Annotated in this window: 59 protein-coding genes and 1 pseudogene (2 of these 60 cut by a window edge); 36 read left to right on the forward strand and 24 right to left on the reverse strand. The window is 68.9% G+C overall.

Going from position 1 to position 55,934, the window contains the following annotated elements:
* A protein-coding gene (locus tag AB0L53_RS44540) for an aminotransferase class V-fold PLP-dependent enzyme (protein ID WP_364008275.1) crosses the window boundary here: on the reverse strand, positions 1-520 show its start. Its footprint begins 857 nt before the window's first position; 520 of the gene's 1,377 nt are visible here — the first part of the coding sequence; the start codon lies at positions 518-520; its stop codon lies beyond the left edge, outside the window.
* A gap of 218 nt (positions 521-738) precedes the next feature.
* Between AB0L53_RS44540 and AB0L53_RS44545 the strand changes: the two genes are divergently transcribed.
* The 3 genes from AB0L53_RS44545 to AB0L53_RS44555 all read left to right on the forward strand — a co-directional run bounded on the left by AB0L53_RS44545 (position 739) and on the right by AB0L53_RS44555 (position 3,630).
* On the forward strand, positions 739-1,200 hold the full coding sequence (locus AB0L53_RS44545) for a hypothetical protein (protein ID WP_364008278.1): 462 nt from the start codon (positions 739-741) through the stop codon (positions 1,198-1,200).
* Between the two features lie 97 nt (positions 1,201-1,297).
* Complete coding sequence (locus AB0L53_RS44550; protein WP_364008281.1) at positions 1,298-2,389, forward strand: PLP-dependent cysteine synthase family protein; 1,092 nt, start codon at positions 1,298-1,300, stop codon at positions 2,387-2,389.
* Positions 2,386-3,630: an MFS transporter gene (locus AB0L53_RS44555; protein ID WP_364008284.1), complete on the forward strand. Its 1,245-nt coding sequence runs from the start codon at positions 2,386-2,388 to the stop codon at positions 3,628-3,630. The genes AB0L53_RS44550 and AB0L53_RS44555 overlap by 4 nt, the downstream gene beginning before the upstream one ends.
* A gap of 11 nt (positions 3,631-3,641) precedes the next feature.
* On the opposite strand, the gene AB0L53_RS44560 is transcribed toward AB0L53_RS44555, so the two are convergent.
* From AB0L53_RS44560 to AB0L53_RS44605, 10 genes are all read right to left on the reverse strand, one after another.
* On the reverse strand, positions 3,642-5,021 hold the full coding sequence (locus AB0L53_RS44560) for a High-affinity nickel-transporter (protein ID WP_364008287.1): 1,380 nt from the start codon (positions 5,019-5,021) through the stop codon (positions 3,642-3,644).
* On the reverse strand, positions 5,018-6,295 hold the full coding sequence (locus AB0L53_RS44565) for a hypothetical protein (RefSeq protein ID WP_364008290.1): 1,278 nt from the start codon (positions 6,293-6,295) through the stop codon (positions 5,018-5,020). Before AB0L53_RS44565 ends, AB0L53_RS44560 begins: the two co-directional genes overlap by 4 nt.
* Positions 6,296-6,327: 32 nt before the next feature.
* Positions 6,328-7,683, reverse strand: coding sequence for a DUF4331 domain-containing protein (locus AB0L53_RS44570; protein ID WP_364008293.1), 1,356 nt, complete (start codon positions 7,681-7,683; stop codon positions 6,328-6,330).
* A 94-nt stretch (positions 7,684-7,777) separates the two neighbouring features.
* Positions 7,778-8,443 carry a hypothetical protein gene (locus tag AB0L53_RS44575; RefSeq protein ID WP_364008296.1) on the reverse strand — a complete coding sequence of 222 codons (666 nt, stop codon included), beginning with the start codon at positions 8,441-8,443 and terminating at the stop codon, positions 7,778-7,780.
* 145 nt (positions 8,444-8,588) lie between these two features.
* A complete protein-coding gene (locus AB0L53_RS44580; protein ID WP_364008299.1) occupies positions 8,589-9,548 on the reverse strand; it encodes a hypothetical protein in 960 nt (319 codons plus the stop codon).
* Positions 9,549-9,629: 81 nt separating this feature from the next.
* The gene (locus AB0L53_RS44585; protein ID WP_364008302.1) at positions 9,630-10,598 is read right to left on the reverse strand and encodes a branched-chain amino acid ABC transporter permease; all 969 of its coding nucleotides are present in this window, start codon (positions 10,596-10,598) and stop codon (positions 9,630-9,632) included.
* A complete protein-coding gene (locus tag AB0L53_RS44590) occupies positions 10,595-11,455 on the reverse strand; it encodes a branched-chain amino acid ABC transporter permease (protein ID WP_364008305.1) in 861 nt (286 codons plus the stop codon). Before AB0L53_RS44590 ends, AB0L53_RS44585 begins: the two co-directional genes overlap by 4 nt.
* Entirely contained in the window at positions 11,452-12,111 is a 660-nt protein-coding gene (locus tag AB0L53_RS44595; RefSeq protein ID WP_364008308.1) for an ABC transporter ATP-binding protein, read from the reverse strand. The genes AB0L53_RS44590 and AB0L53_RS44595 overlap by 4 nt, the downstream gene beginning before the upstream one ends.
* Entirely contained in the window at positions 12,108-12,863 is a 756-nt protein-coding gene (locus AB0L53_RS44600) for an ABC transporter ATP-binding protein (RefSeq protein WP_364008311.1), read from the reverse strand. Before AB0L53_RS44600 ends, AB0L53_RS44595 begins: the two co-directional genes overlap by 4 nt.
* Positions 12,864-12,865: 2 nt before the next feature.
* The gene (locus tag AB0L53_RS44605; protein WP_364008314.1) at positions 12,866-14,053 is read right to left on the reverse strand and encodes an ABC transporter substrate-binding protein; all 1,188 of its coding nucleotides are present in this window, start codon (positions 14,051-14,053) and stop codon (positions 12,866-12,868) included.
* Between the two features lie 168 nt (positions 14,054-14,221).
* On the opposite strand from AB0L53_RS44605, the gene AB0L53_RS44610 reads away from it, so the two are divergent.
* Entirely contained in the window at positions 14,222-15,322 is a 1,101-nt protein-coding gene (locus AB0L53_RS44610; protein ID WP_364008317.1) for a 5-methyltetrahydropteroyltriglutamate--homocysteine S-methyltransferase, read from the forward strand.
* Between the two features lie 10 nt (positions 15,323-15,332).
* On the opposite strand, the gene AB0L53_RS44615 is transcribed toward AB0L53_RS44610, so the two are convergent.
* Complete coding sequence (locus tag AB0L53_RS44615) at positions 15,333-16,100, reverse strand: class I SAM-dependent methyltransferase (protein ID WP_364008320.1); 768 nt, start codon at positions 16,098-16,100, stop codon at positions 15,333-15,335.
* Between the two features lie 70 nt (positions 16,101-16,170).
* Between AB0L53_RS44615 and AB0L53_RS44620 the strand changes: the two genes are divergently transcribed.
* A complete protein-coding gene (locus tag AB0L53_RS44620) occupies positions 16,171-16,740 on the forward strand; it encodes a CGNR zinc finger domain-containing protein (RefSeq protein WP_364008323.1) in 570 nt (189 codons plus the stop codon).
* A gap of 58 nt (positions 16,741-16,798) precedes the next feature.
* Here the strand turns inward: AB0L53_RS44620 and AB0L53_RS44625 are convergent, their stop codons facing one another.
* Complete coding sequence (locus AB0L53_RS44625) at positions 16,799-17,725, reverse strand: D-2-hydroxyacid dehydrogenase family protein (RefSeq protein WP_364008326.1); 927 nt, start codon at positions 17,723-17,725, stop codon at positions 16,799-16,801.
* Positions 17,726-17,885: 160 nt separating this feature from the next.
* Between AB0L53_RS44625 and AB0L53_RS44630 the strand changes: the two genes are divergently transcribed.
* Positions 17,886-18,437 carry a CHRD domain-containing protein gene (locus AB0L53_RS44630; protein ID WP_364008329.1) on the forward strand — a complete coding sequence of 184 codons (552 nt, stop codon included), beginning with the start codon at positions 17,886-17,888 and terminating at the stop codon, positions 18,435-18,437.
* A gap of 507 nt (positions 18,438-18,944) precedes the next feature.
* On the opposite strand, the pseudogene AB0L53_RS44635 reads toward AB0L53_RS44630, so the two are convergent.
* Positions 18,945-19,079, reverse strand: a pseudogene (locus AB0L53_RS44635) (ClpX C4-type zinc finger protein); the annotation flags it as partial.
* A 17-nt stretch (positions 19,080-19,096) separates the two neighbouring features.
* Entirely contained in the window at positions 19,097-19,438 is a 342-nt protein-coding gene (locus AB0L53_RS44640; protein WP_364008332.1) for a hypothetical protein, read from the reverse strand.
* Positions 19,439-19,773: 335 nt separating this feature from the next.
* Here AB0L53_RS44640 and AB0L53_RS44645 point away from each other — a divergent pair, with 335 nt between their 5' ends.
* The 10 genes from AB0L53_RS44645 (at position 19,774) to AB0L53_RS44690 (ending at position 27,709) form a co-directional block, all read left to right on the forward strand.
* The gene (locus AB0L53_RS44645; protein ID WP_364008334.1) at positions 19,774-21,600 is read left to right on the forward strand and encodes a glycosyltransferase family 2 protein; all 1,827 of its coding nucleotides are present in this window, start codon (positions 19,774-19,776) and stop codon (positions 21,598-21,600) included.
* Positions 21,601-21,676: 76 nt separating this feature from the next.
* Positions 21,677-22,726 (forward strand): energy-coupling factor ABC transporter permease, encoded by a 1,050-nt coding sequence (locus AB0L53_RS44650; RefSeq protein ID WP_364008336.1) that lies wholly within the window; start codon positions 21,677-21,679, stop codon positions 22,724-22,726.
* Between the two features lie 30 nt (positions 22,727-22,756).
* Positions 22,757-23,548, forward strand: a complete 792-nt coding sequence (gene cbiQ, locus AB0L53_RS44655; RefSeq protein ID WP_364008339.1) for a cobalt ECF transporter T component CbiQ — start codon at positions 22,757-22,759, stop codon at positions 23,546-23,548.
* Complete coding sequence (locus tag AB0L53_RS44660; RefSeq protein WP_358554625.1) at positions 23,545-24,306, forward strand: ABC transporter ATP-binding protein; 762 nt, start codon at positions 23,545-23,547, stop codon at positions 24,304-24,306. The genes cbiQ and AB0L53_RS44660 overlap by 4 nt, the downstream gene beginning before the upstream one ends.
* Before the next feature lie 110 nt (positions 24,307-24,416).
* A complete protein-coding gene (locus tag AB0L53_RS44665) occupies positions 24,417-24,755 on the forward strand; it encodes an STAS domain-containing protein (RefSeq protein WP_225294105.1) in 339 nt (112 codons plus the stop codon).
* Positions 24,756-24,803: 48 nt separating this feature from the next.
* Positions 24,804-25,577 (forward strand): SDR family NAD(P)-dependent oxidoreductase, encoded by a 774-nt coding sequence (locus AB0L53_RS44670; protein WP_225294103.1) that lies wholly within the window; start codon positions 24,804-24,806, stop codon positions 25,575-25,577.
* 6 nt (positions 25,578-25,583) lie between these two features.
* Complete coding sequence (locus AB0L53_RS44675) at positions 25,584-26,348, forward strand: crotonase/enoyl-CoA hydratase family protein (RefSeq protein WP_364008344.1); 765 nt, start codon at positions 25,584-25,586, stop codon at positions 26,346-26,348.
* Between the two features lie 101 nt (positions 26,349-26,449).
* A complete protein-coding gene (locus tag AB0L53_RS44680) occupies positions 26,450-27,064 on the forward strand; it encodes a rhomboid family intramembrane serine protease (protein ID WP_358554634.1) in 615 nt (204 codons plus the stop codon).
* A gap of 96 nt (positions 27,065-27,160) precedes the next feature.
* Complete coding sequence (locus tag AB0L53_RS44685) at positions 27,161-27,544, forward strand: RNA polymerase sigma factor (protein ID WP_364008348.1); 384 nt, start codon at positions 27,161-27,163, stop codon at positions 27,542-27,544.
* 6 nt (positions 27,545-27,550) lie between these two features.
* Positions 27,551-27,709 (forward strand): sigma factor-like helix-turn-helix DNA-binding protein, encoded by a 159-nt coding sequence (locus AB0L53_RS44690; RefSeq protein WP_364008508.1) that lies wholly within the window; start codon positions 27,551-27,553, stop codon positions 27,707-27,709.
* Here AB0L53_RS44690 and AB0L53_RS44695 read toward each other — a convergent pair.
* Positions 27,692-28,921 carry a transposase gene (locus tag AB0L53_RS44695; protein WP_364008351.1) on the reverse strand — a complete coding sequence of 410 codons (1,230 nt, stop codon included), beginning with the start codon at positions 28,919-28,921 and terminating at the stop codon, positions 27,692-27,694. The two genes, AB0L53_RS44690 and AB0L53_RS44695, sit on opposite strands and share 18 nt — an antisense overlap.
* 137 nt (positions 28,922-29,058) lie before the next feature.
* Between AB0L53_RS44695 and AB0L53_RS44700 the strand changes: the two genes are divergently transcribed.
* Positions 29,059-29,976 (forward strand): hypothetical protein, encoded by a 918-nt coding sequence (locus AB0L53_RS44700; RefSeq protein ID WP_364008354.1) that lies wholly within the window; start codon positions 29,059-29,061, stop codon positions 29,974-29,976.
* A 145-nt stretch (positions 29,977-30,121) separates the two neighbouring features.
* Positions 30,122-30,673, forward strand: coding sequence for an EF-hand domain-containing protein (locus AB0L53_RS44705; protein WP_358554646.1), 552 nt, complete (start codon positions 30,122-30,124; stop codon positions 30,671-30,673).
* Positions 30,674-30,984: 311 nt separating this feature from the next.
* Here the strand turns inward: AB0L53_RS44705 and AB0L53_RS44710 are convergent, their stop codons facing one another.
* On the reverse strand, positions 30,985-31,521 hold the full coding sequence (locus AB0L53_RS44710; protein ID WP_358554649.1) for a TIGR00645 family protein: 537 nt from the start codon (positions 31,519-31,521) through the stop codon (positions 30,985-30,987).
* Positions 31,522-31,654: 133 nt separating this feature from the next.
* On the opposite strand from AB0L53_RS44710, the gene AB0L53_RS44715 reads away from it, so the two are divergent.
* A complete protein-coding gene (locus AB0L53_RS44715) occupies positions 31,655-32,029 on the forward strand; it encodes a BlaI/MecI/CopY family transcriptional regulator (RefSeq protein WP_364008359.1) in 375 nt (124 codons plus the stop codon).
* A 4-nt stretch (positions 32,030-32,033) separates the two neighbouring features.
* Here the strand turns inward: AB0L53_RS44715 and serC are convergent, their stop codons facing one another.
* Entirely contained in the window at positions 32,034-33,143 is a 1,110-nt protein-coding gene (serC, locus tag AB0L53_RS44720) for a phosphoserine transaminase (RefSeq protein WP_364008362.1), read from the reverse strand.
* A gap of 127 nt (positions 33,144-33,270) precedes the next feature.
* Between serC and AB0L53_RS44725 the strand changes: the two genes are divergently transcribed.
* Positions 33,271-35,925, forward strand: coding sequence for an ABC transporter substrate-binding protein (locus AB0L53_RS44725; protein WP_364008365.1), 2,655 nt, complete (start codon positions 33,271-33,273; stop codon positions 35,923-35,925).
* A 54-nt stretch (positions 35,926-35,979) separates the two neighbouring features.
* Here AB0L53_RS44725 and AB0L53_RS44730 read toward each other — a convergent pair whose 3' ends face one another.
* Entirely contained in the window at positions 35,980-37,086 is a 1,107-nt protein-coding gene (locus AB0L53_RS44730; RefSeq protein WP_214643257.1) for a citrate synthase 2, read from the reverse strand.
* A 176-nt stretch (positions 37,087-37,262) separates the two neighbouring features.
* Between AB0L53_RS44730 and pdxH the strand changes: the two genes are divergently transcribed.
* The 5 genes from pdxH to AB0L53_RS44755 all read left to right on the forward strand — a co-directional run bounded on the left by pdxH (position 37,263) and on the right by AB0L53_RS44755 (position 43,165).
* Positions 37,263-37,916, forward strand: coding sequence for a pyridoxamine 5'-phosphate oxidase (gene pdxH, locus AB0L53_RS44735; RefSeq protein WP_225294082.1), 654 nt, complete (start codon positions 37,263-37,265; stop codon positions 37,914-37,916).
* Positions 37,917-37,926: 10 nt separating this feature from the next.
* On the forward strand, positions 37,927-39,162 hold the full coding sequence (locus tag AB0L53_RS44740; RefSeq protein ID WP_364008370.1) for an MFS transporter: 1,236 nt from the start codon (positions 37,927-37,929) through the stop codon (positions 39,160-39,162).
* A 161-nt stretch (positions 39,163-39,323) separates the two neighbouring features.
* Complete coding sequence (locus AB0L53_RS44745; RefSeq protein WP_358431939.1) at positions 39,324-40,028, forward strand: metal-dependent transcriptional regulator; 705 nt, start codon at positions 39,324-39,326, stop codon at positions 40,026-40,028.
* 123 nt (positions 40,029-40,151) lie between these two features.
* Entirely contained in the window at positions 40,152-42,371 is a 2,220-nt protein-coding gene (locus tag AB0L53_RS44750) for a SpoIIE family protein phosphatase (protein WP_357959827.1), read from the forward strand.
* Between the two features lie 17 nt (positions 42,372-42,388).
* Complete coding sequence (locus tag AB0L53_RS44755) at positions 42,389-43,165, forward strand: alpha/beta fold hydrolase (protein ID WP_364008374.1); 777 nt, start codon at positions 42,389-42,391, stop codon at positions 43,163-43,165.
* Here the strand turns inward: AB0L53_RS44755 and AB0L53_RS44760 are convergent.
* Positions 43,162-43,530 carry a hypothetical protein gene (locus AB0L53_RS44760; RefSeq protein WP_364008377.1) on the reverse strand — a complete coding sequence of 123 codons (369 nt, stop codon included), beginning with the start codon at positions 43,528-43,530 and terminating at the stop codon, positions 43,162-43,164. The genes AB0L53_RS44755 and AB0L53_RS44760 overlap by 4 nt on opposite strands.
* Before the next feature lie 20 nt (positions 43,531-43,550).
* Between AB0L53_RS44760 and AB0L53_RS44765 the strand changes: the two genes are divergently transcribed.
* Positions 43,551-43,979 carry a MarR family transcriptional regulator gene (locus AB0L53_RS44765; protein WP_364008380.1) on the forward strand — a complete coding sequence of 143 codons (429 nt, stop codon included), beginning with the start codon at positions 43,551-43,553 and terminating at the stop codon, positions 43,977-43,979.
* Here AB0L53_RS44765 and AB0L53_RS44770 read toward each other — a convergent pair.
* Together AB0L53_RS44770 and AB0L53_RS44775 are read right to left on the reverse strand one after the other, a co-directional pair.
* A complete protein-coding gene (locus tag AB0L53_RS44770) occupies positions 43,976-44,137 on the reverse strand; it encodes a hypothetical protein (RefSeq protein ID WP_364008383.1) in 162 nt (53 codons plus the stop codon). The two genes, AB0L53_RS44765 and AB0L53_RS44770, sit on opposite strands and share 4 nt — an antisense overlap.
* Before the next feature lie 52 nt (positions 44,138-44,189).
* Positions 44,190-45,335 carry an acyl-CoA dehydrogenase family protein gene (locus tag AB0L53_RS44775; protein WP_364008386.1) on the reverse strand — a complete coding sequence of 382 codons (1,146 nt, stop codon included), beginning with the start codon at positions 45,333-45,335 and terminating at the stop codon, positions 44,190-44,192.
* A gap of 163 nt (positions 45,336-45,498) precedes the next feature.
* On the opposite strand from AB0L53_RS44775, the gene AB0L53_RS44780 reads away from it, so the two are divergent.
* The 6 genes from AB0L53_RS44780 to AB0L53_RS44805 all read left to right on the forward strand — a co-directional run bounded on the left by AB0L53_RS44780 (position 45,499) and on the right by AB0L53_RS44805 (position 51,609).
* Positions 45,499-46,863, forward strand: coding sequence for a hypothetical protein (locus AB0L53_RS44780; protein ID WP_364008389.1), 1,365 nt, complete (start codon positions 45,499-45,501; stop codon positions 46,861-46,863).
* Positions 46,860-47,639 carry a class F sortase gene (locus AB0L53_RS44785; RefSeq protein WP_364008392.1) on the forward strand — a complete coding sequence of 260 codons (780 nt, stop codon included), beginning with the start codon at positions 46,860-46,862 and terminating at the stop codon, positions 47,637-47,639. The genes AB0L53_RS44780 and AB0L53_RS44785 overlap by 4 nt, the downstream gene beginning before the upstream one ends.
* A gap of 132 nt (positions 47,640-47,771) precedes the next feature.
* Positions 47,772-48,677, forward strand: a complete 906-nt coding sequence (locus tag AB0L53_RS44790) for a hypothetical protein (protein WP_364008395.1) — start codon at positions 47,772-47,774, stop codon at positions 48,675-48,677.
* A gap of 5 nt (positions 48,678-48,682) precedes the next feature.
* Positions 48,683-49,441 carry a class F sortase gene (locus AB0L53_RS44795; protein ID WP_358431928.1) on the forward strand — a complete coding sequence of 253 codons (759 nt, stop codon included), beginning with the start codon at positions 48,683-48,685 and terminating at the stop codon, positions 49,439-49,441.
* Positions 49,442-49,465: 24 nt separating this feature from the next.
* Positions 49,466-50,392, forward strand: a complete 927-nt coding sequence (locus AB0L53_RS44800) for a hypothetical protein (RefSeq protein ID WP_364008398.1) — start codon at positions 49,466-49,468, stop codon at positions 50,390-50,392.
* A 71-nt stretch (positions 50,393-50,463) separates the two neighbouring features.
* Entirely contained in the window at positions 50,464-51,609 is a 1,146-nt protein-coding gene (locus tag AB0L53_RS44805) for an acetyl-CoA C-acetyltransferase (protein WP_357959861.1), read from the forward strand.
* Positions 51,610-51,776: 167 nt separating this feature from the next.
* On the opposite strand, the gene AB0L53_RS44810 is transcribed toward AB0L53_RS44805, so the two are convergent.
* Both AB0L53_RS44810 and AB0L53_RS44815 read right to left on the reverse strand, forming a co-directional pair.
* Entirely contained in the window at positions 51,777-51,914 is a 138-nt protein-coding gene (locus AB0L53_RS44810; protein WP_364008401.1) for a hypothetical protein, read from the reverse strand.
* A gap of 724 nt (positions 51,915-52,638) precedes the next feature.
* Entirely contained in the window at positions 52,639-53,169 is a 531-nt protein-coding gene (locus AB0L53_RS44815; protein ID WP_364008404.1) for an ATP-binding protein, read from the reverse strand.
* Between the two features lie 253 nt (positions 53,170-53,422).
* On the opposite strand from AB0L53_RS44815, the gene AB0L53_RS44820 reads away from it, so the two are divergent.
* From AB0L53_RS44820 to AB0L53_RS44835, 4 genes are all read left to right on the forward strand, one after another.
* Positions 53,423-54,253, forward strand: a complete 831-nt coding sequence (locus AB0L53_RS44820) for a helix-turn-helix transcriptional regulator (protein ID WP_364008407.1) — start codon at positions 53,423-53,425, stop codon at positions 54,251-54,253.
* Entirely contained in the window at positions 54,253-54,525 is a 273-nt protein-coding gene (locus tag AB0L53_RS44825; RefSeq protein WP_364008410.1) for a DUF397 domain-containing protein, read from the forward strand. Before AB0L53_RS44820 ends, AB0L53_RS44825 begins: the two co-directional genes overlap by 1 nt.
* A 310-nt stretch (positions 54,526-54,835) precedes the next feature.
* The gene (locus AB0L53_RS44830; protein ID WP_364008412.1) at positions 54,836-55,036 is read left to right on the forward strand and encodes a DUF397 domain-containing protein; all 201 of its coding nucleotides are present in this window, start codon (positions 54,836-54,838) and stop codon (positions 55,034-55,036) included.
* A gap of 88 nt (positions 55,037-55,124) precedes the next feature.
* Positions 55,125-55,934, forward strand: the 5' portion of a protein-coding gene (locus AB0L53_RS44835; protein WP_364008415.1) for an inositol monophosphatase family protein. The gene runs 126 nt beyond the window's last position; the window shows 810 of its 936 coding nt (coding positions 1-810); its start codon is at positions 55,125-55,127; its stop codon lies off the right edge, out of view.

The following is a 55,934-nucleotide window of genomic DNA, read 5'->3' on the forward strand; positions in this document are numbered from 1 at the left end:
TGATGCCGTCGCCCGGGCGCAGGCGGCGGTAGCCGGAGATCAGGCTCTGCAGCGCCTCGGTGCCGCCTCGGGTCAGTGCGATCTCGTCCCTGGTGACGCCGAGCAGCGTGGCGATGCGGTCGCGGATCTGGTCGGCTCGCGGCTTGTACGCGGTGCGCAGCAGGTGCGAGCTGCGCTCGTTGAGCTGGTCGATGTTGCATTGGTACGCCAGCCGGACCGGCTCGGGCATGATGCCGTAGTAGCCGTTCTCCAGGTTGACGAAGTCGGCGCTCACCTGGAACTGGCGGGCGACGGCGGCCCAGAAACCCTCGTCCTGGGCCAGCTGCTCAGGGGTCAGACCGCCGCCGGGCACGGTCAGCGCCTTCGCCGGGGCCGGGCGGGCCACGGCCGGGGCTGAAGGTGTCACGGCTGCGGCTGGGCGGGCCACGGCCGGGACTGAGGGCGTCACGGTTGGGCGGGGCGCGGCGCCGGCGGCCAGCGCGCCGAGCCCGGCGAGGATCCGGCGTCGGGACAGGGTCATGAGGGACTCCACCTGATAACAGCGCGATTCACGCGAGGCGCGAATGTCCACCGTAAATCGCGGTACGGGATAAATGGCCGTACGGTAGGACGCTCTTTCCCCCATGTCGATGAGCGGGCCATCGACGCGCCCGCGAAACCGGATGACGGCACGAGCTTTACCGGAAGCATTGCTATTGCGGGGCGCGTCCGGCTGCCTTTCGGGCACTATCACCGGTGATGCTTGCGACACGAACGCTCCGTTCGCGCCGACCGGCCGCCCGCGACGCCGGCCGGCTGCTGACGCATGCGGTGTTCGCGATCGCCTTGGTCCTCAGTGTGGTGTTCGCCCATGGCGGCGCGTGCGCGGCCGTGGAACTGTCGGAACCCGTCGCTCACAGCGCTCAACTGGCCGGCGGAGGGGTCTCTGCGCTCGCTCACGGCACTCATTCGGCGGCCGGAGGGGTCTCTCCGGTCACGCACGGCGTCCGCTGCCTGCATCGTGACCTGCCCGTGGGCCATGTACACGGAACCGAGCAGGACCGCTCGGCCACCAACCCCACCGGCGCGCCGCCCGTGCCGGCCGGGTCGGCAGTGGAGCTGCCCCGCCCGGCGGCACAGCAGACCGCCCAGGCCCCTTCGTCGTCGGCCGATATCGGCCGGGGGGTCAGGCCCGATCAGGAAAGCGTGATGCGCGTATAGGCCAGGACTGCGTCTGATTTCGTCGTCCATTGCCCGCCCAAGTTCGCGGCCATATCGCCGTGCCGTGAACTTCGCGTATTCTTCGGGGATTTTATCCATGTCATCACCAGCAATGTTCGCGCGCCCGCAAGAGTTTTCGCCGGCCGCCCATTCCACTCTGTCGCTCACCGTCGGCAATACGCCGCTGGCGTTCATTTCCGAGCCGTTCGTACCGGGGGGAGGGGGATTCTGGGGCAAGCTCGAAGGCTTCAACCCGGGCGGCATCAAGGACCGGCCCGCCCTGCACATGGTGCGCCAGGCCAGAGCCCGAGGAGAGCTCGCACCGGGTGCGACGATCATCGAATCGACCAGCGGCACCCTGGGGCTCGGCCTGGCCCTGGCCGGCATCGTGTTCGGCCACCCGGTCGTGTTGGTGGGCGACGTCGGCATGGAGCCGTTGATGTGCCGGCTCCTGACCTCCTACGGCGTCCGCCTGGAGATCGTCACCGAACCGCACCCGGTCGGCGGCTGGCAGCAGGCCCGCCGGGAGCGGGTACATCGCCTGCTCGCCGACATCCCCGGCTCCTACTGTCCCGACCAGTACAACAACCCCGACAACGTCGACGCCTACGCCGGGCTCGCCCACGAACTGCTGGCCCAGCTGCCGCACATCGACGTGCTGGTGTGCTCGGTCGGCACCGGCGGGCACAGCGCGGGCATTTCCAAGGTGCTGCGCCGTCACTTCCCGCACATGAGACTGATCGGCGTCGACACGGTCGGCTCAACCATCTTCGGCCAGCCCGCCCGGCCCCGGCTGATGCGCGGCCTGGGCTCCAGCATCCACCCGCGCAACGTCGCCTACGACGCCTTCAGCGAGGTGCACTGGGTCAGCGCCGCCGAAGCGGTCTGGGCGTGCCGCGCCCTGGCCGCCCGGCACTACATCTCGGGCGGCTGGAGCACCGGCGCGGTCACCCTGGTGGCCCGCTGGCTGGCGCGTACCACCCCCGGCCAGACCATCGTCGCGATCTTCCCCGACGGGCCCTGGCGATACTGGAACACCATCTTCGACGACGAGTACTGCCAGCGGCACGGCCTGCTCGACACGACTCCGGCAGAGGAGCCGGACCTTCTGCCGGCGCCGAGCGAGCGGGAGGTGCACCGATGGGCGCGTTGCGCCCAGGTGATGGACCCGCTGGCAGGAACGCGATGAGCGGCACGCTGCGGCAGTTCCGCTCCTTCGACCGGCCGATCCAGCTGCTGCAGATCAACCAGCTGGGCATCAACCTCGGCTTCTACATGCTCATGCCCTATCTCGCCCAGCACCTGTCGGCCGCCGCGGGGCTGGCGGCCTGGACCATCGGGCTGGTCCTGGGTCTGCGGAACTTCAGCCAGCAGGGCATGTTCCTGATCGGCGGCACCCTGGCCGACCGGCTCGGCTACAAGCCGATGATCATGGCCGGGTGCGCGCTGCGTACAGTCGGGTTCGCGCTGTTCGGGCTGACCACCTCGCTGCCCTGGCTCCTCGCGGCGGCCGCCGTCACCGGCTTCGCCGGGGCGCTGTTCAACCCGGCGGCCCGCGCCTACCTGGCCGTCGAGGCCGGCGAGCGCAAGGTGGCGGCATTCGCCGTGTTCAACGTGTTCTACCAGGCGGGCATCCTGCTCGGCCCGCTGGCCGGCATCGCCCTGATGAGCGTCGGCTTTCCGGCCGTATGCCTGTCCGCGGCGGCGATCTTCGCGGTGCTGACCGTCCTGCAAGGCGCGTGCCTTCCGGCCCGGCGCCCGCCGGGGGCAGAGCACCAGCCGGTGCTGCGCGAGTGGCGCGCGGCGTTCGGGAACCGGGCGTTCGTCTCCTTCGCTACGGCGATGATCGCCTCGTACGCGCTGTCGTACCAGATGTACCTGGCCCTGCCGCTGCAGGTGCAGCGCTTCGGCGGCGGCCAGGCAGGGGTGATGGCGCTGTACGCCCTCTCCGCGCTGCTCGGCATCGCCGGGCAGGTGCACCTGACCACCTGGTGTGCGGCGCGCTGGAGTCGCGGGCAGGCGATCAGCCGCGGTCTGGCGCTCATGGGCCTCGCCTTCCTGCCACCGGCCGCGGCGGCGCACCTGCCGCTGGCGCCGGTGTGGGCGATGCTGCCCGTGCTCGCCTGCACTCTTCTGCTCACCGTCGGCACGCTGATGGCCTTTCCCTTCGAGATGGCCACCATCGCCGACATGGCGGGAGATCGGCTGATCGGCACCTACTACGGGATCTACAACCTGGCCTCGGGTGTGGGCATCCTGGCCGGCAACCTGGTCGCCGGCGCCCTGCTCGACGCGGCTCGTACGACGCGGCTGGCCGCTCTGCCCTGGCTGCTGCTGGCCGTCGCCGGGCTCGCCTCCGCGGCCGCCGTCAGACGGCTGGACCGGCGCGACCGGCTCACCCCCGTCGGCCGGGTGGCCACCGCCACCTGACCAGCGGCATCTTAAACCAGGGAAGCGAGGGCGCGGACGGCGATGCCGATCCCGACGAGCAGGACGAGTGCGGCGGTGATCGTCGCCGTGAACGGGCGCAGTCTGTTCAGCCGGTTCGTCAGGGTGAGGTCGGCCAGGCGGCGTACGGCGAGGGCCGCGGCGAGCAGGGTCAGGGCCATGCCCAGCCCGTAACAGACGACCGTGACGATCCCGAACGCCGTCCGCCCGAGCGCCATCGCTCCCAGCAGCACCACCAGGGCCGACGGACTCGGCACCAGCCCGCCCGCGACCCCCAACCCGACCACACCCCGCCCCGACGGAACGAAATGCCCGTGCCCGTGCCCGTGCCCGTGCCCGTGCCCGTGCCCGTGCGCCTGCGTTCCGCGCGCGTGCTCGTGCCCGTGCGCATGCTGGCTCGCGGGTCGTACGACGGCCGAGTGGAGCAGGGCGGTGCCGATCGCCGCGATGAGCAGCCCGCTGATCACCCCGAGCCAGCCCAGCACCGTCTCCCCGGCGATCGAGGCGGAGACCGACAGCAGCACGCCCAGCACGATCACCCCGGCCGTGTGCGTCAGCGTCACCGTCGCGGCCACGGCGAACGCGTCACGCACGCGGCCGTCACGCCCGGCCAGGTACGCGGCCATGACGGTCTTGCCGTGGCCGGGCAGCGCGGCATGGACGGCACCCAGGACCAGCGACACGAGCAGGGCCAGCAGCCCGAGCGGGACCGTCAGCCGGTCGGCCCCGACCAGGCTGTTGAGGCGGTCGGCCAGCAGCCCGGTGTAGCGGGTGAGCACGTCCGCACCGGGCACGCGGGCCGGTGCCCCGAGGCCGCCACTGCCCGGCTCCACCGTGAAGCGGGCCTGACGGACGTCGAGCGGGGAACTGAGCAGGTCCACCGGGTACGCGTGCAGCTCACCGGACACGCTGCGGGTGGGCACGCTGGACGAGCTGAGCCGGACACCGGAGCCGGACGCCGTGATCTCCCTCCAGCCCACGGCCTCGCCACGGTACGGGTTGGCGAAGGTCAGAGTGAGCGGCCGGTCGACGTGTAGCGGGGCGGCCAGGCGGCAGGTGAGCCTGCTGGTAGGCAGCCCGGCGGCCCCAGGGCGGTAGGCGAAGGACGCGCTGGTGACCCGCCAAGCCAGTGGCCGTTCCCCGGCCTGTCCGCGCACCGCGCCGGCCAGCTCCCCACAGGCGCGCGCCGCGTAGGCGTCGGGCGGCCCAGAGGCGCCCTGGCGCTGCTGCAAGGTGGGGATCTCGGCGCTGTCGATGATCGCCGTGTCCTCGATCCGGTCGAGGAACACGCTCAGGCCGTCGTAGTGGTTGACGCTCAGATTCCCCAGCGGATGCGCGGCCAGGATCACGGCAGCGGCGACAAAGCCGATCACGCCGCGCCGCCCAGCGCCACGCGGGCCTTTGCCGGGCCGTCCGGTGAGAAGTACGGGTTGATGGACAGCGCCCTGGTCAGCTCGGCGTGAGCGGAAGCGGTCCGGCCGAGGGCGCGGGAGATCTCCCCTCGGTGGTAGGCGAACAGCGCGTTCCGCCCGCCGAGCCGGTCGGCGTAAGCGGCATACCGGGCGGCCTCGGCGTGGCGCCCGGCCCGGTGCAGGGCCCAGCCGAGCGCGTCGGCCACGTCCACGCTGTGCCGCCGCCCCCACTCCGCCCGCAGCTCCCGCACGGCGACGGCCGGTGAGCCGTGGTCCGCTTCGTACCGGCCGACGGCGAGGGAGTCCGTTACGCCGTTCGCCGCCTGCAGCTTGACCTGCGCGCGAAACACCGCGTACATCCGCCGAGCCTCGGCCTGGTCCCCGAGGTGCTGGAGCAGTTCGCCGTACTCCACGACGAAGGAGGGACTACGCGTGACGGCGTCGGCGTAGTCACGTCGCGCGTCGGCGAGGCGCCCGAGCGCGGCCTCGGCGCGGGCCTTGCTGGCCAGGGAGGGGGCGTGGGAGGGGTCGGCGGCCAGCGCCTCGGTGTAGGCGGACAGGGCAGCGCGCGGGTCGCCGTCGCTCCAGGCGAGCTCCCCGAGCTGCCACACGCAGAAGGCGTAGTCGGCGGGGTCGGAGGCGATGTCGCGGGCCCGTTCCAGGGCCTCGCGCGCACGGGCGCTCTGCCCGCGCAGGTGGAACAGGTGCGCGGCGCGGGTGAAGGAGACCAGGTCCGGACGGCCGTCCAGCAGGTGGCGGAGCACCCGGTCGGCCTTGACGTACTGGCCGAGCTCCACGTACGCGTCGGTGAGCACGGCGTACAGCGGCCATCGGTACGGCGCGGCAGTGCGCGCCCGCGTGCCCCAGCGCAGCGCGAGGGCGAAGTCGTGGCGGGCGTTGGCCAGGGCGCCCATCCCGATCACGGCGTCGATGTGCGGCAGGGAGCGCTGGAACGCCCCCTGCGCCTTGCCGTAGAAGGCCGGGTCGCCGGTGCGGCGGGCCTGCTCCAGGTACGCACCGCCGAGGTCGGCCCAGGTCCGCGTGTCGCCGGGATGGCGGCGCAGGTGGTCCTGGGCCTGATCGATGAACGCGGCCGGTTCGTACGCCGTTCGCCGCGGAGGGGTGGGCGGCGTTTCGTCCCGGCGCAGCCAGGCGCCGGGGGCGAACCAGGCCAGGAGGGCGCAGCCCAGGAGCACGCAGCCCAGCAGCGGTAGCGCTTTCCGTACGCGTCTCATCAGTCCTCGGTCAGTCAGAACGAGCTGTCGGTCTAGTGCACCGGCAGGGCGACGTACGGGAAGTTGCCGGTGATGGGTGCGGTGAGGAAGACCGGGTTGTTCTCGTCGATCAGATTGGGCGCGCCCGGTGCCGCCGGTTCGCCCAGGAGCATCCGGAGATTGACGGTGACCACGTCGTCGGTGAGGCGGCGGCCGTTGGGATAGCCCTGCTTGTCGCCTTTGAGGTAGCCGTACTTGTGCGGTTTGGCGGTGACGGGGGTGCTCATGTTGAGCCGCAACTGCTCCGTAGGCGTGAAGCCGGAGGCATCCCGGTTGAGCAGTTGCGAGTTGAGGTCCTCCTTCAGCGGGCCGCCCCGCTTGGTGGTCAGGCCGGTGAGGTAGATCTCCTCCAGGTCCGCGCGCGGCGGGGCCGGCGCCTTGACCCCGGCCTGCCGCTCGACGGTTCTGGCCTGCTCCGGGTCCCGGGTGGACTCGACCACCAGGCCGCTGCCGGCGTCGTCCTGCGGACGCATGCCGTTGAAGCGGTCACGGGAGGCGAACGGGATGAGCACCTCGTTGAAGTTGGGGTTGCCCAGCCGTGACAGCTGCTTGTATTCGCCGTTCAAGGACTTGCGGGCGGCCGTGGTCCAGACGCCGACGACCGGGTTGGCCGTGGAGTCGCCGCCCAGGGCCAGCTCGGACTTGGGGACCTGGATGGCGAGCGAGTCGACGTTCATCGGCACGCCGGTGGCGAGCGGCGGGAACGGTATGCCGAATCTGAGCAGGTTCACCGCCTTGTTGTCGCTGAAGAAGGGATCGGCGGCCTGTCCGGTGAAGACCTTCCCGCCGCCGGGCAGGTCGATCACGGCCTTTTGGCGCAGTCTCTGGTAGCCGGGCGTGATCAGGATGCCCATGTCGGACGGGCCGACGTAGCCATCCCTGATCAGGGTCTGGTCGGGCTGGCCCGGCCGCAGCTTGGTCAGCGTGAAGCTCTGCTCCACCAGGGATTCGGGTCCGGCCTTCTGGCGTTCGCGCCGCAGCAACGAGGGCACCGGGAGCCCTTTGTTGCGGAAGGTCCAGCGGTAGGTGATGGCCGCCTTGCCGCTGCCGGTGTTGTCGATGTGCAGGTCGTATTGGACGTTGGTGTCGAACTGGTAGGGCTTGTACGGGATCTGGAAGGGGATGTAATTCGCGACGATGGTCACCGTGTCGGGCTTGTCCGGGCTGGTGAAGGCGTACAGGTCGCTGGCGTCTATGACCTTGTCCTTGAACGTCCCCGGGGCGTCCCAATGGCTGGTCGCCGTGACGGCGTCCATGGCCGGGCCGAGCAGCACGGCGCCGGTCAGTACGGCGGTGGAGGCGGCGGCGGCCATGAGCCACGGCCGTCTGCCGATGAGGTTCAGCATCATGTCCCTCGCTTCGCGGATGGTCTCGTACGCGGTTCCGGCCGGTCCGCGGCGACGAAGGGGGGTTCTCCGTCGCCGCGGGTGCCGGACTGTTACGTCACACGTACTGGACGACCGCGTCGAGGTTGGCGAGGTACTCGCCCGCGTTCAGGGTGATGCCGGTGATGTCCTTGACCGTGGTGCTGAGGTACGGGCTGACGTAGAACGGCCAGTACTTCGGCCCGACGCCGCCCTCCAGCGGGCGGGGCGTGGCCACGGTCGGCAGGAACTCGTGCAGCTTGTACGTCGCCACGAGCTGCTCGCCCTGCTCGACCCCGTCGATCGTCACCTCGGCGTGAGTGCCGTCAGCGCGCAGGCGGATGTCGTGGATCGTCACCTTGTGGCCGCTCTTGACGTCGTTGAGGGTGAAGCCGCCCGGGTAGTACACGCCGTTGCAGGGGTCGATGTGGTCCTGCTGCCAGCCGATCGGCATGTAGACGCCCTTGTTGCCGGGCTTGGCCTCGATCGGGTCGACTCCTTCCACCTTGACGCCCCGGTCATTGAGCAGTTGGACGACCTTCGGCCCGAAATCGAAGTTGGCGTGCCCCTTCGGGCCGAAGTACGGCAGCTTGAAGCAGACGGCGCTGAGCTTGTCCACGGGCGGACCGCCGGGGACGGCGGGTTGCGGGGGGAAGGGATTGGCGGCCGCGGACAGGGCCGGTGCTGCCAGGAAGATCGCGGCGACGAGTGCGGCGGTTCGAGCGACGAGAGGGAGAGCGCGCATGCTGTGCACCTTTCATCGTGCGGAGGGCTGTCTGGCCTTCTACCAGGCCAGATGCACACACAGTAAGCGATCTACTACGCACGGTAAAGGGCTTGTAAAGAGAAACCTTCCTCGGGGGCATTAGCCACCAAATAGCATCAAAGGCTCATGATCCGCTGACGCTGAACGGCGCGAACCACTGGCTGATCACCCGCACCTTTCCGGACGACGGAGGGATGACGGCGACGTAAATGGCCCCGCTCTTCATGGTGACCTTGGATTTGTAGAACGTGTCGCGGCTCAGCGCCTTCCAACCGGCCTGTGACAGCCCCAATTGCGCGGCGCCGGGACGGGCGGTGAAGATGTCCAGTTCGCGCATGCCGTACCAGACCACGGCACCGCCGGTCGATGTCTTAAGGGCGAAGATCTCCGGTGCGAGTTGCGGCTGGTATTTGAGATTCCACTGGCCCTGTGCCTTTTGCCGGTCGCTCCGCAGGCTCGCCACGAGTTTGGTGGTGTAATCCCCGGCCGCGAACAGCTGCTTGGCGTCCGCGTCCGCGCCGAGTGTGCTCATCAGGCGCGCGTGCGTCGTGGCCGCCTGCCGGGGTGAGACGGCGAGGCCGCCGCGCTCGTCCACGTTCAGCGCGGTGGCGTAGCCGTTGTCGTCCTTGGCGATGGCGGGTGGCTGTGCCGCGGAGGCGGAGACCACCCGCCACCCTTCGGTGGTCTGCTGGAAGATGAGTTGCGTCCAGTTCGACCCGGTTTTGTACTCGGCCAGGAACCAGTCGCCACTCGCCGGGATCGCGAACCGGGTCTTGGTGGCCCCGGCGCGGCCTCTCCTGCGCTCGCCGAGCAGCGTGTCCATCCGGGCGTCGGCGTTGGTCAGTTGCAGCGAGAGCCCGGCTTCCGCGGCCTCCCAGCCCTTGCCCTTCGAACTCGCCTGCTTGGCCACCCGCTCGTACCCGTCGAAAATGCGCTTGGCCTCGTCCGGGGAGACCGACGCGCCGGCCGGCAGCGGATTCGCGGTCGCGCCGCCCGTGAACGCCGGTGCTGCCGGTTCGCCGCCGCCATTACACGCGGCGACACCGGAAAGCGCGAGGACAATGGCCGAATAGCGGATCCTCATGGCAAGTCTCCGGAAAGTCGATTGCCACGAAGTACGTAGTGACCCCCGATCCAGGTTCACCGCTATTCCCAATCGGCAAGTTCACCGGGAATTGCCGCGCGGATTCGGCGAACTACGCCGGGCGAACGTGGGCAGCAGCCCCCGGGGCATGAAGAGGACGACGAGGATGAGGACGAGCGCGTAGACCGCGTACGACAGCACGCTCGGCGCGTACGTCGGCATCCCCGGCAGGTTCGCGACCCGGTCCAGCCCCTGCACGAGCAGCGTGATCGCGGTGGCCCCGACGACGGCTCCCCAGATCGTGCCAAGGCCACCCACGACGGCCATGACGATGTACTGGATCGAGATGAGCACCGGGAACGACCCCGGTGCGACGTACCCGGTGTAGAAGCAGTAGATGCCACCCGCCAGACCGGCGAAGCCGGCCGACAGCGCGAACACGACGAGCTTGTAGCGGCCGACCGGGATCCCGGCTGAGGCGGCGGCGGTCTCGCTGGTGGCCAGGGCGCGCAGGGCCCGGCCGGGCCGGGAGGCGATCACGTTGTGCGTCACGAGCATCACCAGGGCCAGGCCCGCCCACGTCAGATAGGCGTACGCGGACGCGCTCTCCGCTTCGACCGAGCCGATGCCGAACCGGGGGATGGCCTGCAGCCCGATGTCGCCGCCGGTGAAGTCCAGCTGCCCGGCCAGGGAGAGCAGGATCAGCTGCATGGCCAGGGTGGCGAAGGCCAGGTGGTGGCCGCGCAGCCGCAGCAGCGGCGTACCGATCACGAGGGCGAACGCCGCCGCCGCGACGGGCGCGGCGATCAGCCCGGCCAGAGGAGGGACGCCGTTCAGCGAGAGCAGGGCGGCGGTGTAGGCGCCGATGGCGTAGAAGGCGCCCTGGCCCAGGGAGACCTGCCCGGCGTACCCCATGAGCAGGGAGACCCCGACCGTGACCATGGCCGCCAGGCCGAGCAGGATGTACACGGCCAGCGAGCTGTCGTCGAGCACGGCGGGCAGGACGAGCGTGACGGCGGCGATCAGCAGCCCGGCGGCCGCCCGCTTCACACCGTCTCCTGGTGAATCGTCGATCGGCGGCTCGCCTGTACGACCATGACGACGAGCATGAGACCCAGAGCGACCTCCAGCTGGTGAGACCCGTAGCCGTACCCCGCCGCCATCGTCTCGGCGACGCCGAGCAGCAGCGCGCCGCCGAGCGCGACGCCGGGACGGGTGAGCGCGCCGAACACGGCGGCGGCGAAGCCGTTGACGATGAGCGTGACGTCGGTGTCGAACGAGATGGGCCGCAGCGGCGTGACCAGCACTCCGGCGATGCCGCCGAGCAGCCCGCCCAGGGCGAAGGCCAGCAGGCCCATCAGCCGGGTGTCGATGCCGATGACGCGGGCGGCGAAGGGGTTGGAGGCGCACGCGGTCAGCGCCTTGCCCAGGTAGGTACGGCCGAAGAACAGGACGAGCAGGACGAACGTCGCCGTGGTGACGGCGATGACGAGCAGGTGCTGGGTCTGGACGTGGGCCCCGGCGATGGTCACCGAGCCGGCCAGGCCGGGGGCCGAGCGCGGCTGGTCACCCCACAGGACGATCTCGACGGCGTACGCGAGGACGCCCACGCCGAGCGTGACGATGAGCGACGACAGCGGGGTGGTGTCCCGTTTGCCGGTGGCGGCCAGGCCGGTCAGCAGGCCCGCGAGCGCGGCGACCAGGACGGCGGCCACCTCGCTGACCCCGTGGGGGACCCCGAGCCCGAGCAGTGAGGAGGTGCAGAGCCCGGCGACGACGGCGAAGGTGCCCTGGGCGAAGTTGACCACCCCGGTGACCCGGTAGATGGTGACCAGCCCGCTGGCGATGAGCGCGATCGCGCACCCGACGGCCAGGCCGTTGAGCAGGTAACCGATGAACGCGCTCATGTGATCGCCCCGCCCAGGTACGCGCCGGCCACGCGCGGGTCGTCGGCCAGCTCGGCGCACTCGCCCTCGGCCACCACCCGGGCTCCTTCCAGGACATAGGCCCGCTGGCACAGCTCGAAGGCCAGCCGCGCGTTCTGCTCGATGAGCAGCACCGTCAGCCCATGCGTACGGTTGAGCTCGACCAGGTGTTCCGCCAGCTTGGCGGTGGGCAGGGGAGCGAGCCCCAGCGACAGCTCGTCGACCACGAGCACGTCGGGCCGCGCCATCAGGGCCTGGCCGAAGGCCACCATCTGCTGTTCGCCGCCCGACAGCACGCCCGCCCGCCTGCCGGACAGCTCGGCCAGCTGAGGCAGCAGCTGGTAGACGAACGACGGGTCGCGCTGCCGGGAGCGCCAGCCGCCGAGGGCGAGATTATCGGCGACCGACAAATCCGGAAACACTTGGCGGCCCTCGGGGATGAGCGCCAGCCGACCATCGATCCGCACGGTCCCGGAGGCCGGAGTGAGCAGGCCCGCGAGAGTGTTGGCCAGCGTCGACTTGCCTGCGCCGTTCGGGCCGAGCAGCGCGACCATCTCGCCGCGCCGTACCGAGAGCGTGACGTGATCGAGCGCGGTGGCCGCGCCGTACGAGACGACCAGGTCGCGGACGTCGATCATGAAGCCTGTCCGAGATAGGCGGCGAGTACGAGCGGGTCCGTGCGCACCTCGGCGGGGGAGCCGTCCGCGATGACCCGGCCGAGGTCGAGGACCACGACGCGGTCGGCGAGCCGGGTCACGAAGGCGACGTCGTGCTCGATGAGCAGGATGGTCAGCCCGCCCGCGCGCAGCTCCTCGACCAGGGCGGCGAGCCGTTCGCGCTCGCCGCCGCGCAGCCCGGACGCGGGCTCGTCGAGCAGCAGCAGCCGGGGTCGCGCGCACAGGGCGCGGGCCAGCTGCAGCGCGCGCTGCTGGCCGATCGGGAGCTGGTCGGCGGGCCGGTCCGCCCACTCGGCCAGGCCCACCCGGTCGAGGGCGAGGTCCGCCTCGCGGGCGATCTCCCGCTCGTCGGCGCGATGCCGTGGCAGCCGCAGCGCCGCCGAGACGAACCCGGCCCGGGTACGGCTGTGCGTCCCGACCATGACGTTCTCCCTGACCGTCATGCCGCGGAACACCCGGGCACCCTGGAAGACGATGGACATGCCCAGCCGGGCCCGGCTGTGGGGCGCCAGCCGTTCTACCCGGAGCCCGAGGAAGGCGATCTCGCCGCGGTCGGCGAGCAGGTGGCCGGTGATGAGGTTGAACAGCGTGGACTTGCCCGCGCCGTTGGGCCCGATGATCCCGCACACCTCGCCGTCCGCGACGCTCAACGTGACGTCGTCGACGGCGTAGACGCCTCCGAAGGAGCGTGATATCCCGGTGACCGCCAGCACCGCTACTCCGCGGCCACGGTCTTGGCGAGCTGCGCCTTGGCCCACGGCGTGGTGATGAACTGGCCGTTCTTCACGGTGTTGACCGAGATGTACTCGGGGGAGAGCCCGGAATGGTCGGTGGGGGAGTAACGGAAGCGGCCGTTCGGGGTGACCAGGTCCATGGTCTCCAGCGCCTGCTGGATCTTGGCCTTGTCGGTGCCGCCCGCCTTCTTGATCGCCTCGAACAGCAGCAGGCTGGCGCTGTAGCCGTCCTGCGCGAACTGCGGCGGCGGATAGCCGTACTTCTGCTGGTACGGCTTGGCCATCTGCTCGATGACCTGCTTCTGCTTGCCGTCGGGTAACTGCTCGCCCACCACGCCGATGGCGCTCTGCACGGTCATCCCCTCGGCCGCCGCGCCCATCGGCTCCAGCCAGAGCTTGCTGGCCTGGGAGGCGGTCAGGAACAGCGGCACCTTCAGCCCCGCGGCGGCGTACTGCTTGGCGGCGGTGACGCCGGGCGCGCCGGAGCCCCAGAAGACCAGCGCCTCGGCCGCGGAGCCGCGTACATGGGTGAAGAGCGGGCTGAAGTCGGAGGTCGTGGTCTCGTACGGTTCGTCCACGGCGATCTTGACGCCGTACTTCGGGGCGAGCGAGACCATGGCCTTGTGCCCGGACACGGAGTAGGCGCTCTTGGAGTCGTAGGCGACCGCGACCGTCTTGAGGCCGGTGGCCTGGAGGTACTGCAGGTAGCGCTCGGCGTACATGCTGGACAGCGCGGGGGTGACGAAGACGTACGACTTGATCGGCTCGACCTGCTCCTGGGCGGGTGCCAGCGACAGGTAGGGCATCTTGTCGCGCTGCGCCAGGGGCTCGATCGCCAGTGCCGAGTTGGAGAAGACCGGGCCGATCAGTGCGTCGATCTCGCCCTTGATCTGGTTGTAGGCCACGATGCCCTGGTCCGGCGCGGTCTTGTCGTCGCGGGCGACGAGCTCCACCTTGCGGTTCAGCAGGCCGCCGCCGTTGTTGATCTGCTCGACGGCCAGCTCGACGGCTTTCTTGTCCTCGCTGCCGAGCGGGGTGTAGTTGCCGGTCAGCGAGACGATGAGGCCCACTTTGATCGGGTCTGCAGCGCCGGAACCGCCGCCGCCACCGCTGCCGCACGCGGCCGTGGCGAGAACGAGACAGGCCAGGGACGGGAGAAACCTGTGCATCAGGACCTCCAGGACCGCGAATGTGGCCCTGAATGTAGGCAGGGCCTTTACGCCTGTCAATAGAGTGCCCAACATTGTGATCAGGTGGACGTTGGGCAGAATAGTGACAGTCGTTGCGCGGTGGCCTAACTTTGGGCGTACTACGTACGCTCAGAGAAGGTGATCCACATGCGCACCTCCCCACCTTTCCGCGCGGACCATGTCGGCAGCCTGCTCCGGCCACCCGCCCTGCTCAGCGCCCGTGAGAGTCTTACCGGCGAGGCGCTGCGCGAGGTGGAGGACGAGGCGATCCGCGAGGTCGTGCGCAGGCAGGAGGAGCTGGGCCTGCAGGCGGCGACCGATGGAGAGTTCCGCCGGGCCTCCTGGCACATGGACTTCATCTACCAGCTCGGCGGCATCGGCCAGGCCACCGGCGAGCACATCACGGTCCGCTTCCACAACGAGCAGGGCGACCTCGAGTACACCCCGGCGGCGATGCGGGTGCACGACAAGATCAGGCTGACCGAGCCGATCTTCGCCGACCACTTCACGTTCCTGCGCGACACCGTGACCACGGCGGTGCCCAAGCTGACCATCCCCTCGCCCAGCATGGTCCACTACCGGGGCGGTCCCGCCTCCATCGACCCGGACGTCTATCCTGACGTCGAGGAGTTCTGGAGCGACCTCAGCGCCGCCTACGCCGAGCAGGTACGCAAGATCGGCGAGCTGGGCTGCACCTACCTGCAGTTCGACGACACCAGCCTGGCCTACCTGAACGACCCGGCGCAGCGGGCCGAGCTCGCCGAACGCGGCGACGACGCCGAGCACATGCACCTGCGCTACATCAAGCAGATCAACATCGCGCTCGCGGCCAAGCCCGAGGGCATGGCGATCACCACGCACATGTGCCGCGGCAACTTCCGCTCCTCCTGGGCGGCCTCCGGGGCCTACGACTTCGTGGCCGAGGCGCTGTTCGGCGAGCTGGCGGTGGACGGGTTCTTCCTGGAGTTCGACGACGAGCGCTCGGGCGGCTTCGAACCCCTGCGCTACGTACCGCCGGGCAAGATGGTGGTGCTCGGCCTGGTCACCACCAAACACGGCGAGCTGGAGTCCAAGGACGTGCTCAAGCGGCGCATTGACGAGGCCGCCAAGTTCATCGACCTGGACCAGCTCTGCCTGTCCCCGCAGTGCGGCTTCTCCTCCACCGTCGAGGGCAACGTGCTCGACGCCGACCAGCAGTTCGCCAAGCTGGCCCTGATCGCCGAGACCGCGCGGGAGGTGTGGGGCTAGGAAACCCCGGTCAGGCGCGGACGGCGCAGAGGAGGCGGTTGTTGCCGCGCTGCCAGAGCGTGCCGACCTCGGCGAAGCCCGCCGCCCGCAGAGCCTCGACGTGCTGCGACAGCAGACCGGACTCGGTGCCGCTGTGGTTCGCGCCCGCGGTCGTGCGAGCGGTACGGGCGTCGTTGAGCTCGGCGAAGGCGGGCTCGGCGGCGATCGCATCCCACCACTGCCGCCAGTCCTCGGGCCGATCGTCGGCGAACACCCGGTCGGTGTGGCGGTCGTGGACGGCGCGTTCGAGCCGGGCGATGGCCGGAGTGTTGGCGTCGTCGGAGTCGAAGTGGTCGCCGTTGAGGAGCAGCCCGCCCGGCCGCAGCACGGAGACCAGATCGGCGTACAACTTCCGGAGCTCCGGCACGGCGAGCCAGTGCAGCGCGGTGGTGCTCACCGCGACGTCGGCCGGGCGGTCCAGGGACAGCGAGTCTGTCCAGCCAGGTGTACGCAGGTCGAGGTCGACGAAGCCAAGGCGCGGGTACGCGGCCCGGCCGAGGCCGAGCAGCAGCGGGTCGGCGTCGACCGGGATCACCGTGGCCTTGGGCAGCCGCTCCAGGAGGCGGGCGGACAGCGAGCCCGGCCCGCAGCCCAGGTCGATGACCAGCGGGTCCGGGCGGCCCAGCGCCTCGACGGCGTCGATCAACGCGGTGAAGCGCTCCTCGCGGTCGGGTAGGTAGCCCTCCTGCTGCCGGTCCCAGCGCGCGATCCAGTCGAGTGCGATCTCGTGAGTGAGCACGTCGTCTCCTTGTGACCCTCGTTTAAGCTTTAGACAGTCACAAGCTAAAGCATAGGATGTAACTGGTCAAGTGGATTTCAACAGTCACACGGATGCGGTCGTCCGAGTCGCCGTGGCGGTGGTCAATGTGCTGACCCCGGGCGAGAGCCGGGGGCGGCCCTGGCCGGCGCCGCACGATCTCGCCGCCGCTGCCACGGACGTGCTCCGAACCGTCTACCCCACGCATCCCGAGGTCACCGAGGCGGAGGGCGGCGCGTACGCCGAGATCGCGGCGCGTCTGCGCCTGGTCTTCGAGGCCGTCGCGGCGGACGACATCGACACGGCGGCGACGCAGGTCAACACCCTGCTTGAGGAGTCGCACGCCCGGCCGACGCTCCAACGGCACGACGGCGAGCCGTGGCATCTCCACTTCCACGGCACGGGTGGCACCCTGGCCGGTGACTGGGCGGCGAGTTGCGCCACCGGGCTCGCGATCGTGCTCGGCGGCGAGTTCTTCGACCGGCTCGGCGTGTGCACGGCGCCGCACTGCGACCGGGTCTACGTGGACGTGTCGCGCAACGGCACGCGCCGCTTCTGCTCCACCGCCTGCCAGAACCGGGTCAAGACCGCGGCCTTCCGGGCGCGGGGAAAGGCCACGTGAGCAGCTGGACTGGGGGTGCCCGCGAGCAACCGGACCGAGGTGCCCGCGAGGGCCGGGGTTACGTGAGCAGCCGGACCGGAGCGCCCGCGAGGAATGCCTCGATGTCGGCCACGGCCTCCTGGAAGTACGTGCGGTAGTTGCCCTGGGTGACGTAACCGAGGTGCGGCGTGGCCAGGACGTTCGGCAGCGTGCGCAGCGGGTGGTCGTCCGGAAGCGGTTCCTCGTCGAAGACGTCCAGCCCGACGCCGGCGATGCGGCCCTCCGCCAGCGCCTCGATCAGGGCGGTCTGGTCCACGATGGCCGCCCGCGAGGTGTTGACCAGATAGGCAGTGCGACGCATCAGCGCCAGCTCCGGAGCGCCGATCAGCCCACGGGTCCGGTCGCCGAGGACGAGGTGGATCGACACGATGTCCGACTCGGCCAGCAGTGCCTCCTTCGTGGCCGCGTACCGTACGCCCAGCTCACCCGCCCGGTCGGCGGTGAGGTTGCGGCTCCAGGCGACCACGTCCATGCCGAAAGCGCGGCCGATGGCGGCCATCTGGGAGCCGATCTTGCCGAGGCCGAGCAGGCCGAGGGTGCTGCCGCGCAGGTCCAGGCCGATCGTGTGCTGCCAGGGGCCGCCCGTCCGCAGCGCGGTGGCCTCGGGGATCAGGTGGCGGGCCAGGCCCAGGATGAGGGCCCAGGTCAGCTCGGTGGGCGGCGCCGAGCTGCCGGCCGTCCCGCAGACCGTGACGCCGTGGGCGCGGGCGGCGTCGAGGTCGATGGAGGCGTTGCGCATGCCCGTCGTGATGAGCAGGCGCAGGTTCGGGAGCCGGGCGAAGAGCTCGGCGGGGAACGGCGTGCGCTCCCGCATGATCACCAGGATCTCGTGGTCGTGTACGGCCCGCACCAGGTCGTCCTGCGTGGCGAAGTGCTCGCGAAAGCTCGTCGCCCGCACCGGGGACCAGTCGGCGAGGCCGAGTGCGATATCCTGGTAATCATCCAATACGGCACAGCGCAGCATAAATGCGGATATTACCGGCGCTGTATCCGGCAGGTACAGGTGCTTACCGTCAAGCCGCTTCGCCCATGATTCGCCGCCTCGAAATACCGACACATGAGTGCGGCAGGGTGTCCTGAAGTGTGATGGGAGAGGACCACATCCCATGAGCAGACCCTTGGCAGTCGCCACCCTCACCACCGCGGCCCTCGTCACCGGCCTCGCAGCCCTCCCGGGCCCCGCCGGCGCGAGCCCGACCGGCACCGCGAGCCAGGTCGCCACCGCGAGCCCCGCCGGCGCCGCCGACCGGGGGCAACGCGTCGTCATGACCGGTCGGCAGGAGGTGCCGGGTCCAGGTGACCCGGACGGGCATGGCACCTTCACCTACCACGTGAAGGGCGAGACGCTCTGCTACTCCATCACCGCCGACCACATCCTGCCCGCCACGGCCGCCCACATCCACCGGGGCAAGAGGGGCGTGGCAGGCCCGATCACCGTCACCCTGAAGGCCCCGACCAAGGGTCCCGCGAAAGGCTGCATCAAGGCGGCCAAGGGCCAGAACGGCTCGAACGCCGCGCTCGTCCTGACCCAGAACGAGCTGCACGGGATCGTCAAGTCGCCGGATCGGTACTACGTCAACGTGCACAACGCGAAGTATCCCGACGGCGCCATCCGCGGCCAGCTCCCCGGCGGGGGCGGCGGGTCCGCGACTCACTGAGGCCGGTTCCCCGAGTTGGGTCGGTGACCTGCTGAGGCCCGCTCCCCGGATCAGGTCGAGCGGGTCGATGAGATACTGACCCCTGCTCCAGCTCCCCGGTGCGATCGGGGAGCTGGAGCCCGTTCATCGGGTGGACAGGCCTTCTGCCTCCTCATGCAACGCCGCGATGAGGATCAGCTCCAGATGGAGCTCGGCCAGATCGGGCGCCGCGAGGCCATCGAGGACTTGCATGGTGGGCCTCCCTGCATCAAGGACGCCCCACAAGTCACAGGGGTTTACCGATCATTCCCTGAACCGTTCCCAGGCGGACTGCCGCGTCATGCCGAGCGAGGCGCCGATGCGCTCCCAGCTGACGTTCCTGGTGCGGAGGTGTCGTACCCAGTCGTGCAGATTGTCGTCGACCTGGACCTGCACGGCGGCGATCTTGGGGAGGTGATCGAGGATCTGCTCCTCGCTCATGGTCTCCCACATGGGCAGGCGGGGCTCGGGGGAGGGGTCGAGCCCCACTTCCTTGAGGATGTCGGCGCACAGCCCCACACATTCGTTGCAGATGTGCACGCCGGGTCCGGCGATGAGCTTGGCTACGTCGGCGCTGCTCTTGTGACAGAACGAGCAGCGCAGGTTGTCCATCCAGTCAGGCATGGCCTGACAGTAGTGCGTCAGGTAGTGCCTGACAACCCCGTGAGCGCCTGCATGATCTCCTGCCGCTCCTCGTTGATCCGGCGGCAGATCGTCACGTACGCGTTCAGCACCTTGCAGTACGCCTCGCGCGCCTCGTCGAGCTGGGCGCCACGGATGACGATCCGCTCATGGTCGCCCTGCGCCTCGGCCTCGGCGAGCAGTGCTCGTGCCTCGTCCACGATCTCTTCCGCCCTGATCCGCGTACGGCGGAGCAGGGCGGAGCATTCATGGAGCTCTCCCAGTCGCGCTGAGGAGACGATGAACTCCGCATCGTGTACGGCCGAGCCGGTCACCCTGGGCCCGCGAAGATCGGATCCCACTCTCGCCACCTCCCCGGTCAAGGTTGCCTCACTGTAGACGCGTCATCCCGTCCCGTGGATCACCTGACCTCGCGTGGGGGTAGCGCATCCTTCCCCCGGAGGAGGTTCTCTCCACCCAGGTGGGAAAACAGCGTCCCTGAATCCCGTTCGGTCTCGCCGGATTGTGCGGATTGGCGGTTTCACCTGCGCTTATGCGATGAGTGCGGCGAATCTTCTGTCTGGGGAAAAGGCGCGGATGAAGAGGCGAGATCGGCCACGCGATGCCCGGTCGTCATCACATACTGAAACGAGGTGACTGCGGTAAGTGATGGCGGCTGAGGGGCGCGGTTGTGGCTATGGCGACATCGAACGGCGACGAGGACGCGGTGGACGTCAGCGTCATCATCCCGGCCCACAACTGCCGTGAATACCTGGACCGGTGCCTCACCGCCGCGCTGGTGCAGCGGATCAGGAAAGAGATCATCGTCGTCGACGACGGATCGACCGACGGCAGCGACGAGTTGCTGGACCTCTACGCCACCTACCACAAGGGCAACGTCAAGGTCGTCAGCATCGCCGCCTCGGGCGGCGCCGGGCGGCCGCGCAACATCGGCATCGAGCACGCCACCGGCCGTTACGTGTTCTTCTGCGACGCCGACGACTACCTGGGCCCCGAGGCGCTCGAACGCATGGTCGCCATGGCCGACCGCAACGGCTCCGACATCGTGCTCGGCAAGGTCGTCGGGCACGGCAGGCGCGCTCCGATGTCGATGTTCCACCGCGGCGCCGAGCGGGCCGAGCTCGGTGACAGCGCCGTCTACAACAGCCTGAGCTGCTTCAAGCTGTTCCGCAGGGAGATGCTGATCAGTCACGGCATCAAGTTCGGTGAGGGCATGCTGGTCGGCGAGGACATCCACTTCACCGTGCACGCCTACTGCCACGCCAAGGTGATCTCCGTGGTGGCCGACTACGACTGCTACCACCTGGTCTCCAGGTCCGACGGCAGCAGCATCATGCAGCAGCCGGGCAGCCGGGATCCACGCGGCTGGCTCGGCATGATCCGCGGGCCGATCCAGCTCATGACCGAGCACGTCCCGCCGGGGCCGCTGCGCGACCACCTGCTCCGCCGGCACTTCAGGCTCGACGTGTTCGAGCAGCTCGGCGTGCCGTTCCTGAAGTCGGACGAGGTGCAGCGCAAGGAGATCGCGCAGGAGGTGGCCGCGCTCTGCGACCGGTGGCTGACGCCCGGCGTCTACGCCAAGCTCAGCCGGACCGACCAGCAGCGGATCGCCGCGCTCGGCGACATCCACCGCCTGGTGCGGCTGGCCCAGATCGAGGGCGCCGCCGTACGCCGCCGGCTGACCGGCCTGCGCTGGGAGGCCGACCGGCTGGTCGTGACCGGGGTGGCCGGGCTCGACGGCATGCCGGAGCACGACGGGGTCGCGCTCGTGCTGCGCGCCCGCAACGTGCGCGGGCAGGAGCTGATCGTGCCCGCCGAGCGCGAGGGCGCCGCGTTCGTCGCCAGCGTCGACGTGGCCGCGCTCGACTCGGGCATCTGGGACCTGCGGGTGGCCGTCGAGATGGAGGGCGTGGTCCGGTACGGCCGGCTCGGCGCCGACCGCGACGGCTGCGTCACCCGCCCGGCGCCCCGGCTCATCGGCGCCGTGGTGGCGCTGCCGTACTTCACCAAGGACAACGGCAACCTCAGCATCGACGTCGGCGGGCACCTGATGACCGTGCCGGGCCGGGCCAGGATCCATCGGACGCGCTGGACGCTCGGGCGGCGGCTGCTCATCGACGGCGAGGTCACGGTCGTGGGCGTGACCCCGGCGGCGTCGGCGATCACCCGGCTGGTCTGGCGCGAGCGGCGTACGGGCAACGAACGGGCCGAGCGGGTGGTCGCGCTGCCGGGCGGCGGGTTCGCGGCCCGGCCCGCGATGGGCAAGTTCGCGCCGGGCATCTGGGACGCCTATCTGGAGGTCGAGCTGGGCGGGCCGCCCGCGAGGTTCCGGATCGAGACCGACGCCCAGACCGTCGCCGCGCCGCGCCGGCTGTGGGGCCGGTTGCGCGGCGGTGCCGTGCTGCGGAGCGTGCGCCCGTACGCGACGTCGGGCAAGGGGCGGCTGAGCACGGTCGTGCTCAAGATGACCACCCGTACGGCCTTCCGCAGAATTCTCCGCTAATTGCCATCTATGTGCAGGTGCAAGACGATGTCCTAAAGTAGGCATGTTGCGACACCGCTTGACGAAGGGCTTTGCCGTGCACGTACCCGATGGCTTCTTCAACGCGGCCGTATCCGTTTCCGCCGGCGCGGTCGCGGCCGCCGGCCTGGCGGTCTGCCTGCGCGGCGCGCGGCGCGAGCTCGACGACCGGACCGCGCCCATGGCCGGGCTGGTGGCCGCGTTCATCTTCGCCGTCCAGATGCTCAACTTCCCCGTCGCCGCGGGCACCAGCGGGCATCTGCTGGGCGGGGCGCTGGCCGCGATCCTCGTGGGTCCCTATACGGGCGTGCTCTGTATGGCCGTGGTCCTGCTGGTGCAGTGCGTGTTCTTCGCAGACGGCGGCCTCACGGCGCTGGGGATCAACATCACGATCATGGGCATCGTCACCGTACTGGTCGGGTGGGGCGTCTTCCGGCTGGTCGCGCGGCTCGCCAAGGGCAGGGGCGGCGTGACGGTGGCCGCGTTCCTGGCCGCGCTGGTCTCCGTGCCGTCAGCGGCCCTGGTGTTCTCGGCGCTGTTCTGGGTCGGCGGCACCGCGCCGATCGAGGTCTCCGCGGTGGCGGCCGCGATGGGCGGCGTGCACGTGCTGATCGGCATCGGCGAAGGCGTCATCACGGCCCTGACCGTCGGCGCGGTGCTGGCCGTCCGGCCGGACCTCGTGTACGGCGCGCGCGGGCTGAGCACGCCTCTCGTGCTGAGGGGCGCTGAGGACGCGACCGCAGGGGCGACTGTGGGGACGACCGCGGGGACGACGGTCACGGTGAGCGCCGCCGAGGAGCCGGTGACCGCCGCCCGCGGCCCGTTGCGGGCGTTCCTGCTCGGCGGCCTCGGCCTGACGCTGGTGCTGGCCGGGATCGTGTCCTTCTTCGCCTCCTCCAATCCCGATGGTCTGGAGGCGGTCGCCGAGAACCATGGATTCCTCGACCAGGCCACCCACCACGTGTTCGGCTCGTGGGCGCTGGCCGACTACGGTGATGTGGGCGGCATCCCGGTGGGTGTCGCCGGGATCATCGGAGTCGGGCTCGTGCTGCTCATCGCCGGGGGCGTCGCCTATGCCGCCCGTGGCCGGGAGAAGGCCCGGGTCTGAGGCTAATGAACGAGAGACGGTGAGTGTCAGGTGGGCGCGGGGCACCATCATCAGCTCTACCTGGCAGGGGACTCGGTCGTGCACCGGCTCCCGCCGCAGTGCAAGCTGCTGGCCGTCGCCGCCTTCGCGATCGTGGTGGTGGCGACGCCGAGGGAGCGGTTCTGGGCCTTCGGGCTCTACGCGGTCCTGCTCGCGGGCGTCGCGGTGGCCGCCAGGGTGCCGCTGACGTATGTGCTGCGGCGGATGGTGGTCGAGCTGCCCTTCGTGCTGTTCGCCTTCCTCATCCCGGTGATCGGGCTGGGGGAGCGGACGACCGTGCTGGGCGTCTCGCTGAGCGTGGCCGGGCTCTGGGCCGGGTGGAACATCCTGGCCAAGGCGACGCTGGGCGTGGTCGCCTCGATCCTGCTCGCGGCCACCACCGAGCCGCGGGTCATCCTCATCGGCGCCCAGCGGCTCCGGCTGCCCAGCCTGCTGGTGCAGATCGCCATGTTCATGCTCCGCTACATGGACGTGATCATGGATGAGATGCGGCGGATGCGGGTCGCGCGGGAGTCTCGTGGCTTCGAAGCCCGGAATTTCCGGCACATCCCGGTGATCGCGCGCTCGGCGGGCGCCCTGTTCATCCGCTCGTACGAACGGGGTGAGCGGGTGCACCTCGCGATGCTCAGTCGCGGCTATTCCGGACGGATGCCGATGATGGGCGAAATTTCGGGATCCGTTGGGCAATGGGCCACGGCCCTCGCTCTGCCAGGCATCGCCCTGGCCGTACTAGGCCTGTCCGCCGTACAAGGCCTGTCAGCCGTACAAGGACTGTCACTGTGAACTCTCCGGCCGTCAACTCCCTCGAAGTCAACCGGCTCGCCTACGCCTACCCCGACGGGACGCAGGCCCTGTTCGGCGTGGACTTCACGATCCGGCGCGGCGAGCGCGTCGCGCTGCTCGGCCCCAACGGCGCCGGCAAGACCACCCTCGTCATGCACCTGAACGGCATCCTCACGGCCGGGCACGGATCGGTGAGCGTGGCGGGCACGCCAGTGCGCAAGGACACGCTCAAGGAGATCAGGCAGCGCGTCGGCCTGGTCTTCCAGGACCCGGACGACCAGCTCTTCATGCCCACGGTCAGGGACGACGTCGCCTTCGGCCCGGCCAACTCGGGCGTGTCGGGCGCGGAGCTGGAACACGCGGTCAAGGGCGCGCTGGAGCGGGTCGGCATGCTGGAGGTCATCGACCGGCCGCCGCACCACCTGTCGTTCGGCCAGCGCCGGCGGGTGGCCGTGGCGACCGTGCTGGCGATGGAGCCGGAGATCCTGGTGCTCGACGAGCCGTCCTCCAACCTCGATCCGGCCGCCCGTAGGGAACTGGCCGAGGTCCTGCGCTCGCTCGACGTGACCGTGCTCATGGTCACCCACGACCTGCCGTACGCGCTGGAGCTCTGCGAACGCTCGCTGATCCTCTCCGACGGCGTGATCGTCGCGGACGGGCCCACCCGCGAGCTGCTCGCCGACGCCGAACTGCTCGCCCGCCACCGCCTGGAGCTTCCATACGGCTTCGCCATCCCCGCGCCGGCGGAGCATGGCTGATCCAGGAAGGTCATTTTCCTGTTTCGGCCCTCACATACGGATGATCCGAGTTTGTGCATGCCCGGTATCCGGGGATGTCGAAGTACAGTGGCTCATCGAGGAGGGGCCAAATGAAGCTGCGGCTTGCGCGACACGCCCTGGGTGATGCCGTGGTGGTGGCCGTTGAGGGTGAGCTGGACCTGTTCACGGCGCCGTTCCTCCGCGACGAGGTGCGAGACGCCATCAAACAGGATGGCGCCTGGCTGGTGCTCGATCTCCAGCAGCTGTCGTTCATGGACTCCAGCGGGCTGTCGGTGCTCATCGAGGCATGGCGGCTGGCCACGGGAGAGGGCGGCGGCGTGTCATTGGCCGGGCCGCAGGCCCCGGTGGCCCGCATCCTGCGCACGACCGGGCTCGACCGGCGGATCAAGGTATATTCCGATGTCGACACGGCCGTAGGCGAGATTTAACCCACCCCGAGTAGAACTTCATTCGGTTGGCGGGTTAGGGTCCGGGATATGGACGTGAACGGATCTGCAGCAATCATCTCCGGCGGGGCCAGCGGCCTCGGCGAGGCGACGGCCCGCGAGCTCGCGGCCCACGGCGCCACGGTGGTCATCGCCGACCTCAACGAGGAACGCGGCAAGAGCATCGCCGACGAGCTCGGTGGGGTCTTCGCCCGGACCGACGTGACGGACGACGAGCAGGTACAAACGGCGGTCGACGCGGCCGTCGCCACCGGCAAGCCGCTGCGCGTCGTGGTCAACAGCGCGGGCATCGGCTGGGCCGAGCGCACCGTCAACCGTGAGGGCGCCCCGCACAACCCCGCCTCCTTCCGCAAGGTCATCGAGGTCAACCTGATCGGCACGTTCAACCTCATGCGCATCGGCGCGGCGGCGATCGCCAAGACCGAGCCGGTGGACGCCGACGGGCAGCGGGGCGTCGTCATCAACACCGCCTCCGTCGCGGCGCTGGAGGGCCAGACGGGGCAGCTGGCCTACTCGGCCTCCAAGGGCGGCATCGTGGGCATGACCGTGCCCGCCGCGCGTGACCTGGCGGCCATCGGCGTACGGGTGAACACCATCTGCCCGGGGATCATCGACACCCCGATCTACGGCTTCTCGCCCAACTCCGACGAGTTCAAGGCCAAGCTGGTGGCGCCGGTGGTGTTCCCGAAGCGCATGGGGCGGGCCGACGAGTTCGCGCACCTGATCAGGTCCCTGATCGAGAACGACTACATGAACGCCGAGGTCGTCCGCTTCGACGGCGGCATCCGCTTCCAGCCCAAGTGAGGTCACGTGTCTGACGAAGTGCTCGTCGAAGAGTCCGACGGTGTCGCCGTGATCACGATCAACCGGCCCGCCGCGCGCAACGCCATCAACGGCGCGGTGGCCCGCGGCATCGCGGCAGCCGTCGACGCGCTGGAGGCTCGCCCCGACATCTCCGCCTACGTCCTGACCGGGGCGGGTGGCTACTTCTCGGCGGGCATGGACCTCAAGGGCTTCCTGTCCGGCGACTTCCCCGTGGTCGAGGGCCGCGGCTTCGGCGGCCTGACCGAGTCGCCGCCCAAGAAGCCGATCGTGGCGGCGGTCGAGGGCTACGCGCTCGCGGGCGGCTTCGAGCTCGCGCTGTCGTGCGATGTGATCGTGGCGTCGTCGGAGTCCACCTTCGGCCTGCCGGAGCCCAGGCGGGGCCTTGTGGCGGGCGCGGGCGGCATCATGCGGCTGCCGCGCCGGATCCCGTACCACGTCGCCATGGAGATCGCCCTGACCGGCGCTCACTACCCGGCCTCGCGCCTGTACGAGCTGGGGCTGGTCAACCGGATCACCCCGGCGGGCGAGGCGCTGGAGGGGGCGCTGGAGCTGGCTCGCAAGATCGCCGCCAACGCCCCGCTGGCCCTTGCGGCGACCAAGAAAGTGATCATCGAGTCGCAGGACTGGTCGCTGGAGGAGATGTTCGCCAAGCAGGGCGGCATCATCAGCCCGGTGTTCAGCTCGAAGGACGCCATGGAGGGCGCGGCGGCCTTCGCCGAGAAGCGCGCCCCCCAGTGGAAGGGCGAGTAGTCCTTTTCCGACCCCCTCCCCTTTTTGGGAGGGGGTTTCGTCGCGCGCGCATAACTTCTTCTGCGTACGGTAAAGAAGGAAAGGTCTAGCGGGAGGGGCTCATGAGCGACTATTCGAGGTCCGCGTACGAGTCGGCCAAGCGCGGCGCGGGCACCCTCCTCGCCGGTGCCCTGAGCGCGACCTTCGTCATGGTCGTGATGCTCGCCGTGATGTGGGCCGTCGAGGTCGTCGACTACACGACGAACGGCAGCCTGGACCGCGAGTTCGGCATCGTCGGCTGGGACCCGTCGGGACTCGTGGGCATCTTCTTCGCCCCGTTCCTGCATGTGGGCTTCGGGCATCTGATGGCCAACTCGCTGCCGCTGCTGATCCTGGGGTTCCTGGCGGCGTTGCGCGGGCTCGGGCGGTTCTTCGCGGCGAGCCTGCTGATCATCGTGATCGGCGGTATCGGCACCTGGTTCACCAGCCCCGACACGATCACGGTGGGCGCGAGCGGTCTGGTGTTCGGATATTTCGGGTACGTCCTGGCGCGCGGGATATTCGACCGGCGCGTGTTCGACATCGTCATCGGGATCGGCGTGGGGATCGCCTACTACTCGATCCTGTGGGGCCTGCTGCCCAACCAGCAGGGCATCTCCTGGCAGGGCCACCTGTTCGGCCTGGTGGGCGGCGTCGTCGCCGCCTGGCTGCTGCGCCGCAAGCGCGAAGTGGTGTAGACCCGCGCTCAAATCAGGGTGAAATGCCAGTAGGGCCTCAGACATGTAAGGGGTGTCCGTAACCCCCGCATGAGGAGGCCACCATGGGAACCGCCGGTGGATGACGACCGAAGACACCGGTTCGAGGCCGTGTATGCCCAGACATACGAGCCGATTCTCGGATACGCCCTGCGTCGCTGTGATTCTCCCGAGGACGCGGCGGACGCGGTCGCCGAGACGTTCGCCATCGCCTGGCGCCGCGTCGACGCCCTGCCGCCCCATGCGGAGGCCAGGCTCTGGCTGTACGGCATCGCCAGGAATGTCTTGGCCAACCAGCGGCGCGGCCAGGTCAGGCGGTGGTCCAGAAGCGTGGAGCTCAACGCCGACATCGCCGACCTCTACGCCCACTCGCCCGAAGGCAGCGTCGAGCTGAGTGTGATCGCGCAGGCGTTCCAGGAGCTGCACGAGGACGATCGCGAGCTGTTGTCGCTGGTCGCTTGAGAAGGGCTGGACCATGCCCAGCTCGCCAAGGTCCTCGACTGCTCACGCAACGCCGTACGCATCCGGCTCCATCGCGCGCGCAAGCGCTTGTCCAAGGCTTTGGCCGGCGCGGGCGTCTCCGTCAACCGTCTCCCCGTGGAGTCCAGATCAACTACCACCGGCTGAAGCCGGTGGTTTGCTCTCACGGTCCCGTCTGGCTGAAGGGAGGCCGGTAGCGTGTGGCTGGTTGATAACAGCCCAGCCCGCTATGCCGCGTGCGGCGATGTTGCGGGCTGCGATGTGGTCGGCGTGCCCAGCGAGGCCGCACCTTTTGCAGACGAACCGGCCCCGCGCCGGCCGGTTCGCCCGGCTGACGTGCCCGCATTCCGGGCAGGCCTGCGAGGTGTAGGCGGGGTCGACCAGCACGAAGGCGACTCCGGCGCGGGCGGCTTTGTAGCGGGTGAAGGTGATCTGCTGGGCGAACGCCCAGCCGTGCAGGGTGCGCCGCTGGAACCGATGAGCCCTTACCCGGCCGCGGATGCCCTGCAGATCCTCCAGGGCGACACCACGGCCGGTGCGTTCGGCTTCACGCACCACAAACGTGCTGATCTGGTGGTTGAGGTCGGTCATCATCCGGTGCTCACGACCGGACAGACGGCGCAGCACCCGCCGCGCCGCAGCAGTGCCCTTCTTCTGCAACCGTCGGCGTTGACGGTGGCGCCGCTCCCGCAGGGTGCGGACGTGGCCGTTGCCGCCGACCGGCCCCGGCAGGGCGGGGCCGGGCAGCACCGCACCATCGGAGGTGACCGCCAGGTTCGCTACGCCTTGATCCACCCCGACAAAGCCGCCCACCGGCTCACCCACCACCGGCTTGGGCAAGCTGAGCGCGACCTGCAGCAGCCACACCCCGCGCCGGCAGACCAGGTCAGCCTCCCCCATCGGCAGCGTGTCGATGGCTTTGAGGTCGTCTGGGCGGCCGGTGTAGGGGATGGTGACGCGGCCGGTGGGGGTCCACAGCGACACCGTGCGGGCGTCACGGTTGAAGCTCATCAGCCGGGCGTCGTACGGGATGGCGCCGTGCGGCCGGAAGATGTGCGCATGTTTCTTGCTGGCGCGCCGGTTGGCGTAGGCGCCGGCGACCCGGGCGATCGCCCGCACGGCCGCCTGCGCGCCCAGCCCGGCCAGCTGCGCCCGCACCTCGTAGTAGGCCAGCCGGTGCAACTCCACCACGGCGAAGACGCGATGCTGCCAGGCCAGGCGGGAGACGACGGTGGCCGCCTGATTACACAACAGCACCGCCGCCGCCAGCGCCTCAGCCTGCCCCGGAGTAAGCGTGAGGCGCAGCCGCACGATCGTGGGCAGGCCGTGCCGTTTGGTGGCGGAGCGGCGGATCGCCATCGTGCACCTCCTGTCACAGCGGCCTCACTCACCGCACACATTACCGAACGTGACCGAGTCTTTCCATACTGTTTTCGAGAGGAGGGGTGGCGCTACCTCCCGGACCTGAAGGACCGGGTCTCCGCGCCACCATTCAGATGAACGAGTTGAGCGAACCGGCCAGTGAACTCGCCAGGATCAGCGAACTCGCCAGGGTCAACGATGAGCAGTTGGCCGGCCAGGCGTCCGGTGCGGGGGCCCGTGCGCTGCTGGCGGCCATCGTCGAGGAGAAGCCAGGCACGGCAGCCGCAACCGTCGGGCGCCGGGCGCCGAGATCGCGCCGCGCCCGCCGCCTGCTCGTGGGGCTGGCCGCCACCGCCGCGCTCGCCACCGCCGTCGTCATGGGGCCGGTCCTGCTGGAGCGGAACGCGGGCACCGCCAGCTCGTACGCGAACGCCGCCATCGACATCGAGCTGCGAGGCGACGAGTACATCGCCAGGATCAAGGACCCGTTCGCCGACCATGCCCTGTACGCCGAGGCGTTCCAGGCGATAGGCCTCCACATCGGCCTGGAGCCGATCCCCGCCTCACCGACCCAGGTGGGCGCAATCGTGCGCTACGGATTCGCCGGAACCACCATGGCCGACAGGCTCGGTGGTGGCCTGGAGCCGGCCGGCTGCGCGCTGGGCCACGACGGCTGCTTCCTCACCGTCACAGTGAGCAAGGGGTTCAACGGCCGGGGCGTCTTCTACCTGGGCCGGCCGGCCAAACCCGGCGAGAAGTACCAGGCCTTCGGGGATGCCGGTAGGAAGGGCGAAATGCTCGAAGGCTACGACGCCGATGGGCGGACCGTGGGCAAGGTCGCGGCCGAGGCGCGCCGGCGAGGGCTGCGGGTGGTCTTCCGGATCATCGAGCCGAACCCGGACGGCAACGGCTTCGGCATGAACCCGGCGAAGCAGTTGGCCAAGGTCGGCGACCACTGGTACGTCTGGGCCGCCGAGCCCGAGCAGGACGGCACGGTGAGGCTGCTGGTCACGGAGAAACACCTCCCGAAGAACCCGGTAACTGGTAAGTAGAGCGCCTGCTACTCGACCCTGTAGGGCCTGCTGCCGGGCGCTCACCCTGACCTGACCGGCATGATCGACACCCGGCCACATCTCGACACACGAGACACTCCGTAGTGGAATGATTACGTAAAGTTTCCACGAAGGGAGCCACCCCGTGTCGAATCCTCTGGCCGAAGCCAACCTCAGGGCCGCGTTCGCCGTCATCGACGTCAACGGCAGCGGATATCTCGAGGCCGCCGACTTCGAGCGCTTGGGCGATCGGATGTGCGCCGCGCTCGCGCCCGACCCGGACACGCCCTCGCACGCGAAGCTGCGGGCGGCCTACCGGGTGTGGTGGGAGCAGATCCGCCGCGCCGACACCGACGAGGACGGCCGGGTGAGCTGCGACGAGTACGTCGCCCTCGTACAGGCGGGCGCGGCGGAGGATCCCCACTACTACGACAACGGTCTGCGGCCCGTCGCCGACGCGGTGTTCGACGCCGTCGACGCCGACGCGAACGGCTCGATCTCCCGGCCGGAGCTCGCCCGCCTGTATGCGGCGGTCGGCGAGTCCGCCGAGACGTCCAACGGCTTCTTCGACCGCATCGACACCGACGGCGACGGGCGCATCTCCCGCGAGGAGTACACGGCCGCCCTGCGGGGCATGTACGCGCCCGGATCGGCCGATGACGCGAGCGCGTGGGTGCTGGGCGGCCGCGACCGGTGAGCCCGGCCAGACCCTGACGCTCATGGTGGCCGGCGCGGAGTCAAGGAACGCCCGCCGGACATTCCGGCCCCGGAGGGGTGTCCCCTCCTAGCGGCCACTGCCACGACGGACCGGCTTCTTCCACCGCCCCGAAAGGGGCATCCCCAAGGGGACCTCAGCCACGACGGACCGGCTTCTTTCTCCCCCCCCCCCGAAGGGGGGATCCCTCCCAAAGAACCCCAGCCACGACGGACCGGATCCTCCTCCCCCCAAGGGGGATCCCACCGAAAGGACCCCAGTCACCACGGACCGTCACAGGGACCGAGACGGCACTAGGAGCTGTGCACCCGCTCGGCCGGGGACGAGGACAGCAGGCGATCAATCAGCGCCAGCCCGATGGCCGACAGGACGAAGGCCAGATGGATGATCGTCTGCCACATCATCTTGCTGTCCGGGATCGTCTGGGCCTTGATGAACGTCTGCAGCAGGTGCACAGACGAGATGCCCACGATGGCCGTGGCCAGCTTGACCTTGAGGACGTTCGCGTTGACGTGGGACAGCCACTCCGGCTCGTCGGGGTGCTCGTTGAGGTTGATGCGCGAGACGAACGTCTCATAGCCCCCGACGATGACCATGATGAGCAGGTTGGAGATCATCACCACGTCGATGAGGCCCAGCACCGACAGCATGACCGTGACTTCCATGTCGGTGTCGCCACCATGGAGAGCGCTTTCGATCAGGTGCCAGAGCTCGACCATGAACTGCCAGACGTACACCCCCTGGGCCACGATGAGCCCCAGGTAGAGGGGGACCTGCAGCCAGCGGCTGGCGAACATCAGGTAGCCCAGGCCATTGGGCCGCCTGCTCATACTCATCCGGTATAACCCCTGTCACATGAGGATATGTCGCCACAACTGGGCGGAAAGGGAGATCAGCCCTGGTCGCGCGCGGGCCTTTTAGGGAAGAATGTTTCCTAACTCACCGAGCCGGAGGGTTGGTCTGTTGGCGAACCTGGGATCCCTGGAGCGCGCGATCATGGACGTGCTGTGGGATGCCGGTAAGCCGATGCGGGTGCGCGAGCTGCTCGCCACGCTCAACGAGGTGCGCGAACTCGCCTACACCACGGTGCAGACCGTCGCCGAACGGCTGGTGAAGAAGGGGCTGCTCGTCCGCACGCCGTACCGAAACGCCTTCAAGTACGCGGCCGCCTACTCCAGGGACGAGCACGTCACGCGGCTCATGCTGGAGGCGCTGGCGGCCAGCACCGACCGGCTGCCGGTGCTGGCGAGGTTCGCGCAGAGCGTCGAGGAGGAGGACGCCCTGGCCCTGCTGGACGAGCTAGAGCGCCGTACGGGTCAAATGCGCTCGACCAAGTGACGGGTCAAAGACGCTCGACCACGTAGTCGATGCAGACCGTCAGCGCCTCGACGTCGGCCGGGTCGATGGCCGGGAACATCGCCACGCGCAGCTGGTTGCGGCCGAGCTTGCGGTAGGGCTCGGTGTCGACGATGCCGTTGGCGCGCAGCGCCTTGGCCACGGCCGCCGCGTCCACGTCGTCGGAGAAGTCGATCGTGCCGACCACCTGCGAGCGGAACTCGGGAGCCGCGAACGGCGTGGTGTAGGAGGTCTTGTCGGCCCAGGTGTAGAGGCGCTGGGCGGAGTCGGCGGTGCGGGCGGTGGTCCAGGCCAGGCCGCCGTTGCTGTTCATCCAGTCGAGCTGGTCGGCCAGCAGGAACAGCGTCGCCACCGACGGGGTGTTGTAGGTCTGGTCCTTGCTGGAGTTGTCGATCGCCACCGGCAGGCTGAAGAACTCCGGCACGTAGCGGTCGGTGGCGGCGATCTCCTCGACCCTTTCCAGGGCGCGCGGCGACATGAGCGCGATCCACAGGCCGCCGTCGGAGGCGAAGCTCTTCTGCGGGGCGAAGTAGTAGACGTCGGTCTCGTCGATGGACACCGGCAGGCCGCCCGCGCCGGAGGTGGCGTCCACGAGCACCAGCGAGTCGTCGGAGCCGACCCGCTCGATCGGCATGGCCACGCCGGTCGAGGTCTCGTTGTGGGTGAGCGCGTAGACGTCGATGCCGTCCTCGGCCACCGCGGCCGGGTAGGTGCCCACCTCCGACTTGATCACCGTCGGCTCGCCGAGCCAGGGAGCCTTCTTGGCGACGGTGGCGAACTTCGAGGAGAACTCGCCGAACGACAGGTGCTGCGACCGCTCCCGGATGAGCCCGAAGGAGGCGATGTCCCAGAACGCGGTGGTGCCGCCGTTGCCCAGCACGACCTGGTAGCCCTCGGGGAGCGCGAACAGGTCGATGAGGCCGGCGCGTACGCGGCCGACCAGGTTCTTGACCGGCTTCTGGCGGTGCGAGGTGCCCATGACGCTCGCGCCGGAGGCGGCGAGCGCGGCCAGTTGCTCGGTGCGAACCTTCGAGGGCCCGCAGCCGAAGCGGCCGTCGACGGGCTTGATGTCAGCGGGAATCACGATGTCAGCCACCTGACCAAGGGTACTTACCCGAGGACGTTGCCTGGACCCGGGTCCGGATCCTGAGAAAGGATGAACCATTTCCCTCGATCATTCGTTGGACCAGCAACACGGGTGAGGTCCGGCTGGAGGAGTCCGGGTGGCCGATCTGCGGAGTGTCGTCGAGGCGTTGATTCGCCGGCCGGTGTTCTGGCGGGCCGACCCGCCGTTGCCCACGGTGCTCGTGACGGGCCCTGAGGCCCGCGCCGCGGCCGAGCTGCTCGCCGAGCCGTTCCAGGACTCCGTGCCCTACGCCCACGTCAGGGAGGGCGCGCACAAGTCGATCCAGGAGCTGGTGGAGGCTCTGGCGGGGGAGCAGGGCGAGCTGGGCAAGCCGGTGGGCGGGTCGCTGCTGCCGCCGCCGCGTTTTCCGCTGGCGCAGTTCGTACTGTGGGCGAGGAAGCAGCGGCATCTGCCGCCGCCGGGTAACAAGTCCGAGGACTGGCTGCCGGCTCCGGGCACGCACACGGGCTACCGGATGTTCAAGGAACGGCTCAAGGATTGGCAGCGGAGCAGCCGCGACAGCGACCGGGGGCGCAGGACCTCGGCCGACTTCCTGGCGCGCGCCGCGACGACCTGGGTGCCGGTCGGCACGCTGGCCGTCTGGTGGTTCAACGGTCCCGCCGATCTCGTCGGCCTCGCTCCGTGGGTGCTCGGCCTGTTGGTGGCCGCGCTCGGCACCACCGGCCAGGCCTTCTTCTCGATCAGGGGGACGCTGTTCACCGGCTGGCTCCGCAATCAGCCCTACATCCGGCGGGATCCGTTCGAGGGCCCCGCCAAGTACGCGCTCCGCCTGGCCAATGCCAAGGGCGCGGATGACGACGTGGATGTCAAGCGTGACGACACGGACGTCGAGCGGTTATTGGTCCACGCGCTGATGCGCGATCTGCGCGAGGCGTACAAGAAGTGGATCATCCCGTGGCCGAGCTGGGGCAGGGGGTTGTACGCCCTGCTGCTGATCGAGGTCGTCGATCCCGACGGGGTCAACGCGCGGTTCCTGCGGCTGGTGGAGGAGACCACCAAGACGACCGGGTTGCTGCCGCCGATGGTCGTGCTGGCGGCCGTGTCCTCCGTCCCGCCCGGACCGCCGATCGGGTCCGAGGAGCTGGGCCGGCTGCCCGAGGTCGTCGGGCGGTGGCGGGCCGCGGCCCGGTTCCGCGTCCCTGACCTGCGGATCGGCATCCGGGCCACGGATGTGCCCGCCGTCGGGGAGTACCCGCCGGTGCGGCCGCGCAGGAAGCGGGCCCTGGCCTACTGGACGGCCATAGGGCTGTTGCTGGTCCTGCCGTTCGCCCTGGTCTTCTGGGTGCAGCGGGACAGAGCCGCGCACTGCGGCGGCCTGCAATGGGCGGAGCGGAGCGGCACCGAATGCGTCGGCATCGTGAACGCCACTGGAGCCACGCCGGACGACCTCTTCGACGGCGCCGTGAAGGACCTGGTCAAGAAGATCGACACGAACAACGCCTACGCCCTCGGCTCGGGACGGTATGTCAGCGTGGTCCTGTTCGGCGAGTTCTCGATCACGAAGACGGAGGCGAACGACATCCGGCTGTCGGCCGCCGTGTCCGAGCTGGAAGCGGTGGAGGAGCAGCAGCGGACCGCCAGCACCACGCCCAGGCTGCAGGTGCTGATCGCCAACGCCGGCGACAACTTCCGCCACGGCCGCCGGACGGCGCAGCTCATCACCGAGCTCGCCGCGCGGGACCCGCACGTGATGGGCGTGATCGGCCTGCCGCGCAGCGTGGAGGGCGTCAGCCAGGCGATCGAGGAGTTGCACCTGGCGAAGATCCCGATGGTGGCGACCACGGCGACGGCGGACCGGATCGGCTACGTCGGCGACTCCGCCGACGGCAAGCGGCCCGGCCAGCCGTCCCCCTACTACTTCCAGGTGGGGCCGACCAACTTCCGTGAGGCGACGCTGGGCGCGCGGTTCGCCCGGCGTATGCTGCTCGCGGACGTGGACAAGCCGTCCGCGGTCATCGTCCAGGACGAATCGATCACCGACCAGTACACGAAGAACCTGGCCGACGACTTCGAGACGGCGCTGAAGGCGCAGGGCATCACCGTCAAGGAGCCGAAGGACTACAACGTCGAGTCGGGCGGCATCCAGGAGGCCGCTGTGGCGGCCTGTGGCCTCGAACCGGACGTCTTCCTCTATGCCGGGCGGGCTTCGGAGTTCCTCGGCTTCCTGACCTCGATAGAGGGCAGCGGCTGCAAGGACGCGAAGGTGCTCGCGGGCGACGACGTCGTCAGGGCGATGGCCGACCACGCCGGTGAGATCGCCCACATGAAGCAGATGGAGGTCTACTACGTGGCGCTGGCGCACCGGGCGGTGTGGAACCAGAGCGCCACTAAGCAGACCGCGTTCATCAGCGGCCTGCTCGCGGGCGCGCACCCGAAGTCCTCCGACGACAACCTCATCCTCACCTTCGACGCGGCCAACGTGCTCTACCAGGCGGCCAGTACCGCCTACCGGGCCGGAGCGCAGGAGGGCGGCGGCCTGCCCAGCCGGGGCGACATCCTGTACCGGCTGACCCGGCGGGTCTGGAACGGCTCCAGCGGGAAGATCGACTTCGGCTCCGCCGATCTGCACGCCCCGGTCGACAAGGCCTTCGCGATCATGAAGGTGGACGTGGCGCGGGCGGGCAACCCGAAGCCGGTCGTCCGCTGCGGCTCGCTGGACGCCACTGAGCCGCCCCCGAAGGACGCCGTGTGCGCCGGCCTGCCCGACACTGCCGACTCGCAGCCGAAATGAAGTACGGCTGCCGCGTCGGAACGCGGCAGCCGTACGAACAGCGGGATCGAGACGTCAGATGGTGCCGACGACCTCGGAGGCGCCGGGAACGTCGCTGAGGGGACGCGACGCCGGGCCGATGTACTTGGCGCTCGGACGGACCAGGCGGCCCGTGAGCTTCTGCTCCAGGATGTGCGCGGCCCAGCCGGCCGTGCGGGCGCAGGTGAACATCGAGGTGAACATGTGCGAGGGCACCTCGGCGAAGTCCAGCACCACGGCCGCCCAGTACTCGACGTTCGTGGCGAGCACCCGGTCGGGCTTGCGCGCGTGCAGTTCCTCCAGTGCGGCCTGCTCCAGAGCGGCGGCGACCTCGTAACGAGGCGCGTTGAGCTCCTTCGCGGTACGGCGCAGCACCCGCGCGCGCGGGTCCTCGGCACGGTAGACGCGATGGCCGAAGCCCATCAGCCGGCTGCCCTTGTCGAGCTCGCTCTGCACGTACTTCTTGGCGTCGCCCAGGTGCTCGACACCTTCGATCATGTGCAGCACCCGGGCCGGAGCACCGCCGTGCAGCGGGCCGGACATGGCGCCGACGGCACCGGAGAGCGCGGCCGCCACGTCGGCGCCGGTGGAGGCGATGACCCTGGCGGTGAACGTGGAGGCGTTCATGCCGTGCTCGGCGGCCGAGGTCCAGTAAGCGTCGATGGCCTTGACGTGGTTGGGGTCGGGCTCGCCACGCCAGCGGACCATGAACCGCTCGACGATGGTCTTGGCCTCGTCGACGCGGCTCTGCGGCACCATCGGCAGGCCGAGGCCGCGCGCCGACTGCGCCACGAAGGACAGCGCCATCACGGAGGCGCGCGCGAGCTGGTCGCGGGCCTCCTCGTCACTGATGTCGAGGAGCGCCTTGAAGCCGTAGGCCGGGGCCAGCATGGCCAGCGCGCTCTGTACGTCTACGCGGATGTCACCTGAGTGGACAGGAATGGGGTACGGCTCCGCCGGGGGCAGGCCCGGCTGGAACTTGTTGTCGACCAGCAGGCCCCAGACGTGCCCGAAGGGGACACGGCCGACCAACTCCTCGATGTCGACACCCCGGTAGCGAAGGGCGCCCCCTTCTTTGTCCGGTTCCGCGATCTCGGTCTCGAAAGCTACAACGCCCTCGAGGCCGGGTTTGAAGTCGGACATTCTCGGCCGCCTCCCTTTCTTGCCATGTTGCGGCAATGCCTTGATGTCGAGATACCGGCGGGTCAATTTAACCCCCTACCCGCCCGTGGTCGGTCTCCGGACCCGCCGGAACGCGAAAGCCGCTGGTAGGGAGTGTTGTGTGGGATCTGCCATCAAGCGCGCAAGAATACCGTCTCGTGGATGCCACCTCGCGCCCGCCCGCGCTGGCGGGGCTTCGCCGTACGTATGAGGGCGAGCCGCTGCTCGAAGCCGATCTCTCCGCCGATCCGATCACCCAATTCGCCACCTGGTTCCAGGAGGCGCTCACGGCCGGCCTGCCGGAACCGAACGCCATGGTGCTGGCCACGGCCTCGGCCGGCGGCCGGCCGAGCGCCAGGACCGTCCTGCTGAAGGGCTATGACGAGCAGGGGTTCGTCTTCTACACCAACTACGAGTCGCGCAAGGGCCGCGACCTGGCCGAGAACGCCCGCGCGTCGCTGCTGTTCCCTTGGCACCCGATCCGCCGCCAGGTGCGGATCGAGGGCACGGTCGTGCGGCTCTCGCATGAGGAGTCGGCCGACTACTTCAACTCCAGGCCGTACGGCTCGCGGATCGGGGCCTGGGCGTCACGCCAGTCCGCGGTCGTGCGGTCCAGGGAGGAGTTGGACGCCCGATACGACGAGCTCGCCGCCCGGTGGCCGGAGCATCCGCCCGTTCCCGACTTCTGGGGTGGGTTCCGGGTCAGCCCGCTGGAGGTGGAGTTCTGGCAGGGGCAGCTTGACAGGATGCATGACAGGCTGCGATACCGGCGAACCCGCCCCGGATGGGTTCTGGAGAGGCTTGCCCCTTAATGTGCCTTAAGTGGCAATCGGGGAGTTGGTCAAGCGTCATCTCATAGACATACGGCCGCTGGCCGTTCCCACCTATAGACGCCTCTGGTCCGGTCAGGCCATCGCCAACATCGGCATCGGCGTGACCGTCGTCGCGGTCAGCAAGCAGGTTTGGGACCTCACCCAGTCCTCGTTCTGGGTCGGCCTGCTGGGTCTGGCCAACCTGCTCCCACTCCTGGTGTTCGGGCTGTGGGGCGGGGCGTTCGCCGACGCGGTCGACCGGCGCCGGCTGCTGATCACCAGCTCGCTCATCTCCTGGGGCGCGACGCTCTTCATCCTGGCCCAGGCCCTCCTCGGCCTGGGCAACGTCTACCTGCTGCTGCTCGCCGCGGCCGTGAGCGCCACCGGGTTCGCGATGACCTCGCCCGCCCGCGGCGCGATCATCCCGAGAATCCTGCCCGCCGAGCTGGTGCCCGCCGCCAACGCGCTCAACTCACTGGTCTTCGGGTTCGGCGCGATCATCGGGCCGATGATCGCGGGCGTGCTGCTGGCCTGGCAGGGCTACGCGCTGGCGTACGGAATCGACGCGGTGCTCTTCACGGCCAGCCTCTACGCGTCGATCCGGCTGCCCCGGCTGCTCCCGATGGGGGAGATCCAGCGGCCCGGCTGGCGGTCGGTGATCGACGGGCTGCGCTACATCGCGACCGGGCCGGTCCTGCTGATGTCGTTCGTCGTGGACATCATCGCGATGGTGTTCGCGCTGCCAAGGGCGCTGATCCCGCAGGCCGTGTCCGAGCGCTTCGACGGCTCGCCGATCGCGCTCGGCTGGCTGTCCGCCGGCATGGCCATCGGCGCGGTGCTCGGCGCGCTCGGCTCCGGCTGGGTGGGCCGGGTACGCCGTCAGGGGGTGGCGCTGACGGTCACGATCGCGCTCTGGGGGCTCAGCGTGGCCGCGGCCGGGTTAGCCCAGCAGCTCTGGCTCATGGTCGTGCTGATGGCCGTTGGGGGCGTGGCCGACATGGTCTCGTCGGTCTGGCGGCAGTCCATCCTGCAGCTGCACGCTCCTGACGAGATGCGCGGGCGGATGCAGGGGGCGTTCATGGTGGTCGTGGCGGGCGGGCCGCGCCTGGGCGACCTGCGGGCCGGGCTGACCGCCGTGTGGTTCGGGCTGACGTGGGCGTGGGTGGGCGGCGGGCTGGCGTGTGCCGTCGCGGTCCTGATCGTCGGACTGTCGGTGCCGAGCTTCCGGAACTACCGGGCCGGTTAGCCGCTTTCCTCACGATCGGGAAGTAATCAGCGTGCTCGGTTGTTGTGGAGCGTCACCCCTGCCGGTCGTTCTCCCCATAGGGTTCCGAGTGACTTCTGTGCCCCGTCGCCGACGGGTCCAGACCCTGCCCTGACCGGCGTAGCATTCAGTTGGGAGGAGCCTTGACCGCACACGGCCTGATCGACACCACGGAGATGTACCTCCGCACGATTTTCGAGCTCGAGGAGGAGGGCATCGTCCCGTTGCGCGCGCGCATCGCGGAGCGGCTCCAGCAGAGCGGTCCCACCGTGAGCCAGACCGTGGCCCGGATGGAGCGCGACGGCCTGGTCCGCGTCGAAGGTGACCGCCACCTGTCGATGACCGACCTCGGGCGCACCCTGGCCACACGCGTGATGCGCAAGCACCGGCTCGCGGAGTGCCTGCTGACCCAGGTGATCGGCCTGCCCTGGGAAGACGTGCACATCGAGGCGTGCCGCTGGGAGCACGTGATGTCCGAGTCCGTGGAGACCCGGCTGGTGACGCTGCTCGACAACCCGACGGTCTGCCCGCACGGCAACCCGATCCCCGGGCTGGGCGAGCTGGGCGCCAGAGAGCCCGTTGAGGGTGGCCCCAGCCTCTTGACATCCATGTCCGACCTCGCCGGACCAAGAGATATACCCGTGGTCGTGCGGCGAATTAGCGAACAAGTGCAAAGCGATCCTGCTGTGATGCTTAAACTCAAGCAAGTTGGGATACAACCCGGACGCGAGGTGACGCTCGCGGCGAGCGACGACGGTGTGCGGGTGACAGGTGACGGTGACGCGAACGACACTCTCGCGGAGCTTCCGCGTGACGTTGCCGCGCATGTTTTCGTCTCCAGGCGCTGACTCGCCCGCTACTCCTTGGTTGAATCCCTATTGGGAGGCCCTCCACTCCCGGCCGGTCGACGCTGTTGCAGGAGTGCCCGTGGTTCGCATTGCGCACATGCCCTCCCTAGGAGTGGTCTCCGGATGAAGCGTTGGGGGGATGTGTCCCAGGAAGAGGCTGATCATCTGGCGGCTGAATCCGTGCTTGATCATGCCGAGATGGCGGTCGTGGTGACCGACCGTTTCAGCAATCTCCTCTATTGGAACCCCTTCGCCGAGAAGCTCTTCGGCCGCCCGTCGAAGTCGTCACGTGACACCTCGATGCTGTCGCTGGGCATCATGGAGAAGGATCACCCGCTCGCCATCGAGCTCACCAAGCATGTGCTCAAGGGCGGGGTGTGGGAGGGCACCTTCGACGTGCGGCGGGGTGACGGCACGATCGTCTACGTCCGCGCCCAGGCCGTGCCGCTGCGCCACCCCTCGGGGTCGGTGACCGGCATCGTCGTCACCGCCCGTGAGGCGCTGCGCAGCAACGAGCGGGAGAAGGACCGCTTCGGCCTGCTGGAGCGCATCGGCGAGCGGCTGGCCGGCTCCCTTTACGTCGAGGAGACGCTCAAGCGGGTGGCCGAGATGCTCGTCCCGCAGTTCGCCGACCACTGCTTCATCGAGTTGATGGAGGGCGACCGGCTGGTCCGGCGGGTCTCGCAGCACGTCCAGGGCTGGAGCCCACCGGCCGGCACCTGGAAGCCCGTGGGCGCGGAGATCCGCTACCCCGCCTCCCACTACGCCGACACCGCGCTGCGCCGCCAGGAGACCATCCTCGTCGAGGACTTCGCCGTCAGCAGCTTTCCGTCGCCGAGCGAGGGCAGCGCCAAGCTGTGCGGCGAGGTCGGCATGACCTCCGCCATCGTGGCCCCCTTGTGCGTACGCGGCGAGACGCTCGGCCTGATGTACCTCGGGCTGTCCAACCTGACCGACCGCCGCAGCCCCCACTACGACGCTTTCGACCGCGACTTCGTCGGCGCCATCGCCACCCGGGTCGCGCTCGCGATCGACAACGCGCTGCTGTTCGAGGAGGAGCGGCACACCGCCGAGTCCTTCCAGAAGCACCTGCTGCCGCGCGCGCTGCCCCAGCTCGACGGCCTGCAGATCGCGGTGCGCTACTACCCGGCGGCGCCCCTCGCCTCCCACGGCCAGGGCATCCAGACCCAGGTCGGCGGCGACTGGTATGACGTGATCCCGCTGTCGGCCGGTCGCGTCGGCATCGTCATCGGCGACGTGGAGGGCCGGGGCGCCAAGGCCGCGGCCATCATGGGCCAGCTCAGGGCGGCGCTGCGGGCCTTCGCGCAGGACGACAAGTCACCGGCCGACATCCTGGCCAGGCTCGACGAGTGGACCCGCATCATCGCCACTCCCGAGAAGGACGACAGCGGCGCCGACATCAGCGTCCCGCCGATCGTGACCTGCCAATACCTCGTCTACGACGCTTGGTCGCGGCAGCTGTCGTTCGCCAACGCCGGGCACGCGCCGCCGTTGCTGCTCGTCGACGGCCAGTGCGTCGAGCTCGACATCGAGGAGGTCGGCCAGCCGTTGGGCGTACGCGCCAAGGGCCTGCACGCCGACCTCGTCTACAAGGAGGAGACCCGCACGCTGCCGCCCGGCGCGGCACTGCTCCTCTACACCGACGGCCTGGTCGACCGCCGCCCCGGCCGTGACGGCCGGATGCCGAGCGACGAGGAGACGCTGGGCGTCCTCTGCGAGAAGCTGGCGAAGATGGCCGACGCCGAGGTGGAGCGGGTGGCCGACGCGGCGACCGTCGCGGTGCCCGGCGAGATCGACGACGACATGGCGATCCTGGTGGTCCGGTCGAGCGAGTCGGACCTCGACGTCGAGGAGCGCACGTTCCCGGCCCAGCCGATCATGGTCGGCGAGGCGCGCCGGATGGCCTCCGAGGCGTTCGGCGGCTGGAACGTCCCCGAGGAGCGCGCCGAGCTGGCCTGCCTGCTCGTCTCCGAGGTCGTCACCAACGTGGTGCTCCACGCGGCCCACGGAAGCGTGCCCCGCAGGGAGCTGGTCGTCGAGGGGCCGCCGCTGCCGTTCGAGGAGTCGTGGGACGTGCCCGGCTTCGAGGACGAAGTGGTGAGCGACAAGGAGTTCACGCTGCGGCTGCGCAGGGGTGAGGAGTCGGTCTGGGTCGAGGTGTTCGACCAGGACCTGCGCCTGCCCCGGATCCGCAGCGCGGGGGAGAACGACGAGGGCGGGCGGGGCCTTTACCTGGTGGACCAGCTCGCCAGGCGCTGGGGGTCGAGACCCACCAGGGAAGGCAAAGCGGTCTGGTTCGAGATTCCCACCCGTAGCCGCTGAGTGATTGGCTCGAAGCCATGGACCTGGCCTTCGAACGACGCGGCACCGGCGAGCCACTGATCCTCCTGCACGGCATCGGGCACCACTGGCAGGCATGGCTGCCGGTCATGGACCGCCTCGCCGCCTCGCGTACCGTCATCGCCGTCGACCTGCCCGGCTTCGGCGTCTCGCCCGGCCTGCCCGACGGCACGCCGTACACCGCGGAGTCGCTCGCCGACGCGGTCGAGTCGTTCTGCGCGCTGCTCGGCGTGCGCGAGCCGCATGTCGCGGGCAACTCCCTCGGCGGCTACATCGCGCTGGAGCTGGCCTCGCGCGGCGTGGTCCGCACCGCCACCGCGCTGTCGCCCGCGGGTTTCTGGTCGCGCTCCGAGCTGCTGTACTGCCGGTCGGTGCTGCGCGCGCTGCGGGCCACGGCCAGGTCGCTGCCGCCGGAGCAGGCCATCGGGCTAGCCGAGAACCCCCTCGGCCGGGCCCTGTCGGCCGGGCTCCTGGTGGCCCATCCGTCCCGGCTGTCGCCGACGGCGCTGATCGCCGCCACCCAGGCGCTGGGTGGTGCGCCCGGCTTCGACGAGACGCTGGAGGCGTTCGCCGGAGTGATGCCGCCCGCGCCGCCCAAGTCGCCCATCACGATCGCCTGGGGCGAGCACGACCGGCTGCTGCCGCGCCGCCAGGCCGTACGCGCCGCCAGGTGGTCGGGGCAGCGGGTCAAGCTGCTCAAGGGCTGCGGTCACGTGCCGATGAGCGACGATCCGGGGCTGGTGGCCCGGGTGCTGCTGGAGGGTAGCGGAGGTTAGGCGGCCTCTAGATTGGCGGCCATCTGGTTCAGGACCGCGAGGGTGGTCTGGAAGTCCTGCGTGCTCACGCCCTGGACGGCGAGTTGCCTGAACTCGCCCACGCGATCGAGGACCGCCGCGTGGGCCGTCTTGCCCTCCTCCGTGATGGTGGTGCCGGTGATCCATCCCCTGGCGGTCAGTTCGCGCACCGCGTCGCCGATGCCGTCGAACGCCTTCAGCGCCTCGTACGGGTCGTCGCCCTCGGCCGCGGCGTTGAGCGCCTGCCATTGGCGGCGCGAGAGGTCATGGTCGTGGAGTGCGCGGGCCATCGTGTCCTCAAGGAGGGTGTGGACATGCTTGAGGAGGAAGCCGATTCTTCGGTTCATGGATGTATAATAGCAACTATATGTACTATGACAATGAAATTTCCGCGGTCGAGCGCGCGATGGTCGCCATCAGGCGCAGGCAGAGCAGGCGCGCGCTGGCGCGGCTGCAGGGCGCGCCGGGTCCGGAGTTCGAGGTGCTCGACGTGATCGAGTCCGCGAGCGCGCCCGCCACCGTCTCCACGGTGGCCGAGGCGCTCTCGGTCGACCAGCCGAGGGCGAGCAGGCTGGTGGCGGCGGCCGTCGCGGCCGGCCTGGTCGAGCGGCGGGCGGATCAGGCCGACGGGCGCCGGGCGCTGCTCGTGCTGACCGACGCCGGCCGGACGGCGCTGGAGCAGGCACATCGCGGCAGGCAGGCGGCGTTCGCCGAGGCGATGACGGGATGGTCGGACGCGGAGCGCGCGGAGTTCGCGCGGCTCCTCACCCGCTTCGTCGAGGGGCTCCCCGGCTAGCGGACCGTCTGCCCATAGATGAGCAGCATGACAATGACGAAGACGATCATCACCCCGACGTAGCCCACCGGCCCCAGGCGCAACACGCGGCGCACGCGGTTGAGCCCCCAGGCGAACAGCAACGCCAGAAAAACCAGCAGGATCAGGCCGCCGTACATGCTGACCAGTATGCGGCGTCGGGGCGCCTCTCGCGCGTCATGTGGCCGGATTCTAGAACCCGAAGGACCTTCCGATGATCTCCTTCATGATCTCGGTCGTGCCGCCGTAGATGCTCTGGACGCGGCTGTCGATCCACGCCTTGGCGACCGGGTACTCCATCATGTAGCCGTAGCCGCCGTGCAACTGGAGGCAGCGGTCGATGACCTTGTTCTGGAGCTCGGTGGTCCACCACTTGGCCTTGGCGGCGTCGACCACGGTCAGCTCCTTGGCGTTGAGCGCCCGGATGCACTTGTCCACGTAGTGGCGGGCGATCTCCGTCTCGGTGGCCAGCTCCGCCAGGACGAACCGGGTGTTCTGGAAGGACCCGATATTTCGTCCGAAAGCCTGACGGGACTTGCAGTACTCGATGGTCTGCTCCAGCACCGTCTCCGCCGCCGCGACCGCCGCCACCGCGATGGACAGCCGCTCCTGCGGCAGATTGTTCATGAGCTGGAAGAAGCCCTGGCCCTCTTCGGCGCCGAGCCGGTTGGCCACGGGGACGCGGACGTTCTCGAAGAACAGCTCGGCCGTGTCCTGCGCCTTCATCCCGATCTTGTCGAGATTGCGACCCCGCCCGAACCCCTCCATGCCCCGCTCGACGACCAGCAGCGTGGTGCCGCGCGCCCCGCCCGCGGGGTCGGTCTTGGCGACCACCACGACGAGGTCGGCGTTGATCCCGTTCGTGATGAACGTCTTCTGCCCGTTGACCAGGTAATGATCGCCTTCGAGGACCGCCGTCGTCCTGACCCCCTGCAGGTCGCTCCCGGCGCCCGGCTCGGTCATCCCGATCGCCGTGATGAGCTCGCCGCTGACGAACCCGGGCAGCCAGCGCCGCTTCTGCTCCTCGTCCGTCAGGTCGACGAGGTACGGCGCCATGATGTCGTTGTGCAGCCCGAACCCGAGCCCTGACGCGCCATGCCGGATGATCTCCTCGACGATGACCGCGTTGAACCGGAAGTCGGTGACACCGGCCCCGCCGTACTCCTCGGGGACGGAGAACCCGAACAGGCCGATCTCCCCGGCCTTCTTCCACACATCACGCGGGACGATGCCGTCCTTCTCCCACTGGCCGTGGTGTGACACGACTTCACGGGCCATGAACTCGCGCACGGTCTCCTGGAAGAGCAGGTGCTCCTCGTCGAAGAGGTCTCGCCGCATCAGTCGCCTCCAAGTGGGGGGTGGTCGTGCTGGACAGAATACGATTCTGTTGCCGGTTTGCGGGGGCGGACACGGGTTCATCACAAGTGCCGGTAGTTGCGGTGTTCGGCGGATATCGACCCTAAGATCGACCTTCGGCCAACTGTGTTGATCGGAGTGTGCCGTGAATCGGTGGAGTAAGGCGTTCATCGCCGCATCGGTCGGCATGGCGGCGTCGGCCGCGTTCGTGGTGTCATCCCCCTCAGGGTCGGCGGAGTCCTCGCTCGTCGCGAAGTACCTCTGCACGGGTGGTGTCGCCGGTACGAACGGCGTGCAGTTGGAGGCCACGATCACGCCCAAGATCGCCGCGGGCGGCACGCTGGACGTCGGGTGGGCGCTGAAGTATCAGGGCACTCGCCGGTTCGGGTCGCCAGGCTTCTTCCCGGCGGGTTCGACGCTCAACCTCGAAGGCGTGGTGGACATCACCGGCGCCTGGGACGGTCAGCTCCGGCCGAAGGGCAGCAAGGACCAGGGCGAGCTCGTACTCGGTGACCAGCTCAAGCTCCCCGAGGGCCTGTCCGCAGGTGTCATCGTGAAGAACCCAGGCACCATCCGGGTCAGGCCGGGCGCACTGACGGTCCGGTTCACCCCCGCCAAGGGCGAGGTGATGGTCAACAACCACAAGGCGGTCATCTCATACACGCCTGACTGGAATCGGATCAGCACCGAGGAAGAGTTCGGCGACCACCTCTACGACCTGCACAAGACCAACCAGAAGGACGGGATCGCCAAGCTGAGCTTCGTCGGCACCCAGGTCTCCTACATCAGCAGGCGCGAGCGGGACCTCAGCGAGATCCGCGTGCTCCTCGATGGCGACACCGTGACCGACGGGCTGGTCGAGCCGGGTCTGGACCGCGACGGCACTCCGATGACCGGTACCAAGGCCAAGGAGGTCCTGTGGGAGTCGCCGGAGCTCCCCTACGGACCCCACACGATCGAGGTCATCAACACCGAGTCCAAGGTCGCCTATGTGGACGCCTTCAAGGTGAGCACCGGCGACCTGAACGAGCCGCCGACCCACAACCAGGCCACCTGCACGCTGCAGAACGACCCCGGCGCCATCGACGTGACGGTGCCCGGCGCCACACCCACCTCGCCAACCCCCACCTCGAGCCCCACGGTGACCACGCCCACCCCGACGGGTCCCACCGGCACGCCGACCCCGGACCCGACCACACCCACCCCCACGCTCCCGCACAACAACCCGCCGGGCACGAACGACGGCCTGGTGAGCGTGATACCGGGGAGCGTACGCACCAGTACGAGCACGGCGACCCCCAAACCGACCACGACCAAGACCACGTACGTCAAGGCGCAGGTCGCCAAGACACCCAAGGGCGGGGTCGACTCCGGTGAGGCGCCTGAGCCGCCGGGCGGCGGGTCATACGGGCTGATCGCGGGCGGCTCGATGCTGCTGATGGGCAGCGCCACAGGAGGGCTGCTGCTACGACGGCGCAAGGCCGAGCATGCCGGAGGAGTCGAGTCATGACCGAGCAGAAGCCGCTGCTGAACAGGGCACTTCCCGGGCTGCTGATCGCCGGGTCGCTGGGCGGGGTGGGCGCCATCATGGTCGGCCTGCTGTCGCTGGCGCCGGCCGTGGACGACGGCTCGGGTCCCGGGCCGCAGGCCCAGCAGCCGGGCGACACGGTCCAGATCCAGAACGCGGCGGGTGCCTTCGTCCTGCCGCCGACCGTGGGCCCCGGCGGCAAGAACGTGCCGCTCACCCCCGCCCGCCTCGACGCGCCGCCGCCGCTGGCCGCCGCCCCGGTCGTCGCGGCCATCCCGCCGGCCAAGACCAAGGCCACGAAGGCGAAGCCGTACCGGATCAAGATCCCCAAGATCAAGGTCAACGCCACCATCGGCTCGGTCACCGTCGACCTCAAGGGCAACCTCACGACCCCGCCGCTGACGAAGCCCGGCCTCACGGGCTGGTACAAGTTCTCGCCGGTCCCGGGCGAGCTCGGGCCCGCGGTGATCAACGGCCACGTGAGCACCAAGAAGGGCGCGGCGGTGTTCTACCGGCTCTCCGAGGTGGCCAAGGGGGACCAGATCTACGTGTACCGGTCGGACAAAAAGGTGACGCGGTTCACGGTGAGTGGGGTCGAGCAGGTCAGCAAGTCCTCGTTCCCGACGGCTCGGGTGTACGGGAACACGAAGAACGCGCAGCTCAGGCTGATCACTTGCGGGGGCGTCTTCAACAAGACGGCCCACAGTTACACGGACAACATCATCGTGTACGCCACCCTGTCCAAGAAGAAGGGGTAAGGGTGGCAAGTGCTTGCTTGTAGGGTTTACGCGAACTTCACAGGGACAGTTCGTATCATCGCTACCTAACCGTGACCAACGGCTGGGATTCTGGTACGCCTGTTGATACTGCGCGCTGAACGGAGAAGGACAGTGCTGACGTCCAAGGCGAGGCACCGCCTCGCCCTCAAGGCATCTGGCCTGGCCTTAGCGGGTGCGGGTATCTTCTGGGTGGTTCCGGCGATGGCCTCCGCGATGGCGCCGAAACCGGTTACCTACACGTGCACATCGGGCACAGGCACGGGCACCGACTACAAGTTCGAGATGGACCTGCAAGGGCCGCTGACCGCACCAGTGCCCAGCTCCGCAGCGGTGGTGACGTGGAAGATCGGCCAGCCGCTCGCCACTCCGTCGCTCACGGCATCATCGTCGATCGCCGCTACGGACCGCGTGGTCATCCAGGCGACAGTGGTCGTCACTGGAACGCCGAATCCCAGTCCGACCGAGACACGGTCAGTTGGCGCCTCCATGACGCCGGGCGCCGTTTCCCCCACGGCGACGATGCCTATTCCGCCGGTCCTGATCTCGCTCACGCCCAAGGCGACCGGTGTGATCGCCGTGGTGCCCGACGACTTCGTTCTGCAGGTAGGCCCCACAAGCGGCACGACAGCGACTACCCGGTACACCTGCACGGTCAAGGCCGGCTCCGAGGCCGAGGCGACCGCCGCTGCGGCCCTGATCACCGTCGCGACCGGCACCCCCACCGGCACTCCGACCGGCAGCTCCACCCCGAGCACAACGCCCACCCCCACCCCCACGCCGACACCCACTCCCACCCCCAAGCCCACCAAGACGCGCACCGCCTACGTCACCAAGACCCCCACGGCGACGAAGACCACCACCAAGAGCTCCAAGACCCCCAAGGCCGGAGCCGACACAGGTGGTGGCGGTGACATGGGTCCCGACGGCAGGATGGTCGTGCTGACCGGATCCGCACTGATACTCGCCGCCGGCGTTGGAGGACTCGTCATGCGTCGCCGTTCCGCCACCAGAGGCTGATCGAGGTGGCCGGACAGTACCCCTACGGGGGCGAGCCGCCGCAGGACAGGGGCAGCACCGTACTCAGGTCGGTGCTGATCCTCGCCGCCGTGGCCGGAGTGGTGACCGTGGTGGCCGGGCTGCTGATCGTGCTCCGTTCGCCCGAGGAGTACGGCCTGGCCAGCCAGCGGGACACGCTGCCCGTCACCGTGCAGCCCGACGGCAAGACGACGGGGCAGCCGGCGCAGGCCCTGTTCAAGGCGGCCCCCACGGTGCCGCCGCCGCTGCCGCTGCCGGACCCCGCGCCTGCGATGTTGCCGTCCACTCCGCAGCGGATCGTGATCAAGAGACTGGGGATCAACGCGCCGGTCGAGTCCCTTGGGCTCGCCAAGGACGGGACGATCCAGGTGCCGGCGGCCAACAATCCCAACCTGGTCGGCTGGTACCGCAACATGTCCACCCCCGGCGAAGCCGGTCCGGCCGTGATGCTCGGGCACAAGGACACCCGGACGCGCAGTGCCGTCTTCAGCCGCCTGTACGAGATCCGCAACGGCGACACCATCGAGGTCAAGCGGCAGGACCGTACGACCGCGGTGTTCACCGTCGGCGGCGTCGAGCAGGCGAGCAAGAAGACGTTCCCCACTCAGCGCGTCTACGGCAACCAGCCCAACGCCAACGCCCAGCTCCACCTCATCACCTGCGGCGGCACGTACAACCGCAGTATCGGTCACTACACCGACAACATCATCGTCTATGCGACGATGACAAGCTCCTATCGAGGCTGAACGCGGAGGCGCGTCATGGGCTGGATGGCTAAGCGGAGACTGCGTACTGGCCCGACGGCGGCGTTGCCCGCCAAACCGAGCCAGGCAGATCTCCTGCGACTGGTACGGCTGGCAGACCCGGAGGCCCGCGAGGACGGCGCCGACATCGTGGCGGTGGACGTCCGGGTGCACGCCCCGGTCGAGGCCGAGCCCGAGTTGGTGGGCGGCGAGCTGGAACAGGTGTGGGCCTGCCGGGTGGTGGCGGAGGGCCCGCTGCCGTTCGACTACTTCGACCGCTACCTGGCCGAGGGGATCGCCTTCCGCCTCGGCGGGCTGGCTGTGTGCAGAGGCGAGGTGACCGACCCCGCCGACAGCGATCGTGGCGGTCCAGCGGTGATCCTTCCGGAACGGCCGACGCCGGATGAGCTGCGGGCGGTGCTGAGCGGCCTCGACGACAGCCCGAAGGCTGACGTGGGTGACGAGACCGGCAGCGACGACAGCGCTACGGACGACACCGCGCCCGAGGGCACCACCACTGCCGACGCCACGCCCACAGAGGCCGGTACGGGTGCGACCGTCGACACGGAAGCCGAAAAGGACCCCGAAACCGACGCTGAAGCTGAAACGAGCGCCGACGCTGAGACTGAAGCAGCCACCGAAGCCGCTGAAGCCGCTGAAGTCGCTGAAGTCGCCGAGGCTACTGCTGCTCCTGGCGACGACATCAACCCGGACGATTTCCTCTACACGGTCGGCGACATACGGGTCCTCGTGGTCCCGGAAAAGGGTCGTCCGCCCGCCGTACAGGAGCTCCTGCCCTTCGCCACCGAGCTGACCGCGATCGAGCTGCGCGGCGACGACCCCGAGAAGGTCGGCGCGCTCGCGCTGCGTCTGGCGGACGCGCTGAACGGGCTGATCGTGGACCGGTGGCGGTTCCGGATCGATGCGGCGGAGGACCTTCTGCCCCCAGGGTGACGGGGCGTAGAGCATCGTTCTGTTGTAGTCTCTCCCTAATAACCGAACAATGCTCGGTTTCAGGAGGCACTGTGGCAGAGGCGTACATCGTCGGGGCGGTCCGCACCCCGGTCGGCAAGAAGAAGGGCGGCCTTTCCACCGTCCACCCCACTGACCTGGCCGCTCATACGCTGAAGGCGCTGATCGACCGCACCGGCGTCGACCCCACCGCGGTGGAGGACGTCATCATGGGGTGCGTCATGCAGTTCGGCCCCCAGAGCATGGACATCGCGCGAAATGCCTGGCTCTCGGCGGGACTGCCGGAGACCACGGCCGGTGTCACCATCGACCGGCAGTGCGGCTCCTCGCAGCAGTCGATCCACTTCGCCGCGCAGGGCGTCATGTCCGGCACCCAGGACCTGGTCGTGGCGGCCGGCGTCGAGTCGATGAGCATTGTCCCCATGGGCTCGTCGATCACGGCCGCGCTGGAGAAGGGCATGCCGTTCCCGTTCGGCGACATGTGGGTCGAACGGTACGGAAAGCAGGAGATTTCGCAGTTCCGCGGCGCGGAGCTGATGTGCGAGAAGTGGGGCTTCAAGCGCGAGGAGCTGGAGCGGTACGCCTTCGAATCCCACCAGCGGGCCGCCAAGGCCATCGCGAACGGCTACTTCAAGGACCAGATCGCGCCCATCAACGACGTCTCCGACGACGAGGGGCCACGGGCGGACACGACGCTGGAGAAGATGGCCGGGCTGAAGACGCTCAAGGAGGACGGCCAGATCACCGCCGCTACCGCGTCGCAGATCTCCGACGGCTCGGGCGCGGTGCTGATCGCCTCGGCGCAGGCCGTGAAGGACCACGGGCTGACCCCGCGCGCCCGCATCCACCAGCTCGCGCTCATGGGTGACGACCCGGTGTACATGCTGACGGCGCCGATCCCGGCGACGCGGCGGGCACTGGACAAGGCCGGCATGTCGATCGACGACATCGCCGTCACCGAGATCAACGAGGCGTTCGCGCCGGTGCCGCTGGCCTGGATGAAGGAGCTCGGCGCCGACCCGGCCACCGTCAACCCCAACGGCGGCGCCATCGCCCTGGGCCACCCGCTGGGCGGTACGGGCGCGATCCTGATGACCAAACTGCTGCACGAGCTGGAGCGTACGGGCGGCAGGTACGGCCTCCAGACGATGTGCGAGGGCGGCGGCCAGGCCAACGTCACCATCATCGAACGCCTCTAACACTGCTCATCGGGACAAGGCTCGCGCAGGGCCTTGCCGGACGGCACCCGGTACTGACGCGACGGTGCCCCGGCCCCTCGAACGAGGGGCCGGGGCACCGCGGGTTGTGTGCGGCGCGCCCATGGCGTTGGGTCGCGCGCCGCACTTACTACCATCCCGGTAGTGGACTAGCGTCCCTTGGACGGGATCCGCCTGGGCGGCGCGATGGGCCGCTGCGGCATCCTCGGCATCTGCCGGGGCACCGGCGGCGTCTCCTGCCCGGGGAGGTTCTTACCGTGTCTCTTCTTGCCTGAACGAACTCGCATGAGGAAGCTCCTTTACGTAATTCACGACGCGGCCAGGGCCGGTCGACAAGCTCAGCTGCCGCGTCTGGACGAGGTCGGCGGGCATACACACCGCCGGGCGGGGCCGAGTGGCCGGGGTATTGGCAACCCCAACGAATTACAGGTAAAAGCGCATGTCACTGAGACTATGCCTCGTCTGGCGCTCACGGCAACCGATTTATTCGCGTCCGCGTTCCGTGCGGACCTGCCGCTCTACGCGCTCGCCGACACCCGTGCCCGCCGACACCTGTGCCCGCCGACACCTGTGGGTCGACACCTGTGGGTCGACACCTGTGGGTCGACACCTGTGGGTCGACACCTGTGTGGGGTCGACACCCAAAACCCGCAAGCCCATCTCGTACGGCCAGTCTGGCTGCCGCCTCTCCTCAGCGGACAAGACCAGCCAGCAAGGCGTGCCACTGTGCCTCCGCCCGCCCGGCAGGCCATCGGTCACTTTCATCAACGATCCACTTGTTCGGCCCGTTTCGAGTACGCCGGATGAATCGCTGCCCGCCCGCCTGGCACAGCTCGTAGAAAGGGCTGGCGCACTCACAGGTCCACGCGATGACGCGCACGTGGCGGCCGTTGTCACGGGGCGCGTTCCACACCAATAGCTCGGCATGCGACTGCGCAGGGGACACGTGCGGGCTCCTGCAGTGAGGAGAAAACCACGCCTGATCAATCGTCCAGGACACTCCGGTGCACCTCATCTCGCGCACTCACGTCCTTGCCGCACAGGCGGACGTGTCGTTCTTTGTGGACATCTCCGCCCATACCACTCGCCGTCTGTAGCCCTCATCGCGCACGCCCCATCTGGCCGGTACGTTTCGACCAGCCATAGCCCTCGGCCGCCACAGTCGCCGGCGTCGGCGTTGCGCACCTCGGGAAAGGTCATGGCCGTCCCGTCGTCGATCACCTCGATGTAGGCCGTCGCAATATCCAGGGAGGTCACCTCGACCGTGACGAACCCGCCTGCCTCGGCGGATGCGGAGTGCGACACGGCGTTTGTCACTAGCTCACTGACCACGAGCCGGACGGCGTTCACATCGGCGTGCCCTGCCACCATCAGCACCTCACCCACACATCGACGTGCCACCGCCACCGAACGCGCCACACCAGGCAACACGATTTCGGCCAGGAACAGCCCTGACGCTCCAGGTGATTGACCTCCTCCAACGGCGAACTGTCCGCCGCGTCCGACAGAAAAGAGGGCAGCCTTGATAAGCGTGCTGAACACGTTTTGACCTCTCCACTACCTGCGATGTGGGCGAAACGGACCTTTCGGGCAGTTTTCTCACGGAGGTCGCCAGAAACTCTCGGTGTGCGAGATATTGCTCTCCGTGATGGCATCCTCGATGCCGATGGTGCTCTGGCACATGTGCAGATGTAAAGAGGTTCTCTGGAACTAGTTCAGATTGACCTTGTTCCAATGAAGTGACATGGGCGATACGGGAGGTCAAACGGTGTCAAGCGGGACTAGCCCCACGGTGGTGCGGCGCAGGCTGGCCGCCGAGCTCAGGGAACTGCGCCGGCAGTCCAACCTGAATCGCAAGCAGGTCGCCGATGCGGTGGGCATAGCCGAAAGCACCGTAACCAAGATCGAGAACAACTCCACGGCACCCGCCTTCAGCGTTGTCTCTGTGATGCTGGATCTGTACGAGGTCGAAGGCGAACAGCGGCAATTCCTGCTCACGCTGGCACGCGAAGCACGCAAGCGCGGCTGGTGGCAGAGCTACAAGGGCAAGGGGGCGATCCCCGAGTGGTTCGAGGTTTACGTCGGCATGGAGTCGGCGGCGTGCAGACTGAATCACTACGACTCCGAACTCATTCCTGGACTGCTTCAGACCGCCGACTACTACGGGGCGTACCTAGGGACGGCGCCTGCCGCCGCCAGCGCCGAGGACATCGAACGCAAGATTGAATTTCGCCTGGCTCGCCAGGATCGTCTGACCGCGTCGGACGAGCTGGAGTTGTGGTCGATCATGAATGAGGCATGCATACGGCGGATGGTCGGTGGCCGGGCCACGATGAAGGCTCAGTTGCGGCACCTCATGGAGATCAGTACGCGACCCAATGTGACCTTGCAGGTCCTTCCCTTTGAGACCGGATCGCATGCCGCGATGGACGGCTCGTTCATCGCGATCGAATTTCCTGATCCATGGCCGCCGGTGGTCTATCTGGAGAGTCAGTCGGACGCCCGATATTTGGAGGATCCTGCCGTGGTCCAAGGGTATAACGTGGTCTTTAACCACCTGCGAGCGAAGTCTTTGTCGGTCGAGGACAGCCTGGCACTCATTGCCCAAGTGGGAAGGGATCTTTGATGAGCGACACAAGCGACGCGACTGGAGTTGACATCGACCTGTCCCGGGTCGAGTGGTGCAAGTCGAGGTTCAGCAACAACGGTGGGGCCTGCGCTGAGTTCGGGAAGGTCTTCGTGCCCGATGGCGCGAAGCTGCACAAGCACGGTGATCTAGTGGTCGTGCGCGACTCGAAGGACCCGGACGGGCCGAAAGTGTTCCTCAACAAGGAAGAAATGCGCGCCCTGATAGACGGAATGAAGGACGGCAACTTCGATCATCTTCTCGCCGGATAATAGGACTGTGGCAGCGCTGATGCCCGGATTTCTGCATCAGCGCCCGTGGCCTTTCATTGGGCAAGGGAGGCCCTTTTACCGCCCGGCCTTTCGTTGTCGCGGTGCCCGGACGTTCTCGCCGTAACCCTGCGCCCGCCCAGGGGCGTACCTCCGCGGTGGTGTCGGTGTACGGGGCCGCGTGCGGAGGATTACGCACGGGCCGTCATCTCGGGAGTTCTACCGGCCGCAACCGAGGAGGAGGCCGGACGGCGTGTAGACGCCAGGATGCAGCGACAAGCCTCTGCGAAGATCAGGAGTGAAAGGAGTTGGGATGCAGCCCGACCTTTCAAGCGCCACATGGCGCAAGAGCAGTCTCAGCGGGAACGGCGCAAGCTGCGTCGAGGTGGCGATCACCGAGGAGGTAATCGCGGTCCGAGACACCAAGAACCGAGCAGGCGGCATGCTCATGTTCCGCCCAGACGAGTGGGAAGCCTTCATCGGTGGTGTACGGCTAGGTGAATTCGACCTCTGACTCACGCCACGCACCCGCCCTCGGCAGGCCGCCGAGCAGAGGTGGCGCGGAGAGTGATGGAGCTACGCTGACGCACGGAGGTGCGTTTGTGACGTCCCAGCCCTCACGATCCGGCATCGTTCAGCAGCTCACAGAGCTCGTGGGTACGGTCATTCGTGAGCTTCGTCCTCGGCTGATCCAAGCCGCACTTTCGGGTGACCGCTCAGAGAGCCGGAACCTTCGACATGCTGACAACTTCCTGTCGGAGTACGACCTGTGGATGCACCGACGCTACCGGGAACTCCTGACGCAGATCTTTCCCTCGTACGTCTACGCGTCCGAGGAGGCGGACCCGCAGGTCATCGGCGACGATCCGGACCCGGATCTATGCGTCCTGGTCGACCCGCTCGACACGAGCGAACTGGCTGTGCGGGCTTTGTACGGCTACACGCACGTCCTGGTCTACTCGCGGAGCCTCGCTCGTCCGATCGCGGCCGTAGTGGGTGACATCTTCCACCACCTACAGATCTATACCGCCGGCCGCGACGATGCCGGACAAGAGCGGGCCTTCGTCTTCACCCAGGACGGCGCGTCCTATCCACTGCGACTCAACCGGTCTGCTCAGCTGCCAGAGTCGCTGATCACGAACTACTTCATGAAGCCTTCTGAGCGCTTCGTACCGCTCGCTCAGCAGACTCGCCTGATAGAGCAGTTGGGCCAGCGCTCTCAAGACGGTGTCAACCGAGGCAGGATCGGCGTTGACTTCGGCTCGATAGGGCTGTGCCACGTCGCGGCAGGTTTCAGTGACGCCATGATCGAGTTCGCCAAGGGCTTCGCCACCTGGGATCTCGCTCCAGGGCACTACATCCTCCAGGCGGCCGGAGGGGTCGTCCTCGACCTCCAAGGCCGTCCACTGCCG

Origin of the sequence: Nonomuraea sp. NPDC052129, assembly GCF_040680095.1 — a bacterium.
Taxonomy (GTDB): Bacteria; Actinomycetota; Actinomycetes; order Streptosporangiales; family Streptosporangiaceae; genus Nonomuraea.

Excerpts from the sequence above, each read along its gene's own strand:
- AB0L53_RS44545 (WP_364008278.1), top strand. The coding sequence starts at position 739 with ATGCTTGCGACACGAACGCTCCGTTCGCGCCGACCGGCCGCCCGCGAC.
- AB0L53_RS44550 (WP_364008281.1), top strand. The coding sequence starts at position 1,298 with ATGTCATCACCAGCAATGTTCGCGCGCCCGCAAGAGTTTTCGCCGGCC.
- AB0L53_RS44555 (WP_364008284.1), top strand. The coding sequence starts at position 2,386 with ATGAGCGGCACGCTGCGGCAGTTCCGCTCCTTCGACCGGCCGATCCAG.
- AB0L53_RS44565 (WP_364008290.1), bottom strand. The coding sequence starts at position 6,295 with ATGAGACGCGTACGGAAAGCGCTACCGCTGCTGGGCTGCGTGCTCCTG.
- AB0L53_RS44570 (WP_364008293.1), bottom strand. The coding sequence starts at position 7,683 with ATGATGCTGAACCTCATCGGCAGACGGCCGTGGCTCATGGCCGCCGCC.
- AB0L53_RS44575 (WP_364008296.1), bottom strand. The coding sequence starts at position 8,443 with ATGCGCGCTCTCCCTCTCGTCGCTCGAACCGCCGCACTCGTCGCCGCG.
- AB0L53_RS44580 (WP_364008299.1), bottom strand. The coding sequence starts at position 9,548 with ATGAGGATCCGCTATTCGGCCATTGTCCTCGCGCTTTCCGGTGTCGCC.
- AB0L53_RS44590 (WP_364008305.1), bottom strand. The coding sequence starts at position 11,455 with ATGAGCGCGTTCATCGGTTACCTGCTCAACGGCCTGGCCGTCGGGTGC.
- AB0L53_RS44595 (WP_364008308.1), bottom strand. The coding sequence starts at position 12,111 with ATGATCGACGTCCGCGACCTGGTCGTCTCGTACGGCGCGGCCACCGCG.
- AB0L53_RS44605 (WP_364008314.1), bottom strand. The coding sequence starts at position 14,053 with ATGCACAGGTTTCTCCCGTCCCTGGCCTGTCTCGTTCTCGCCACGGCC.
- AB0L53_RS44610 (WP_364008317.1), top strand. The coding sequence starts at position 14,222 with ATGCGCACCTCCCCACCTTTCCGCGCGGACCATGTCGGCAGCCTGCTC.
- AB0L53_RS44630 (WP_364008329.1), top strand. The coding sequence starts at position 17,886 with ATGAGCAGACCCTTGGCAGTCGCCACCCTCACCACCGCGGCCCTCGTC.
- AB0L53_RS44645 (WP_364008334.1), top strand. The coding sequence starts at position 19,774 with ATGGCGACATCGAACGGCGACGAGGACGCGGTGGACGTCAGCGTCATC.
- AB0L53_RS44665 (WP_225294105.1), top strand. The coding sequence starts at position 24,417 with ATGAAGCTGCGGCTTGCGCGACACGCCCTGGGTGATGCCGTGGTGGTG.
- AB0L53_RS44670 (WP_225294103.1), top strand. The coding sequence starts at position 24,804 with ATGGACGTGAACGGATCTGCAGCAATCATCTCCGGCGGGGCCAGCGGC.
- AB0L53_RS44680 (WP_358554634.1), top strand. The coding sequence starts at position 26,450 with ATGAGCGACTATTCGAGGTCCGCGTACGAGTCGGCCAAGCGCGGCGCG.
- AB0L53_RS44695 (WP_364008351.1), bottom strand. The coding sequence starts at position 28,921 with ATGGCGATCCGCCGCTCCGCCACCAAACGGCACGGCCTGCCCACGATC.
- AB0L53_RS44700 (WP_364008354.1), top strand. The coding sequence starts at position 29,059 with ATGAACGAGTTGAGCGAACCGGCCAGTGAACTCGCCAGGATCAGCGAA.
- AB0L53_RS44710 (WP_358554649.1), bottom strand. The coding sequence starts at position 31,521 with ATGAGCAGGCGGCCCAATGGCCTGGGCTACCTGATGTTCGCCAGCCGC.
- AB0L53_RS44730 (WP_214643257.1), bottom strand. The coding sequence starts at position 37,086 with ATGTCCGACTTCAAACCCGGCCTCGAGGGCGTTGTAGCTTTCGAGACC.
- AB0L53_RS44750 (WP_357959827.1), top strand. The coding sequence starts at position 40,152 with ATGAAGCGTTGGGGGGATGTGTCCCAGGAAGAGGCTGATCATCTGGCG.
- AB0L53_RS44755 (WP_364008374.1), top strand. The coding sequence starts at position 42,389 with ATGGACCTGGCCTTCGAACGACGCGGCACCGGCGAGCCACTGATCCTC.
- AB0L53_RS44760 (WP_364008377.1), bottom strand. The coding sequence starts at position 43,530 with ATGAACCGAAGAATCGGCTTCCTCCTCAAGCATGTCCACACCCTCCTT.
- AB0L53_RS44765 (WP_364008380.1), top strand. The coding sequence starts at position 43,551 with ATGTACTATGACAATGAAATTTCCGCGGTCGAGCGCGCGATGGTCGCC.
- AB0L53_RS44770 (WP_364008383.1), bottom strand. The coding sequence starts at position 44,137 with ATGTACGGCGGCCTGATCCTGCTGGTTTTTCTGGCGTTGCTGTTCGCC.
- AB0L53_RS44775 (WP_364008386.1), bottom strand. The coding sequence starts at position 45,335 with ATGCGGCGAGACCTCTTCGACGAGGAGCACCTGCTCTTCCAGGAGACC.
- AB0L53_RS44785 (WP_364008392.1), top strand. The coding sequence starts at position 46,860 with ATGACCGAGCAGAAGCCGCTGCTGAACAGGGCACTTCCCGGGCTGCTG.
- AB0L53_RS44800 (WP_364008398.1), top strand. The coding sequence starts at position 49,466 with ATGGCTAAGCGGAGACTGCGTACTGGCCCGACGGCGGCGTTGCCCGCC.
- AB0L53_RS44810 (WP_364008401.1), bottom strand. The coding sequence starts at position 51,914 with ATGCGAGTTCGTTCAGGCAAGAAGAGACACGGTAAGAACCTCCCCGGG.
- AB0L53_RS44825 (WP_364008410.1), top strand. The coding sequence starts at position 54,253 with ATGAGCGACACAAGCGACGCGACTGGAGTTGACATCGACCTGTCCCGG.
- AB0L53_RS44830 (WP_364008412.1), top strand. The coding sequence starts at position 54,836 with ATGCAGCCCGACCTTTCAAGCGCCACATGGCGCAAGAGCAGTCTCAGC.